Annotated in this window: 43 protein-coding genes (1 of these 43 running past the window's edge); 10 read left to right on the top strand and 33 right to left on the bottom strand. The window is 56.1% G+C overall.

The genetic code is table 11. The features are described from left to right. Positions 1-36 precede the first annotated feature (36 nt). From hemG to pepQ, 4 genes are read right to left on the bottom strand one after another with little or no spacing between them, the layout of a single operon-like run. Positions 37-573, bottom strand: a complete 537-nt coding sequence (hemG, locus tag K5Y32_RS21555) for a menaquinone-dependent protoporphyrinogen IX dehydrogenase (RefSeq protein WP_222185731.1) — start codon at positions 571-573, stop codon at positions 37-39. A 17-nt stretch (positions 574-590) separates the two neighbouring features. Further along, the gene (gene trkH, locus K5Y32_RS21550; RefSeq protein WP_176973408.1) at positions 591-2042 is read right to left on the bottom strand and encodes a Trk system potassium transporter TrkH; all 1452 of its coding nucleotides are present in this window, start codon (positions 2040-2042) and stop codon (positions 591-593) included. A 27-nt stretch (positions 2043-2069) separates the two neighbouring features. Further along, a complete protein-coding gene (locus tag K5Y32_RS21545; RefSeq protein ID WP_222185730.1) occupies positions 2070-2687 on the bottom strand; it encodes an IMPACT family protein in 618 nt (205 codons plus the stop codon). Further along, positions 2687-4018: a Xaa-Pro dipeptidase gene (gene pepQ, locus K5Y32_RS21540; RefSeq protein WP_222185729.1), complete on the bottom strand. Its 1332-nt coding sequence runs from the start codon at positions 4016-4018 to the stop codon at positions 2687-2689. The genes K5Y32_RS21545 and pepQ overlap by 1 nt, the downstream gene beginning before the upstream one ends. 186 nt (positions 4019-4204) lie before the next feature. Here pepQ and fadB point away from each other — a divergent pair, with 186 nt between their 5' ends. Then, positions 4205-6388 (top strand): fatty acid oxidation complex subunit alpha FadB, encoded by a 2184-nt coding sequence (gene fadB, locus K5Y32_RS21535; protein ID WP_222185728.1) that lies wholly within the window; start codon positions 4205-4207, stop codon positions 6386-6388. A gap of 10 nt (positions 6389-6398) precedes the next feature. Continuing rightward, complete coding sequence (gene fadA, locus K5Y32_RS21530) at positions 6399-7562, top strand: acetyl-CoA C-acyltransferase FadA (RefSeq protein ID WP_222185727.1); 1164 nt, start codon at positions 6399-6401, stop codon at positions 7560-7562. Positions 7563-7646: 84 nt separating this feature from the next. On the opposite strand, the gene fre is transcribed toward fadA, so the two are convergent. The 3 genes from fre to pepE all read right to left on the bottom strand — a co-directional run bounded on the left by fre (position 7647) and on the right by pepE (position 10677). Further along, complete coding sequence (fre, locus tag K5Y32_RS21525) at positions 7647-8348, bottom strand: NAD(P)H-flavin reductase (protein WP_008105825.1); 702 nt, start codon at positions 8346-8348, stop codon at positions 7647-7649. Positions 8349-8387: 39 nt separating this feature from the next. Further along, positions 8388-9872, bottom strand: coding sequence for a 4-hydroxy-3-polyprenylbenzoate decarboxylase (ubiD, locus tag K5Y32_RS21520; protein ID WP_101763728.1), 1485 nt, complete (start codon positions 9870-9872; stop codon positions 8388-8390). A gap of 73 nt (positions 9873-9945) precedes the next feature. Further along, complete coding sequence (gene pepE / locus K5Y32_RS21515) at positions 9946-10677, bottom strand: dipeptidase PepE (protein ID WP_137384921.1); 732 nt, start codon at positions 10675-10677, stop codon at positions 9946-9948. A 209-nt stretch (positions 10678-10886) separates the two neighbouring features. On the opposite strand from pepE, the gene rfaH reads away from it, so the two are divergent. Beyond that, positions 10887-11375: a transcription/translation regulatory transformer protein RfaH gene (gene rfaH, locus K5Y32_RS21510; protein ID WP_101763730.1), complete on the top strand. Its 489-nt coding sequence runs from the start codon at positions 10887-10889 to the stop codon at positions 11373-11375. Here rfaH and tatD read toward each other — a convergent pair. From tatD to udp, 10 genes are all read right to left on the bottom strand, one after another. Then, positions 11372-12154, bottom strand: a complete 783-nt coding sequence (gene tatD, locus K5Y32_RS21505; protein ID WP_137384920.1) for a 3'-5' ssDNA/RNA exonuclease TatD — start codon at positions 12152-12154, stop codon at positions 11372-11374. The genes rfaH and tatD overlap by 4 nt on opposite strands. Positions 12155-12238: 84 nt before the next feature. Then, a complete protein-coding gene (gene tatC / locus K5Y32_RS21500) occupies positions 12239-12997 on the bottom strand; it encodes a Sec-independent protein translocase subunit TatC (RefSeq protein WP_101763732.1) in 759 nt (252 codons plus the stop codon). 2 nt (positions 12998-12999) lie between these two features. Next, a complete protein-coding gene (tatB, locus tag K5Y32_RS21495; protein WP_101763733.1) occupies positions 13000-13527 on the bottom strand; it encodes a Sec-independent protein translocase protein TatB in 528 nt (175 codons plus the stop codon). Positions 13528-13529: 2 nt separating this feature from the next. Beyond that, entirely contained in the window at positions 13530-13784 is a 255-nt protein-coding gene (gene tatA, locus K5Y32_RS21490; RefSeq protein WP_008105810.1) for a Sec-independent protein translocase subunit TatA, read from the bottom strand. 110 nt (positions 13785-13894) lie between these two features. Next, positions 13895-15532: a ubiquinone biosynthesis regulatory protein kinase UbiB gene (gene ubiB / locus K5Y32_RS21485; protein WP_101763734.1), complete on the bottom strand. Its 1638-nt coding sequence runs from the start codon at positions 15530-15532 to the stop codon at positions 13895-13897. Further along, positions 15529-16134, bottom strand: a complete 606-nt coding sequence (locus tag K5Y32_RS21480) for an SCP2 domain-containing protein (RefSeq protein WP_110867936.1) — start codon at positions 16132-16134, stop codon at positions 15529-15531. The genes ubiB and K5Y32_RS21480 overlap by 4 nt, the downstream gene beginning before the upstream one ends. A 6-nt stretch (positions 16135-16140) precedes the next feature. After that, entirely contained in the window at positions 16141-16899 is a 759-nt protein-coding gene (ubiE, locus tag K5Y32_RS21475; protein WP_008105805.1) for a bifunctional demethylmenaquinone methyltransferase/2-methoxy-6-polyprenyl-1,4-benzoquinol methylase UbiE, read from the bottom strand. A 75-nt stretch (positions 16900-16974) separates the two neighbouring features. Beyond that, positions 16975-18486 (bottom strand): DNA recombination protein RmuC, encoded by a 1512-nt coding sequence (gene rmuC, locus K5Y32_RS21470; RefSeq protein ID WP_222185726.1) that lies wholly within the window; start codon positions 18484-18486, stop codon positions 16975-16977. 68 nt (positions 18487-18554) lie between these two features. After that, positions 18555-19826 (bottom strand): tetratricopeptide repeat protein, encoded by a 1272-nt coding sequence (locus tag K5Y32_RS21465; RefSeq protein WP_222185725.1) that lies wholly within the window; start codon positions 19824-19826, stop codon positions 18555-18557. 99 nt (positions 19827-19925) lie between these two features. Further along, complete coding sequence (gene udp / locus K5Y32_RS21460) at positions 19926-20687, bottom strand: uridine phosphorylase (protein WP_222185724.1); 762 nt, start codon at positions 20685-20687, stop codon at positions 19926-19928. 302 nt (positions 20688-20989) lie between these two features. On the opposite strand from udp, the gene K5Y32_RS21455 reads away from it, so the two are divergent. Further along, positions 20990-21826 (top strand): dienelactone hydrolase family protein, encoded by an 837-nt coding sequence (locus K5Y32_RS21455; protein WP_222185723.1) that lies wholly within the window; start codon positions 20990-20992, stop codon positions 21824-21826. A 41-nt stretch (positions 21827-21867) separates the two neighbouring features. Here K5Y32_RS21455 and metE read toward each other — a convergent pair whose 3' ends face one another. After that, positions 21868-24138 (bottom strand): 5-methyltetrahydropteroyltriglutamate--homocysteine S-methyltransferase, encoded by a 2271-nt coding sequence (metE, locus tag K5Y32_RS21450; protein ID WP_222185722.1) that lies wholly within the window; start codon positions 24136-24138, stop codon positions 21868-21870. Positions 24139-24273: 135 nt separating this feature from the next. On the opposite strand from metE, the gene metR reads away from it, so the two are divergent. After that, the gene (gene metR, locus K5Y32_RS21445; RefSeq protein WP_176973392.1) at positions 24274-25206 is read left to right on the top strand and encodes an HTH-type transcriptional regulator MetR; all 933 of its coding nucleotides are present in this window, start codon (positions 24274-24276) and stop codon (positions 25204-25206) included. A 93-nt stretch (positions 25207-25299) separates the two neighbouring features. Next, entirely contained in the window at positions 25300-25779 is a 480-nt protein-coding gene (locus K5Y32_RS21440) for a DUF1456 family protein (protein WP_101763741.1), read from the top strand. A gap of 133 nt (positions 25780-25912) precedes the next feature. Here the strand turns inward: K5Y32_RS21440 and K5Y32_RS21435 are convergent, their stop codons facing one another. After that, complete coding sequence (locus K5Y32_RS21435; RefSeq protein WP_222185721.1) at positions 25913-26776, bottom strand: carboxylate/amino acid/amine transporter; 864 nt, start codon at positions 26774-26776, stop codon at positions 25913-25915. A 336-nt stretch (positions 26777-27112) separates the two neighbouring features. On the opposite strand from K5Y32_RS21435, the gene glpT reads away from it, so the two are divergent. Next, positions 27113-28453: a glycerol-3-phosphate transporter gene (gene glpT, locus K5Y32_RS21430; protein WP_110867929.1), complete on the top strand. Its 1341-nt coding sequence runs from the start codon at positions 27113-27115 to the stop codon at positions 28451-28453. A 33-nt stretch (positions 28454-28486) separates the two neighbouring features. Here the strand turns inward: glpT and yigL are convergent, their stop codons facing one another. Then, on the bottom strand, positions 28487-29287 hold the full coding sequence (gene yigL / locus K5Y32_RS21425) for a sugar/pyridoxal phosphate phosphatase YigL (RefSeq protein WP_101763744.1): 801 nt from the start codon (positions 29285-29287) through the stop codon (positions 28487-28489). A 37-nt stretch (positions 29288-29324) separates the two neighbouring features. Beyond that, positions 29325-30317, bottom strand: coding sequence for a lysophospholipase L2 (gene pldB, locus K5Y32_RS21420; RefSeq protein ID WP_101763745.1), 993 nt, complete (start codon positions 30315-30317; stop codon positions 29325-29327). Between the two features lie 104 nt (positions 30318-30421). Here pldB and rhtB point away from each other — a divergent pair, with 104 nt between their 5' ends. Further along, a complete protein-coding gene (gene rhtB, locus K5Y32_RS21415) occupies positions 30422-31045 on the top strand; it encodes a homoserine/homoserine lactone efflux protein (protein ID WP_110867928.1) in 624 nt (207 codons plus the stop codon). A gap of 62 nt (positions 31046-31107) precedes the next feature. Here rhtB and rhtC read toward each other — a convergent pair whose 3' ends face one another. The 3 genes from rhtC to pldA are packed head-to-tail and all read right to left on the bottom strand — an operon-like array spanning position 31108 to position 34472. Then, positions 31108-31731 carry a threonine export protein RhtC gene (gene rhtC / locus K5Y32_RS21410; protein WP_137384916.1) on the bottom strand — a complete coding sequence of 208 codons (624 nt, stop codon included), beginning with the start codon at positions 31729-31731 and terminating at the stop codon, positions 31108-31110. A gap of 12 nt (positions 31732-31743) precedes the next feature. Next, positions 31744-33570 (bottom strand): ATP-dependent DNA helicase RecQ, encoded by a 1827-nt coding sequence (gene recQ, locus K5Y32_RS21405; RefSeq protein ID WP_222185720.1) that lies wholly within the window; start codon positions 33568-33570, stop codon positions 31744-31746. 23 nt (positions 33571-33593) lie between these two features. Further along, positions 33594-34472, bottom strand: coding sequence for a phospholipase A (gene pldA, locus K5Y32_RS21400; RefSeq protein ID WP_222185719.1), 879 nt, complete (start codon positions 34470-34472; stop codon positions 33594-33596). A 165-nt stretch (positions 34473-34637) separates the two neighbouring features. Here pldA and K5Y32_RS21395 point away from each other — a divergent pair, with 165 nt between their 5' ends. Together K5Y32_RS21395 and rarD are read left to right on the top strand one after the other, a co-directional pair. Continuing rightward, entirely contained in the window at positions 34638-35108 is a 471-nt protein-coding gene (locus K5Y32_RS21395; protein WP_101763750.1) for a thioesterase family protein, read from the top strand. 21 nt (positions 35109-35129) lie between these two features. After that, positions 35130-36029 carry an EamA family transporter RarD gene (rarD, locus tag K5Y32_RS21390; RefSeq protein WP_222185734.1) on the top strand — a complete coding sequence of 300 codons (900 nt, stop codon included), beginning with the start codon at positions 35130-35132 and terminating at the stop codon, positions 36027-36029. On the opposite strand, the gene K5Y32_RS21385 is transcribed toward rarD, so the two are convergent. The 9 genes from K5Y32_RS21385 to K5Y32_RS21345 all read right to left on the bottom strand — a co-directional run. Next, on the bottom strand, positions 36000-37052 hold the full coding sequence (locus tag K5Y32_RS21385; protein ID WP_222185718.1) for an AbrB family transcriptional regulator: 1053 nt from the start codon (positions 37050-37052) through the stop codon (positions 36000-36002). The two genes, rarD and K5Y32_RS21385, sit on opposite strands and share 30 nt — an antisense overlap. 144 nt (positions 37053-37196) lie before the next feature. Continuing rightward, positions 37197-38150 carry a magnesium/cobalt transporter CorA gene (gene corA / locus K5Y32_RS21380; RefSeq protein ID WP_008105777.1) on the bottom strand — a complete coding sequence of 318 codons (954 nt, stop codon included), beginning with the start codon at positions 38148-38150 and terminating at the stop codon, positions 37197-37199. Positions 38151-38460: 310 nt separating this feature from the next. Further along, entirely contained in the window at positions 38461-40623 is a 2163-nt protein-coding gene (gene uvrD / locus K5Y32_RS21375) for a DNA helicase II (protein ID WP_222185717.1), read from the bottom strand. A 76-nt stretch (positions 40624-40699) separates the two neighbouring features. Further along, on the bottom strand, positions 40700-41416 hold the full coding sequence (gene yigB, locus K5Y32_RS21370; protein ID WP_222185716.1) for a 5-amino-6-(5-phospho-D-ribitylamino)uracil phosphatase YigB: 717 nt from the start codon (positions 41414-41416) through the stop codon (positions 40700-40702). Continuing rightward, a complete protein-coding gene (xerC, locus tag K5Y32_RS21365; protein ID WP_222185715.1) occupies positions 41416-42324 on the bottom strand; it encodes a tyrosine recombinase XerC in 909 nt (302 codons plus the stop codon). Before xerC ends, yigB begins: the two co-directional genes overlap by 1 nt. Beyond that, positions 42321-43025 carry a DUF484 domain-containing protein gene (locus K5Y32_RS21360; protein WP_222185714.1) on the bottom strand — a complete coding sequence of 235 codons (705 nt, stop codon included), beginning with the start codon at positions 43023-43025 and terminating at the stop codon, positions 42321-42323. The genes xerC and K5Y32_RS21360 overlap by 4 nt, the downstream gene beginning before the upstream one ends. Beyond that, positions 43022-43846: a diaminopimelate epimerase gene (dapF, locus tag K5Y32_RS21355; RefSeq protein WP_110867946.1), complete on the bottom strand. Its 825-nt coding sequence runs from the start codon at positions 43844-43846 to the stop codon at positions 43022-43024. Before dapF ends, K5Y32_RS21360 begins: the two co-directional genes overlap by 4 nt. Positions 43847-43875: 29 nt before the next feature. Next, complete coding sequence (locus tag K5Y32_RS21350; RefSeq protein WP_101763757.1) at positions 43876-44079, bottom strand: lipoprotein; 204 nt, start codon at positions 44077-44079, stop codon at positions 43876-43878. Positions 44080-44213: 134 nt separating this feature from the next. Further along, positions 44214-46195, bottom strand: the 3' portion of a protein-coding gene (locus K5Y32_RS21345; protein ID WP_101763758.1) for a class I adenylate cyclase. 580 nt of this gene lie beyond the right edge of the window; 1982 of the gene's 2562 nt are visible here — the last part of the coding sequence; its start codon lies beyond the right edge, outside the window — the gene reads right to left on this strand; it ends in the stop codon at positions 44214-44216.

Raw genomic sequence — 46195 nt, 5'->3', positions numbered from 1 at the left:
TACTGTTCGACCTAAATTTCGCCACAACGCTGTATTTCACAACGATTTGCCTGGTAACTGCGCAAAATCCTGGGCAAAAAGCGCCACTTTATTCCAATCGGTGTACTCCACTTCTTTCGATGTATCGGTTTCCCCGCCGGTCATACGCATAATGAATTGAATCATGACGCGATCAAACCAGCGATAACGCGGATAACGCAACGCCCCGGCGAAAACCGCACAGCAATCGGGTTGCCACGGCGACTGCTCCAGGAACTTGCGCGTATACGCATTGGTCTCTGGCGTACACTTATCTGCTTTACGCGCCGTCAGGTTGACACTAAAGAAGCCGCTCACCCGCTGCTGCAGCTGTGCTTTGTGCTGGGTGACAAATTTCAGCAGCGCCGGATTGAAATGGCCATAGCGGATCGAAGCACCAATCAGTACGCGATCATACTGCAACCAATCAATCTGCTGCGCCTGCAGTAAATCGATCACGTCACACAGTTGATGCGGCACTAACGTCTGCGCAATGCGCGCGGCAATGTCACGAGTTTGTCCATCGCGGCTGGAATACAGAATCAACGCTTTCATTACTCAATCCTATTTTATTATTCGCGCCAGAAGGTCGGCGTGAACAGCACCAGCAGCGTGAACACTTCAAGGCGTCCAAACAGCATGGTCAAAATCAAAATCCACTTCGCGACATCATTCATTGAAGTGAAGTTGTCTGCTACCACACCCAAACCGGGCCCGAGGTTATTCAGGGTCGCGGCCACGGCAGCAAAAGCCGAGAAGTCATCCACGCCAGTGGCGATGATCGCCAACATGCTGAGCAGGAACACCAGCGCATAAGCTGAGAAGAAACCCCACACCGCTTCGAGGATACGTTCCGGCAGCGCGCGATTACCCAACTTGATGGTGTAAACCGCGTTCGGGTGCACCAATCGCTTCAGCTCACGCGAACCCTGCTTGAACAATAGAAGAATGCGGATCACCTTCAAACCGCCGCCGGTTGAACCCGCCATGCCGCCGATAAAGGCTGAGCACAGCAGCAGCACCGGCAGGAACAGCGGCCAGCGCGCAATGCTGTCGGTAGTAAAACCGGCCGTGGTCGCCATTGATACCACCTGGAAAAACGCCTGATTCAGCGTTTGCCAGCCGCTGGCGTACACATTGTGGAACCACAACACTATGGTACAGATCAGCACTAAGGTCAGTTGTACGCCAATAAACATGCGGAATTCGGGATCGCGCCAGTACACTTTCAGGTTGCGACCACTTAATAAAGAGAAGTGCAGGCCATAGTTACAGCCCGAGATCAGCAGAAATACCGCAACAATGGTGTTAATGGTTGGGCTATTAAAATAGCCGATGCTGGCATCATGGGTTGAGAACCCGCCAATCGCGATCGTCGAGAAGCTATGGCCGATAGCATCGAACATCGGCATGCCCGCCAGCCACAGCGCCAGCGCGCACGCCACGGTGAGCAACACGTAGATCAGCCACAGTGTTTTAGCTGTTTCTGCGATACGCGGGCGCATCTTATTATCTTTCAGCGGCCCCGGCATTTCAGCGCGATAGAGCTGCATGCCGCCCACGCCCAGAATGGGCAGAATCGCCACCGCCAGCACAATGATCCCCATCCCGCCGAGCCACTGCAGCATCTGACGATAGAACAGAATCGCTTTCGGCAGCGTATCCAGTCCCACCAGCGTAGTAGCGCCGGTGGTAGTGAGGCCAGAGAAGGATTCAAAGAACGCATCGGTGATTGAGAGATGCGGCTGCTCGGCGAAGATAAACGGCATCGCACCGACGCTGCCCAGCACTGTCCAGAACAGCACCACGATGAGGAAGCCTTCGCGCGGCTTGAGTTCGGTTTTCTGCTTGCGGTTTGGCCACCACAGCAGCGAACCGATAACGATCGCCATCATAAAGGTCTGACTGAACGCGCGCCCGGCACCATCACGGTAAATCAAAGCGACGAGGCCAGGTAAAATCATGGTCACCGAGAAAAGAATCACCAGCAGGCCCACGATGCGGGTAATGGCGCGAAAATGCATTCAGCCGTTTCCTTTAAACAGAAGCTTTTAGTTTGTCAGCGGGATGAGCGTCAGCGCGCCCCGGCTGTAATCAGAGAGGTTTTGGCGAAAGCCATCAATCTGCGCATGCGGCAACGCTAAACGCAGCGCAATACGATCCTGATAATGGCTCTCTTCTATAATGCCGTCAAAACGTTGCAGCAAGCGTTCGATGTCGCTGAGTTGGGCGTAATCGCACTGCAGGGTAAAAGATTCCATCGGCACTTTGCGCTGACGCGCCAGTTGCTTCAGCCCTTGCTGCACGCCGCCGCCGTAAGCTTTTACCAGTCCGCCGGTGCCAAGCATGATGCCGCCATAATAACGCACCACCACCGCAGTGATCTCACCGACGCCGCTGCCCATCAGTTGGGCCAGCATCGGTTTGCCTGCGGTGCCAGAAGGTTCGCCATCATCGGAAAACCCCAACTGCTGCGAATCATCCGGCGCACCCGCCACCCACGCCCAGCAGTGATGCCGCGCGCTGGGATGCTCCTGCTTCACCTGCTGCACAAACGCGCGCGCCGCTTCCACGCCGGCCGTGTGCGCCAGCAAGGTGATGAAGCGGCTTTTCTTGATAGTTTCCTCGCTGAGACTCACGGCCTCAGCGGGAATGTCGTAAGCATCCATCAGGCAAGGTGCAGATCGCGCGTCATGTTTTCAATGCGATTAGCGTGAACCACCACGTTATCCTCGATACGAATACCGCCGTACGGTTTCAGTGCATCGATTGCCGCCCAGTCAAAGTATTGGCTGAACTTGCCGCCGCGCAGCTTCGCCAGCAGCGAATCGATAATATAGAAGCCCGGTTCGATAGTCAGCACCATGCCTGGTTCCAGCACGCGCGTACAACGCAGATACGGATACTGCGACGGTGCCGCCAGATGCGTGCCGTTATCGTCCTGCATAAAGCCAGCCACATCGTGCACCTGCAGGCCGAGCGGATGTCCAAGGCCGTGCGGCATAAACGGACCGGTTAAATCTTCCGCCACCAGCGTCTCTTCAGTCAGGCCTTTCACCAACTCGAACTTCAGCAGCAGACGCGCAATGCGCTGATGCATCTGCAGATGATAATCGGTATAGCGCACGCCAGCTTTCAAGGTGGCAATCAGCGCCAGCTCTTCCTTGTTCATCGCCGCAACCATGTCGGCATAGCGCGATTTGCTCTGCGCCGCGTAGCTGCGCGTCAGGTCAGCGGCGTAACCGAGGTATTCCGCGCCGGCGTCAATCAGGAAGCTGTGGCGTTTGGCCGGCGGCTGATGATCCAGTTTGGTGTAGTGCAGCACCGCGGCATGTTCATTGAGCGCGATGATGTTGCCATATGGCACATCGGTATCGCGATGGCCGGTTGCGGTCAGATAGGCGATATTAATATCGAACTCGCTCATGCCAGAGAAGAACGCCTCTTTGGCAGCGCGATGGCCCGCCACCGCCAGCTTCTGCGCTTCGCGCATACACGCCAGTTCATAGTCGGTTTTGATACTGCGATGATAATGCAGGAAATCGATCACGCCTTTCGGGTTCACCTGCTCGCTGTTAATACCGAGCTGGGAAGCGCGTGACGGCACCGGACCGATATAGGCCACGTTCTCGCGCTGTGTAGGCAACAGTTGCGCGATCTCATCGGCACTCTTCAGGCCAATCACCTCCACATCGTTAGTCCAGAAGCTGTTTGGCAGCGGCTCAACGTTGTGCCAGTAATCAACCGGCGAATAGAACCACAGCTTGGGTTTATTCACGCCATCAATCCATAACCAGCAGTTTGGCACCTGCGTCACCGGCACCCACGCTTTGAACTGGGGATTCACCTTAAACGGATAGTCGTGATCGTCGAGAAAAACGGTCAACAGTTCGCCGGAATGAATCAGCATGGCATCAAGCTTAAAGCGAGCCAGCACCTGCTGCGCTCGCTGCTGCAGCGTATTGATGTGCGCGTGATACAGGGTTTTCAGTGAATCCATGGACTTGTCTCCGATGTCGCGAAAGTGGCCGCAGTGTAGCACAGCCGTGTTAGTGATGCCGTGCTGCGCGCGCTGTGATCGTTGTATCAAATAATCAAACTCTGGTTTGCAAATAATTAACATCACACTCACACTCCAACTCATCTGGTATGACCAGATCAACTTTCGCGGTTTCAGGAGACGGACATGCTCTACCAAGGCGATACCCTTTCAGTTCACTGGCTTGACGACGGCATCGCCGAGCTGGTTTTCGATGCGCCCGGTTCGGTGAACAAACTCGATACCAAAACCGTTGCCTCGTTGGGCGAGGCATTAAGCGTATTGGAACAGCAACCCGCGCTGCGCGGCCTGTTGCTCTCGTCGGCCAAACCGGCATTTATCGTTGGTGCCGACATCACAGAATTCCTGTCGCTGTTTGATGCGCCAGAAGAGAAGCTGAGCCAGTGGCTAGCGTTTGCCAACAGCATCTTCAATCGTTTAGAGGATTTGCCGGTGCCCACCGTGGCCGCCATCGACGGCTATGCGCTGGGCGGCGGCTGTGAATGCATACTGGCGACCGACTTCCGCATTGCCACGCCGACCGCACGCATTGGCCTGCCGGAAACCAAACTGGGCATTATGCCGGGCTTTGGCGGCAGCGTGCGCTTGCCACGCCTGCTTGGCGCCGATAGCGCGATGGAGATTATCGCCGCCGGTAAAGATGTTGATGGCAGCAGCGCCCTGAAACTCGGTTTGGTGGATGCGGTAGTCAGCAGCGACAAACTACGTGCCGCTGCGCTGACCGTATTGCAGGACGCCATCGTGCAGGGCAACTGGCAGACACGCCGCGCGCCGAAGCTGGCACCGCTGAAACTCAGCCCGATTGAAGCCGCCATGAGCTTCACCATCGCCAAAAGCATGGTGCTGCAAACCGCGGGCAAACACTATCCGGCACCGATCACCGCCATCAAAACCATTGAAGCTGCCGCCAGCCTCGGACGTGATGATGCGCTGAAGCTGGAAACCGCCGCGTTTGTGCCGCTGGCGCAAAGCGACGTGGCGCGCGCGCTGGTCGGTATCTTCCTGAACGATCAGTACGTCAAAGGCCTGGCGAAAAAGCACAGCAGTGCAGTCGGTGCGCCGCAGCAAGCGGCAGTATTAGGCGCAGGCATTATGGGCGGCGGCATTGCTTATCAATCGGCATGGAAAGGTGTGCCGGTGATGATGAAAGATATCAATCCGCAGGCATTAACGCTGGGCATGACCGAAGCCAGCAAGCTGCTGAACAAACAGCTGGAGCGCGGCAAAATTGACGGCGCGAAACTGGCGAGCGTACTCACCACCATTCAGCCCACGCTGGATTACGCCGGATTCGAACGCACCGACGTAGTAGTAGAAGCGGTAGTAGAGAATCCGCAGATCAAAGCCAAAGTGCTGGCAGAGACCGAACAGCATCTGCGCGAGGACGCCATTCTCGCCTCCAACACCTCAACCATTCCGATCAGCCTGCTGGCGCAAGCCCTGAAACGTCCGGAAAACTTCTGCGGCATGCACTTCTTCAATCCGGTACCGCGTATGCCGCTGGTTGAAGTGATTCGCGGTGAGAAAACCTCAGAAGCGACCCTCAGCAAAGTGGTGGCCTGGGCGAGCAAAATGGGCAAGACGCCGATTGTGGTGAATGACTGTCCCGGCTTCTTTGTGAATCGCGTGCTGTTCCCCTACTTCGCCGCCTTCAGCCTGCTGCTGCGTGACGGCGCGGATTTCCGTCAGATCGATAAAGTGATGGAAAAACAGTTCGGCTGGCCGATGGGCCCCGCGTGGCTACTGGATGTGGTCGGCATTGATACCGCGCATCACGCTCAACAGGTGATGGCGCAAGGTTTCCCGTCTCGCATGCAGAAAGATTATCGCGACGCGATCGACGTGCTGTTTGACGCCAAACGTTACGGCCAGAAAAACGGTCAGGGCTTTTATCGCTGGGAGCAGGATAAAAAAGGCAAAGCGCAGAAGAGAGCCGATGCGGCTGTCGATGCGCTGCTGGAACCGATTTGCCAGCCGACGCGCGTGTTCAGCGATGACGAGATCGCCAACCGCATGATGCTGCCGATGCTCAACGAAGTGGTGCGCTGCCTCGAAGAGAAGATCATCGCTTCACCGGCCGAAGCTGATATGGCGCTGGTGTACGGTTTAGGCTTCCCGCCGTTCCGTGGCGGCGCGTTCCGCTACATGGATACGCTGGGCAACAGCAACGTGGTTGATCAGGCCAAACGTTATACCGCGCTCGGCCCGCTGTATGCGCTGCCGGAGATGCTGTTGCAAAAAGCCCATCAGCATCAGAGCTGGTATCCCGCGGTGCAACCGATTGACGAAGCGGCGCTGCAAAGTGCCTGAGGTAATGAAAATGGAAAAAGTGGTAATTGTTGATGCGGTCCGCACGCCGATGGGCCGCTCCAAAGGCGGCGCGTTTCGTCAGGTACGGGCGGAAGATCTCTCGGCGCATTTGATGCGCGAGCTGCTGAGCCGCAACCCGGCGGTTGATCCCGCCACGCTGGACGACATTATCTGGGGCTGCGTGCAGCAGACGCTGGAGCAAGGCTTCAACATTGCACGTAACGCCGCGCTGCTGGCGGAGATCCCGCATCGCGTGCCTGCCAGCACCGTCAACCGCCTGTGCGGTTCCTCGATGCAGGCGCTGCACGACGCGGCGCGCGCGATTATGGTTGGCGATGCGCACAGCTGCCTGATTGGCGGCGTAGAGCATATGGGCCACGTGCCGATGAGCCACGGCGTGGATTTCCATCCGGGCCTGGGTCGCACGGTGGCAAAAGCGGCGGGCATGATGGGGTTAACCGCCGAGATGCTGGCGCGTATGCATCACATCACGCGTGAGCAGCAGGATGCTTTTGCGCTGCGTTCGCACCAGCGTGCCTGGGCAGCAACCCAGCGCGGTGATTTCAAGCGTGAAATTGTGGCGACCTACGGCCACGACGCCGACGGCGTGTTGAAACGTTTTGAGAGCGACGAAGTGATTCGCGAAGAGACCAGCCTCGAAGGATTGGCTGCGCTGCGCCCGGCGTTCGATCCGGTCAACGGCACCGTGACCGCAGGCAGCTCATCCGCGCTCTCCGACGGCGCAGCCGCAATGTTGATCATGAGCGAAAGCCGCGCACGCGAACTCGGTCTGACGCCGCGCGCGCGAATTCGCAGCATGGCGGTGGTGGGCTGCGATCCGTCGATTATGGGTTACGGTCCGGTTCCCGCCAGCAAGCTGGCGCTCAAGCGAGCAGGATTGAGCGTGCAGGATATCGACCTGTTTGAGTTCAACGAGGCTTTTGCCGCACAGGCGCTGCCGTGCATCAAAGACATGGGCTTGCTGGAACAGCTGGATGAGAAAGTGAATTTGAATGGCGGCGCGATTGCGCTCGGTCATCCGCTGGGATGTTCTGGCGCGCGTATCAGTACCACGCTGCTGAATTTGATGGAACGTCGCGATGCGCAATTTGGTCTGGCGACCATGTGCATTGGCTTAGGCCAGGGCATCGCCACGGTGTTCGAACGGGTTTAATACGTTAATGTTGCACGTGTTCCCGCCCTTTCGGGCGGGCTTTTTTATGGCTGATCGTCGTAGGGTCGCCATTGATGGCGACCATCAGATAAACGCAAACGCATCGCCAAACATCTGCGCTTCCAGCGCACCGCGCTCGGCGCAGAAACGCTCACGCGCAATCTTCGCCATCTCAAAACGACCAGCAATGTAGATATCGTGCTCGCTAAGCGACGCGAAATCCTGCATCACCGCCGTCAGTACCGTGCCGCTGCGTCCGGTCCAGTCATCCGCCGGTTGTTCAACCACCGGGATCACTTTCAGGTTCGGATGCTTCACCGCCAGCGCATTCAGCTCATCCAGATCGTACAGATGCATCAACTCACGGCCGCCCCAGTAAATCGCGATCTCGCGATCGGGTTTCTGTGCCAGCGCGGTCAGCAGAATAGAACGCGCATAAGAGAAGCCGGTGCCGCCCGCGATCAGAATGATCGGACGCTCACTATCTTCACGCAGCCAGGCATCGCCGTGCGGCATATCAACCGTAATCTGGCGATCGTTCTTGATACGATCCATCACCGCCATCGCGTAGAGATTGAGATCCGATGCGCCGATGTGCAGCTCAATGATGTCCTTTTCCATTGGTGTAGAAGCCAGTGAAAACGGGCGCTTATCGCGCTCATCCATCACCACCATCAAATACTGTCCTGCGCGGAAATTAAAATCCGCAGCCGGAATTAAACGAACGCGGTAAACCGTGTCCGTAATCGCTTCAACCGAAGTCACTTTGCAGCTTAACGTTGTCATGCGTTCCCTTTTTCTTCGGGTCTAATTGGTCTGCCGCCGTTAGCGCTGCGGCGGCTCGGCAAAGATAGCTAACTCATCCCAAATGGCGTCAATGCGCGCGGTCACAGCCGGATCTTTCACAATCGGCGTGCCCCACTCGCGCGTGGTTTCGCCCGGCCACTTATTGGTCGCATCAAGTCCCATCTTCGAGCCTAAGCCGGAAACCGGCGAGGCGAAGTCGAGATAATCGATAGGCGTGTTCTCAACCAGCACCGTATCGCGCGCCGGATCCATGCGCGTGGTAATCGCCCAAATCACATCATTCCAGTCGCGCGCGTTGACGTCGTCATCGCACACAATCACGAACTTGGTGTACATGAACTGACGCAGGAACGACCACACGCCGAACATCACGCGCTTGGCATGACCAGCGTACTGTTTCTTGATCGTCACTACCGCGAGGCGATAAGAGCAGCCTTCCGGAGGCAGATAGAAATCAACGATCTCCGGGAACTGCTTGATCAGAATCGGCACCAGCACTTCATTGAGCGCCACGCCCAGCACCGCCGGTTCATCCGGTGGACGTCCGGTGTAGGTTGAATGATAAATCGGGTTGCGACGTTGCGTTACGTGCGTCACGGTAAACACCGGGAAGCTATCTACTTCATTGTAGTAGCCTGTGTGGTCGCCGTACGGACCTTCCGGCGCGACATCGCCCGGCTCGATATAACCTTCCAGCACGATTTCCGCGCTGGCCGGCACTTCGAGTTCGTTCGAAACGCACTTCACCACTTCGGTTTTATTCCCGCGCAGCAAACCGGCAAAGGCGTATTCGGAGAGTGTATCCGGCACCGGCGTTACCGCGCCGAGAATAGTGGCAGGATCGGCGCCCAGCGCCACCGACACCGGGAAACGTTCGCCCGGATGCGCTTTACACCACTCCTGGAAATCCAGCGCGCCGCCGCGATGCGACAGCCAGCGCATAATCACGCGGTTCTTGCCGATCACCTGCTGACGATAGATACCCAGATTTTGTCGCTCTTTATGCGGGCCGCGCGTGACGGTTAATCCCCACGTAATCAGCGGCGCAGCATCGCCCGGCCAGCATTTCATCACCGGAATGCGCGACAGATCGACGTCATCGCCGCTGAAAATCTCTTCCTGGCACGGCGCATTGCGCAGGCGCTTGGTTGGCATGTTCAGCACTTGCTTGAACTGCGGCATCTTATCGAACAGATCGCGGAAGCCTTTTGGCGGCTCCGGCTCTTTCAGGAACGCCAGCAGCTTGCCTACTTCACGCAGCGCACTGACCTCTTCCTGGCCCATGCCCATCGCCACGCGTTTTGGTGTGCCAAACAGATTACACAGCACCGGCATGTCGTACCCTTTCGGGTTTTCGAACAGCAGCGCTGGGCCGCCAGCGCGCAGCGTGCGGTCGGCAATTTCCGTCATCTCTAACTCAGGATCGATCTCCTGAGTGATGCGCTTTAACTCGCCACGCTGTTCCAGCAATGCGAGGAAGTCTCGTAAATCCTGATATTTCATGCGGCTTTAGCTTTCCGGCCAGAGTGAAACGCCATTATAGAGGCGTTTTACGCTGACATGTTGAGGTTTTGCGTCAGGCAGGCTGACAGGAAAACGGCACCAGCGACTGAATCGCCAATACATCGTGATAAGCAGTAATCGGTTCGCCGTGACGGAACACTTTGAAGTCTTCACCGCGTGCGCTGTAGTAACGCAGGCGATTTTCGCTCACGTGCAGGAAGCTGGCTTCACGCAGCGCAATCACCGATTCATGCGGATTCACGGCACAGAACTCGGCCAGTCGTTCATCACGCGTTTCGCCCATATGGCCGCTGACGTGCGCATCAAGATAATGCGGATTGATCTGCACCGGGAACAAACCCAGCGCGGGCAACACTACGCTGCTGCGCACCGGCATATCATTGGTGGTGCGAATGGAAGGCGTTGCCACATTGCAACCGGCGCTCCAGCCGACGTACGGCACATCACGCTCGCGCACCGCGCGTTGTATAGCGACGATCAAGCCGTGCTCGTGCAGCATTTGATTGAGGAACCAGGTATTTCCGCCGCTCACCAGAATTAGCTCAGCTTGTTCAATCGCCGCAACGGGCGATGCAAACTCGTGCACGGTGCGCACGTCAATGCCTAACGACGCGGATAAGTCCTGCGCGCGCTGCGCGTGATCGCCACGAATAATCGCGTACGGTACCAGCACCGCCGAAGTGATGCCGCGCTGGGCGATCATCGCATGCAGCTGCGGGTGGGCGTAACTTAACAGCGGCGCATCGTCAGCCACTTTACCGTTACTCAACAGGAACAGTTCCATCAGCCACTCCTTTTCAATCGAAAGATGGGGAGGGAGTCTGATACAGATGGTCGCCGGCCGTCAATTTTCTTGCAAGAAAGCGTAAATAAGCCGCATCAATCGGATAAATCGTAGTGAAATTGTTTTCAGCGCCCGGTTTCCACCCGCCGATGCGCTATAACTCTGACAACTGATTTGATATTCTTAGCGTCCATTATTTGGGAGCGGTTATGGAATCCTGGTACTTACTCTATTGCAAACGTGGACAACTGTTGCGCGCGAAAGAGCATCTTGAGCGGCAAGAGGTGAATTGCCTCAGCCCGATGATCGCTCTGGAGAAGATTGTGCGCGGTAAACGCACCACCGTGAGTGAGCCGCTGTTTCCCAACTATCTGTTTATCGAATTCGATCCCGAAGCGATTCACACCACCACCATCAGCAGCACGCGCGGCGTCAGCCACTTCGTGCGCTTTGGCACCATGCCGGCCACCGTATCAAATGATGTGATCGAAGCGCTGCAAACCGACGTGCCGCAGATCGTGCTTGATGCGGAAACCCCGCAAAGCGGTGATGAAGTGATCATCACCGATGGCACGTTCGAAGGATTGCGCGCCATTTTTGCCGAGCCGGATGGTGAAACGCGCTCCGTTTTGCTGCTCAACATGCTGAACAAACAGGTGATGCGCAGCGTGGATAACAAACAGTTCCGTAAACTCTAAGCGAGTTTAAACAGCTGACGCGCGTTGAGATTAACCTGCGCGCCCAGCGCTTCCGCCTCCTCGCCACGCCAGTTCGCCACCTGCTGCACAATATGCGGCAGGAAGCATGGCTCATTGCGGCGCGAAGTGGGACGCGGATGCATGTCGCGCGGCAGTAAATACGGTGCGTCGGTTTCCAGTAACAGGCGCTCAGCCGGAATCAGCGGCAGCAATTCACGCAGTTCCATGCCGCGACGCTCGTCGCATACCCAACCGGTAATGCCCACCGACAATCCCAGCGCCAGACATGCTTGCAGCTCGTCACGCGTACCAGTAAAGCAGTGCACGACTGCACCAACCAGCTTTGGTAGCCACGGCTCAAGTACTGCAACAAAACGATCGTGCGCTTCACGGCAATGCAAAAACACCGGTAGCTGTAGCTCAGCAGCCAACGCCAGCTGCGCATCGAAAGCGTATTCCTGCTGATCGTGGGCCGAAAGATTGCGATTGAAATCCAGGCCACATTCGCCAATCGCGACCACCTGCTCACTTTCCGCCAGGCGACGCAAGGTATTCGCGGTTTCCGCCGACCATTCACTGGCATGGTGCGGATGGACGCCGGCGGTTGACCAGCAATAGCCCGCGTGCAATGCCGCCAGCTGCCGCGCCTGCTGGCTTTCCAGCGCGTTGGTGCCGGTAATTAACAGGCCGGTGACGCCTGCTTCGCGCGCACGTTTTACCACCTGCTCGCGATCTTTTGCGAATTGCGTGCTGGTCAGGTTTACACCGATATCAAACATGTCTTCTCCCCAATAAAAAACCGCCCAACGGGGCGGTTTAGATTCATCTTCCCGCGCGCTGCGGGATGCCCTGCATTAAGGACATCAGGATTCGGTGTTGTGTTCCTCATCCGAAGACTGACGTCCTTTACCCACATAGTAGCGGGAGAAGAATACGCCGACTTCAAACAGGCAGTACATCGGAATAGCGAGCAAAGTTTGCGAGAAAACATCCGGCGGTGTGAGCAACATCCCAACCACGAACGCGCCAACCAACATATAAGGACGTTTCTTTTTCAGATCTTCTGGTGAAGTTATGCCGGTCCAGCACAGCAGCACAATTGCAATCGGCACCTCAAACGCCACACCGAAGGCCATGAAAATCGTCATGACGAAGTCGAGGTAGTTGGTGATATCCGTCGCGATGGTCACGCCTTGCGGCGCGGTTTTGGCGAAGAAGCCAAACGCCAGCGGGAACACGATGAAGTAAGCAAACGCCACGCCGACGTAAAACAGCAGCGTACTGGAGAACAGCAGCGGCATCACCAGTTTGCGTTCGTGGCGATAGAGCGCGGGCGCCACAAACGCCCACACCTGATACAAAATCACCGGCACGGCCAGAAACACCGAAACGATGATGGTCAGCTTGATCGGCGTGAAGAATGGCGATGCGACGTCGGTAGCGATCATGCTCGCCCCGGCTGGCATCTGGCTGATCAGCGGCGACGCGACCAGATGGTAGATATCATTCGCGAAATAGACCAGACACAGAAAGATGACTAAAACAGCGATGATGCAATTCAACAAACGCTTGCGCAGCTCAATCAAATGGCTAATGAGCGGTTGGGTATCTTCAACGGCCATGTTTATCGTTCATCTTTTACGAGAGAAGTCTTCGCGGTGCTTTCAGGAGCACTGGCGACGGGAGGGGTTTCTGCGGCAGAGATTTCGTCAGTAGGCTGCGGAGTCTGTGCAGGCGCACTGGTTTGATGTTCTGCTGCTGCGGGCGTGACCGCAGGTGAAGTCACGGGCTGCACGGCGGCTGGCGGAGTCTGATGAATAGTGTTGGCTTCATCTTCCTCTTTTTCGAGATCGATACTCTGCTGCACCGAACGCTTCATGGAGTCGGCGGTTTTACGCAGTTCTTCCATCGACTCTTTCAGCTCGGGTGACAACGTGCCACGGCCCGCTTCTTCCACCTTTTTCAGGCTGTCCTGCAATTCCTGCAGTTTCAACTCTTGCGCCAGTTCGTTTTGTACATTCGCGGCCAGCGAGCGAATGGCTCTGATCCAGCCGACGACGGTTTTCACCGCAACCGGTAACCGCTGCGGGCCAAGCACAATCAGCCCGATCACGAACACTAATACCAGTTCACTAAAACCAATGTCGAACACAGTTATACCTGCTTGTCGTTCCGGGCGTCGTCTTTAGTCGCCGTGGTTTGCTGTTTGTCTGCCAGAGTTTTGGCGTTGAAGTCAGCGTCCTGCTCTTTCGGTTGATCCTTTTTATCGTCTTCATCGCCCATGGCTTTTTTGAAGCCACGAATGGAAGATCCTAAATCCGAACCCAGGTTGCGAAGCTTGTTGGTACCGAAAAGAAGAACAACAATGACGGCAATGATTAACAATTGCCAAATACTGATACCGCCCATGAGATATGCCTCTAATATTCTGTGAAAAACTGTTGACTGTAACGCACAGAAAGCCCGTATGATTTCGGGCTTTAGCTTGCGACATTACGCGATTTGCACCAGGCAGACAATCAGTTTGTCTTGCGCCAGCCAATAAGCCAGGTGACGATGCCAGCGGCCATTAATAGCGCCGGGAAGAAATCCCAATCCGGTCGACTTAACAGCACGGCGGTGCCACTTAATAACAGTGTAGCGCCTACACCAAACAGATAGCGCGCCTGATGATTGCGTGTTCGCTGTACGTTTAAATCGGTGACGAGTTTATCGACGCTGTGCTTCAATAATTTGTGCTGGCGCATGCTGTCGTAAAATAGCTCCGGCAACTCTGGCAGTTTTTCCGCCCAGTACGGCGCTTTCTCTTTCACCGCCCGCAAAATCGCCGGGATACCAATCTGATCTTTGATCCAATCTTCAAGGAACGGCTTGGCCGTTTTCCACAGATCAAGCTGCGGATAGAGCTGGCGGCCAATTCCTTCGATATACAGCAGCGTCTTCTGCAACAGCACCAGCTGCGGCTGCACTTCCATATTAAAGCGACGCGCGGTGTTGAACAGGTTGAGTAGCACGTGGCCAAACGAAATCTCAGCCAGCGGCTTTTCGAAAATCGGCTCACACACGGTACGAATGGCAAACTCAAAGTCTTCGACGTTGGTATCGGCCGGTACCCAGCCAGAATCCACATGCAGCTCGGCCACTTTGCGGTAATCGCGGTTAAAGAAGGCGATGAAGTTCTCGGCCAGATAGCGCTTATCTTCTTTGTTCAGCGAACCGACAATACCGCAGTCGATGCCGATGTATTGCGGATCTTCCGGGTGATCGTAGCTGACGAAGATATTGCCGGGATGCATATCGGCATGGAAGAAGCTGTCGCGGAACACCTGGGTGAAGAACACTTGCACACCGCGCTCGGCCAGCAGTTTCATGTTAACGCCGTGCTGCTCCAGCGTGGCGATATCTGAGATCGGAATGCCGTAAATGCGCTCCATCACCATCATCGATTCGCTGCAATAATCAGAGAACACTTCCGGCACATACAGCATGCGGCTTTGGTCAAAATTACGACGCAGCTGGATGGCGTTCGCCGCTTCACGCAGCAGATTCAGTTCATCAATTAAGGTCTTTTCGTAATCGCGCACCACTTCCACCGGACGCAGACGACGACCATCCGGCAACAAACGCGGCACCCACCGCGCCAGACGGTAAATCAGTCGCATATCGGCTCTGATCACCGGCAGGATGTCGGGACGAATCACTTTAATTACCACCGCGCGGCCATTGGATTTCAGCGTCGCGGTATGCACCTGCGCGATAGAAGCCGAGGCCAGCGGTTTGATATCGAAGTCTTCAAACCAGGTTTCCACCGGGCCGCCAATCGACTTTTCAATCTGCTGTTTGGCTTTCACGCCATCAAATGGCGCAACGCGGTCCTGCAGCACCGCCAGTTCATCGGCAATCGCTGGTGGGAACAGATCGCGACGCGTCGAGAGCATTTGACCGAATTTGATCCACACCGGCCCCAACTGCTCCATCGCTAAACGGATGCGTACGCCGGCGGAAGCGTCTTTATGTTGGTTAGGGATCCAGAAGATGCAACGCCGCCACAAGCGTAAAAGCAGCGTGAAGCGCATGCGGGGAATCAGTTCATCAAGGCCGTAAGTCAGAAAGATCTTGATGATGAAGTATAAGCGCCGAATTTCTCCCAGCGTCATTTCGCCTCCAGCTGTGCCAAACGCGTTTCAAACGCATTGAGCGAACGTTCTATCGCTTCCACTTCCTCGCAAAACCATGCCAGTTCCAGTGCGCCCGGCGCAACGCGCCACTCTTCCGTCAGCACCTGACCAAGATAATCCTGGCGGCGGATGAACTGCTGCTGCACGAACTTCAGCGCCTGCTGTGCGGCCTGGCTTACGCCTTGCGCAGCGATATCTCCAATCCACGGTGCAAGATATTCCGCCGGATCCAGCTCGGCGAGATCCATCAGTGCGGAGAATTGCTGTACCACCTGCAAGTCGCCGTCCACCTCCAGTTCACCGCTACGAATCAGGCTGGTGAGCTGCTGGCGATCGCGCAGTTTCGGCAAAGTACTGACACGCAAACTCACCGTGCAGTCGCTGTTGTCTTGCCAATCACTCAGTACATCGAGTTGCGATTCGCTAAACACCAGCACCAAAGGAAAATCGAGCTCTTGCAGACGCAGCATCAATACCTTGCCCGCCAAACGCTGGCGTGCGGCTTTCAGGCTGCGATCGCGATAGAGAACACGGTTCAGGGCGGTCTCAAGACCGCCGGTGATGAGAGGAGTTAAAGTCATGATGGATTAGAATTTAAATCCGCGATGCAGCGCGACAATACCGCCAGTCATGTTGAAGTAGGTGGTATTTTCAAAGCCCGCATCGTTCATCATCGCTTTCAGGGTTTCCTGATCGGGATGCATACGAATCGACTCCGCCAGATAGCGATAGCTTTCCGCGTCTTGCGCCACCAGCTGACCAATACGCGGCAGAATGTGGAATGAATAGGTATCGTAAGCTTTGCTGAGCGGCTCCAGCAGCGGCTTCGAGAACTCCAGCACCAGCAGACGTCCGCCTGGCTTCAGCACGCGGAACATCGATGCCAGCGCTTTCTCTTTTTCGGTCACGTTACGCAAGCCGAACGAGATGGTGATGCAATCGAAGTAGTTATCCGGGAACGGCAGCGCTTCGGCATTCGCCTGCACATAGCTGACATTGCCCGACACGCCGAGATTGCGTAGCTTCTCGCGGCCCATCTTCAGCATCGAGCTGTTGATGTCTGCCAGCACAACCTGGCCCGTTTCGCCCACCAGACGTGAGAATTTTGCCGTGAGATCGCCGGTACCACCCGCCAGATCCAACACGCGCTGACCGCGGCGCACGCCGCTGCTGTCAATGGTAAAACGCTTCCAGACACGATGGATGCCAAACGACATCAAATCGTTCATCAGGTCATATTTTGCCGCGACGGAGTGAAACACGTCCGCAACTTTATCGGCCTTTTCGCTTTTCGCGACGGTCTGGAAGCCAAAATGGGTAGTTTCCTGCTGTGATTCATCTGCCATCGGTTTTACCTGTTCCACAAACAATTCTTGCCGAAGTGTATCAGAGTCGCGCTACACGAGCACGCGACCACCGTGCTATTCGTTGATGCGGCGCAGCGAGTCTGTTGTTGGTTCTGCAACGTTTTCATCCTCGGTGCGATCGTCTGCCCAATCTTCATCCGCTTCTTCCGGCTGCGCTTGTTCAACCAGTTGCGGATTAATCGGACGTTTGATCTCCACGCCAAGCGAACGGAACGCTTCACTTTGTGCGATCAGATTGCCGCGCCCTTCAGACAGCTTTTTCATCGCCTGATGATAGCTTTGCTGCGCTTTGTCGAGATTGTGCCCGATGCCGCTCATGTCATCGACAAACAGCCGCATTTTGTCGTACAGCCGCGTTGCCCGGTCGGCGATGCGCTGTGCGTTGCGGCTTTGATGCTCATAACGCCAGAGATTATTGATAGTACGCAGCGCCACCAGCAAGGTGGTGGGACTGACCAGCATGATGTTCTGCTGTAACGCTTCGCTGATCAGCTCGGGCTGGCGATCGATCGCCAGCAGAAACGCCGGTTCCACCGGGATAAACATCAACACATAATCCAGAGAGCGTAAACCGGGCAATTGTTGGTAATCTTTACGGCTCAGCAGGCGAATGTGTCCGCGCATGGCGCTAACGTGTTCCTGAATCGCCTGCTCACGCGTGGCTTCATCGTCGGCGTTGAAGTAGCGCTCGTAGGCCACCAGCGTCATTTTGGCGTCAATTACCACATCTTTGCCCTGCGGCAAACGCACGATCACATCCGGTTGCATCCTGCCCTGCTGTTCCAGCTGCACGCTAACCTGCGTTTGGTATTCGTAGCCTTCACGCAGGCCCGACGCTTCCAGCACGCGGGCCAACACCACTTCGCCCCAGTTGCCCTGAATTTTATTGTCACCTTTCAGCGCTTTAGTGAGATTGACCGCTTCCTGCGCCATCTGTGCATTGAGTTGCTGTAGCTGGCGAATTTCGTGGGTCAGCGTGTGACGCTCGCGCGCTTCCAGACCAAAGCTGTCGGTTACCTGACGGCGGAAGCCGTCCAGCTGTTCACGCAGCGGGCCAATCAGGCTATTCAGACTTTGACGGTTCTGTTCATCGACGCGCCGCCCGCTGTTTTCGAAGATGCGATTGGCGAGATTTTCAAACTGCGCGCTGAGGCGCTGTTCGCTGTTGGTCAGCAGTCGCTGCTTCTCTTCTGCACCGTAGCGTGTCTCTTCAAGACGAATGGTCACCTCCCGCAGTTCGGCTTCCTGCGCGCTGTTCACTTCCAGCTGATTTCGCAGTTCCCGGCTGAGTTGTTCACTTTCGCCGCGCCAGTAATCAAGCTGCTGCAAACGTTCCTGCGCACCGCTCAGTGCACCGTGTAGCTGGCGCATCTCCTGTTCGCGTTGTTGGATTTGCTGCTGTAACTGTTCGAGCTGCTGCTGCTGACGCTGCTGCGCCTCTTCCAGCAGGCGACGCTCGGTGGTGAAGCTGGCGTGCTGATGGCCGGCGCGCAGTTGAGCAATGATCCAGCCAATGCCCAAACCGGCCAGCGCCAGCGCGCCGCTAATGATAAGTTGCTGATCCATAATCCCCCCGCGGATCGACTTGCTGAGGGAAAAGGTAGAGCTCTACTGTATGAATGTCCAGAAGAATGTTAAAGGGCTTTAACTGTCAGATCGCCCGCTTTCCACGCATCAATCAGGAAGAAGGGCATCGGCAACACCCATTCGGTTTCACCCTGGATTTTGGCCGGATAGGTCCAGCTTTTCCCGTCGTAGGTGATCTCAACCTGCTGCCAGCCGTTCTCAGCGTTTTCGACCTGGCCCGCCATGCTGGCAAAACCGGCGTTACTACCGACGTGGAAGCTGTCGGTTTGCCAGCGAATTGGCTGATGCGCCGGCCACGGTTGCGCCTGATGGAAGCGGAAAATATCGTCATGATTCAATATGCTTTCACGTACCGTTGGCCACAGCGCCACTTTAAGGAAGTACTGATCGGTAAAGCGTTGGCTGCCTTCATATTGCGCGATAAAGTCACGCATCTGCTGCTCAACGTTATGGAACACGCCATGGCAGCCGCCCCACATGCCCGCCAGCAACAGCTCGGTATGTGAGAAGTAATCGCGCATATGATGGAACCAGTAAGGCGAATTCAGCCAGGCTTCCACTGCCACCACTTCACGCTCGGAGAGCAGCGAATCCGCGTCACGCACGATATAGCGTTTGACGCTGGTATCGTCCATCACCAGGAAGCGCCACAGCGTTGGGAAGATGGTTTTCTCGTGCGACATATCCACCAGCTGGGTATTTGGCTGCGTCAGGCGCTGCCAGACGTGCTGAGGCACGCTGTCGTCGAGATAGATGCGGCAGATCCAGTCAGGATAGAGCTCTCGCGCCACTTCAATGTTTTTAATCAAGGTTTCGCAGTAGCGTGGCTGGCCGCCATACAGGCTAAAGGAGATGATATTTTCTGCCGGATTACTGCGGTTGATCGGCGGCGGTGCGTCAGAAGGGAACGCCACTTTCACCCCTTTACTGAAGGTCACATCGGATTTCTGCAGCGACTCGAGGCCGTAACGCGCTACTTCATCTTCTTTATTCAGCCAGCCACACACTTCCGTTAATCCATCCAGCCAGGTTTCCGACGCCTGCGCACGCTGCGCGGCCGGAGCCTGATAGATTTTCTGGTAAATTTTATAGGATTTTTTGTGCTCGCCCACACGCATCAGAGTGAGCGCGTAGTCGCTCAGCACCTGCATATGATTAGGCAGGACGCGCAGCACTTCTTCACAGCACCGACGCGCAACAGGATAGTTATTCGCCGCCATCGCCTGGCGAAATCTCGCTGCTGCACCTTCAACGCGTGACTGCGCAGTAGCGGGATTATTCATGAAGTTAGGACGTGAGACAGAAACCATTTTGCGCATAAGAAATTTCTCAGTAGCTGCTGAAATTGCGCGCATTCTAATCAGGAAATAGCTGGATTCCTTATAAGCCTGGTCTCGAATTCATCCCTGACTGGCGCACTAAATTAAGCGACGCGCGGCTTCAACCACAATTTTCACCGCATCACTTTCGGTCTGCTTCATGGTCACGGCATCCGGGATCTCTTTTTGCGTACGGTTCACGATGACGCCAGCCACCATGCCGGCACGCAGTCCCTGACTGGCGCACATGGTTAACAGTGTAGCGGATTCCATCTCATAGTTGAGGACGCCCATTTGCTGCCACTCTTCCATTGAGCCCTGGAAGCGATTCACCACGCGACCCGAGAAAGTGTCGTAGCGTTCCTGGCCTGGATAGAAGGTGTCAGAGGAGGCGGTAATACCAATGTGAGTTTTCGCGCCGCACGCTTCTGCCGCTGCCACCAGCGCGGTGGTGCAGGTGAAATCAGCCACCGCTGGGAACTCCATCGGCGCAAAGTGCAGGCTGGCGCCGTCGAGGCGTACCGATGCGGTGGTGACCAGTACATCGCCAACATTAATATGTGGCTGGATCGCGCCGGTGGTGCCAACGCGCAGGAACGTACGCACGCCGAGTTGTGCCAGCTCTTCAACCGCAATCGAGGTAGAAGGTCCGCCGATGCCGGTGGAGCACACCACAACCGGTTTGCCATCCACTTCAGCCAGATAGGTGGTGAATTCACGGTGTGAAGCCAGATGCTGTGGGTTGTCCATCAGCGCGGCGATTTTCTTCACGCGCTCAGGATCGCCAGGCACAATGGCCAACGTGGCTCCTTTCAAATCAGCTTTGGTGATGCCAAGGTGGAAAACGTCAGACTGGGCCATAACAGACTCCTGATAATTGGGGATGAGCGCGCCACTCTACGTGAGCAGGCGGCATAAATATGTGACTCAATTCACCATCGATAATGAAACTTACATTATCAGAAAAACATTATGTGATTCACATCACACATTGGCGCTGTGCAATTCTGAATTGCTACAAGCGGTGCTGTGTAAGTGTTGGTGGCAATGTTAATAGAGAAGCAGCACACGTGAAAAAAATCCCTCTGCACCCTACGCCAGCCTTGCTTCACTTCGCCAGGCTATAGTTACGTGATTGCGCATTTGCTAGCACGGAGAGAACAATGAAAACCGAAGACAATATGGCACAAAAAACGGCACCCGGCGGCTTTGCACCGGCCGTTCAGCCCACCGCAAGCAGCACCATTATTACCGGCAGCGACGCGATTCATGCTGGCGAGACCTCAGTTCCGAGCCAGGGCGAAAACCTGCCTGCCTATTACGCTCGACCAAAAGAGTATCAAGGCACCTTGCCGGTTGTGTTGGTGGTGCAGGAAATTTTCGGGGTGCACGAGCATATCCGCGATGTCTGCCGCCGTCTGGCGCTGGAAGGTTATCTGGCCATCGCTCCGGAACTCTATTTCCGTGAGGGCGATCCCAACGATTACCACGACATTCCCACGCTGTTTAAAGAGCTGGTGAGCAAAGTTCCAGATTCGCAGGTGTTGTCCGATCTCGATCATGTGGCCAACTGGGCCACGCGCCACGATGGTGATATCCGTCGCCTGGCGATTACCGGTTTCTGCTGGGGCGGACGCATTAGCTGGCTGTTTGCCGCGCACAATCCGCAGGTGCGTGCAGCGGTGGCGTGGTATGGACGCTTAGACGGTGAGAAGACGCTGAAGCAGCAGAAGCACCCGATCGATATCGCGGTGGATCTCAACGCACCGGTGCTGGGCCTTTACGGTGGTCAGGATGAGAGCATCCCGCTGGAGAGCATTGATAAGATGCGTCAGGCGCTGCATGCCGCCAATGCCAAGGCGGAAATCGTGGTGTATCCGGATGCAGGACATGCTTTCAATGCGGATTATCGTGCCAGTTATCACGCCGATTCCGCCAAAGATGGCTGGCAACGCATGCTGGCGTGGTTCGCGCAGTATGGCGTGGCGCCAAACGCGTAATAATAGGGGGCGCATTTGCGCCCCAATCTCATTTACAGCGACTAAGCCGTTTCACCTCGCAGGTTTTGCGCCGCTTTTACCATGTTCGCCAGCGCCTGACGGGTTTCCGTCCAGCCACGCGTTTTTAGGCCACAATCCGGGTTAACCCACAGACGCTCTGCCGGGATGCTCTGCGCCGCTTTACGCAGCAACTCTTCCATCCACTCCACGCTCGGCACGTTTGGTGAGTGAATGTCATACACGCCCGGACCGATTTCGTTGGGATAGTCGAACTCCTTAAAGGTATCCAGCAGATCCATATCGGAACGTGAGGTTTCGATGGTGATAACATCCGCATCCAGCGCGGCAATCGAGTCCATGATGTCATTGAACTCGCAGTAACACATGTGGGTGTGGATCTGGGTTTCATCCTGCGCCACGGCGGCATTGAGACGGAACGCATCCACCGCCCAGGTCAGATATGCAGCCCAATCGGACTGATGCAGCGGCAGGCCTTCGCGCAGTGCCGGTTCATCAATCTGAATAATGCCGATACCGGCTTTTTCCAGATCTTCCACTTCGTCACGCAGCGCCAGCGCAATCTGTTTGGCGATGGTTTCACGGCTCACATCTTCACGCGGGAACGACCAGCAGAGAATCGTTACCGGACCGGTCAGCATGCCTTTCACCGGTTTGTCGGTTAGCGACTGCGCGTACTTCGCCCACTCAACGGTGATGGCTTGCGGACGGCTTACGTCGCCGATAATGATCGGTGGTTTAACGCAGCGTGAGCCGTAGCTCTGCACCCAGCCGTTTTGGGTGAACACGAAGCCGTCGAGATTCTCGCCGAAGTATTCCACCATGTCGTTACGCTCTGCTTCCCCGTGCACCAGCACGTCGAGGCCCAAACGCTCCTGCTCAACAATCGCCTGTTTAATGTGTTCGGCGATACCCGTGCGATAGTTACCGCCATCAATGTTGCCTTTTTTGAAGTCGAGGCGCAGGCCGCGAATTTCGGTGGTTTGCGGAAATGAACCTATGGTGGTGGTCGGCCACGCTGGCAGGTTAAAGCGGTGACGCTGCGCTTTGGCACGCTCGGAGTAGCTGCTGGCACGTTCAACGTCTTTGGCCTGAATTTTCGCCAGACGCTCACCGACTGCGGCATTGTGAACGCGCGTGGAGTTGGCACGCGCACGAATCGGTGCGCTCCACTCAACCAGCGAAGCGGCATCGTTGTTGTTCAGCGCATGACTCAGCAGTGCAAGCTCAGCGCACTTCTGCAGAGCAAAGGCGAACCAGCTTTTCACTTCCTCATCGAGGCGCGTTTCCACACTTAAGTCGATTGGGCTGTGCAGCAGCGAGCAGGATGATCCAATCCACAATTGTTGACGCTGCCCCACCAGCGGCTGCAGGCGCGTAAACCAGCTGCTGAGATCGGCACGCCAGACGTTACGGCCATTGATTACGCCGACGGAGAGCAGCCAATCCGCGGGAATCTGCTGGTTCACCTGTTGGATGTCATCTTTGCCGTGGACCAGGTCAACATGCAGACCTTGCACCGGCAGCGCTTTGATCACGTCGAGATTCTGACCGATGCTGTCGAAATAGGTGGTGAGCAGCAGTTTGCTTTCGCCCTGCAGCGCGTCGTAAGCCGGTTTGAAGGCATCGCGCCACGCTTGCGGCAGCTCCAGCGCCAGTGCTGGCTCATCGATTTGTACCCATTCGATGCCGCGTTTTTTCAGTTCAGCCAGCACCTGTTGGTAAACCGGCAGAATGTCTTTGAGCAGTGACAGGCGGTCGAACGACGTACCTTTCACTTTACCCAGCCACAAATAGGTAACCGGACCCAGCAGCACCGGTTTAATCTTGTGCCCGAGCGCCAGCGCTTCATCAACCTCATCCAGCAACTGAGTCCAGGTCAGTTTGAACTGCTGCCCTTGAATGAATTCCGGCACCATGTAGTGATAATTGGTGTTGAACCATTTGGTCATTTCCGCCGCTGCCGCCGGTTCACCGCTTGGTGCGCGGCCACGGCCAAGGCGGAACAGCGTATCGAGATCGACCGAGCCATCCTGATTTTGGTGACGAGCTGGCACGTTACCCAACAGCAGGCTGGTGGTGAGCACGTGATCGTACCAGGCGAAATCGCCGACTGGCAGCAGATCCACGCCCGCCTCTTTCTGCTGTTGCCAGTGACGGGCGCGCAGTTCGCGCCCCACCGCCAGTAGCTCTTCCTGTGAGCTTTTACCTGCCCAATAGCTTTCCTGTGCTTTTTTCAATTCACGACGCAATCCAACGCGAGGGAAACCGAGAGTGTGGTTCAGAATGGTCATTTTCTGTTCTCCAGATATTCTTAACTGAATAGGGGGCAGAGATGTTTAGCCGTCCAGATGTTTACACCGCCATAATCTGCGGGTACTGTATGTTCCTCAAGCGCAATTTGTTCAATCTCGATGTGAAGGATTCTCATGATCGAACTCAAACACCTGCGGACGCTGCAGGCGTTACGGAATACCGGCTCGTTAGCTGCCGCCGCCTCCCAGCTTCATCAGACGCAATCGGCGTTATCCCACCAGTTCAGCGATCTGGAGCAGCGGCTGGGTTTTCGCCTGTTTGTGCGTAAAAGCCAGCCGCTGCGTTTTACGCCGCAGGGAGAGATTTTGCTGCAGTTGGCTGAGCAGGTTTTACCGCAGATTCAGCAGGCTTTGCAGGCGTGTCATGAGCCGCATCAGGCCACGTTACGTATCGCCATTGAGTGTCACAGCTGTATTCAGTGGCTGACGCCCGCGCTGAATAATTTCCGCCAGAGCTGGCCCCAGGTGGTGATGGATTTCAAATCCGGCGTGACCTTTGATCCGCAACCTGCATTGCAGCAGGGCGAGTTGGATGTGGTGCTGACCTCCGATATTTTGCCGCGCAGCGGGTTGTTCTATTCACCGATGTTCGATTTTGAAGTGCGTTTGGTGATGGCACCGGATCATCCTTTGGCGCAGCTTGAGCACATTGCCCCGGAAGATATGGCCGATGAAGTGTTGATGATCTATCCGGTTCAGCGTCAGCGTTTAGATGTGTGGCGCCATTTCCTGCAGCCTGCGGGTGTGAGTCCAGCGTTGAAGAGCGTGGATAACACGCTATTGCTGATTCAGATGGTGTCGGCGCGCATGGGCATCGCCGCACTGCCGCATTGGGTGGTGGAGAACTTTGAGCAGCAAGGTTTGGTGGTGACGAAGACCTTGGGCGATGGCTTGTGGAGCCGCTTGTATGCTGCCGTACGCGAAGGCGAGCAGCGTCAGCCGGTAATGGAAGCCTTTGTGCGGTTTGCCCGTCAGCACGCCTGTGAACATCTGCCCTTCGTGCGCGATGCCGCGCGTCCCGGCTCACTGCAAACCACCTCATCCTGATGTTGTTGGGCGGCGAAGGTCGCCCGCGCTGTTATCCCTGCCCCGCCTGCTCTATAATGCGCCGCCTCAACCCGCGACCAAGAGAGTTTCACCATGATGAGTAACGATGTTCTGCGCAGCGTGCGCTATATGCTTGATTTGAGCGATAGCAAAGTGGTGGAGATTTTTGCCCTGGCGGGAAGTGAAGTGCCGCTGGAAGACGTGCAGGCGTGGATGAAGAAAGATGACGATGCCGCGTTTCGCAAGCTGCCAGATGTATTGATGGGCTATTTCCTCAACGGCCTGATTTTTTACCGTCGCGGTAAGAGTGAAGATGCGCCCGCGCCTTCGATTGAGCGCCGCATGAATAACAACATTTTCATGAAGAAATTGCGTATCGCCTTTGAGCTGAAGACCACCGATATTCCGGATGTGCTGCTGAAAGCGAACTTTAAGATTTCACAGGCTGAGGTTGGCGCGATTTTCCGCAACCCTGATCATAAGAATTTCCGCGAATGCGGTGACCAGATTCTGCGTAATTTCCTGAAAGGGTTGACGATGATTCATCGTCCGGGGCCGGCTAAGAAGGGTTAATCGCTTCTTTGTTCGAGCCGGGTCAGGGATAGCGCGGCAGATCGCAAAGGGAAACCACTTCCTTGTGGATCAGCCTCGCCATCCATGGCTCGGATGCTTTGCTCCACTGCCGCGCTATCCCTTCCCTTTTAGCCTATGCGTTGCTTTTCTTACCTAATACCCAGCGTTTGTGCACATAAAGGGATGCGAAAATCACGGCGGCGCCAGCGATAAAACTCGGCCAATGCGGTTTCTCCTGCCAGATCGCCAGATTCACCAGCAAGCCCGCGGGCACATGCATGTTGTTCATAATGCCCAGCGTGCCGGCATCCACCTGCGTAGCGCCGTAGTTCCACATGAAGTAACCCAAACCTGAAGCCGCCACGCCCAGCCACACCAGAATGCCCCACTGCAGCGACGTGGTCGGCAGTTTGTTCGGATTGCCCCACAAGCTCCAGGCGATCACCGCGATCATCACCGCGCCCAGATAGAACCACGAAAATGCGGTGTGCTGCGGCATCGGGCGAGTTTCCTGCAGGCGTTTGTAGCCCACCATGCCGATGGCGAAGCAGATGTTTGCCGCCTGTACCAGCAGCAAGCCGAACCAGAAATGGTCACTGATTTTGTCGTAACGAATAATCGCCGCACCAATTACCGCCAGTAGCGCGCTGAAGGCATAGCCGATACGCAGCGGACGTCGGCTGAGCAAATCGTAGATCAGCGTGACATACAGCGGCGTCATCACGGTGAACAGCAGGAACTCGGTCACGCTGAGATACAGATAAGCCTCAAAGCTTAATAAATACATGATGCCAAGCTGCAGCATGCCCACCAGCATATACAGCAGGATGGTGGAAGCACGGTAACCGCGCCAGCGCAGGAACGGCAGGAAAACGATGGCGGCGAGCGCCAGACGCATCAAAACAGAGAACCAGGAATCCACCTGACCTGCAAGGTATTCCCCGATCAAACTGAAGGAAAAGGCCCATAGAATGGTGGTAACGATCAGTAACGGCACGGTAACGATCCCAAAATGAACAGTGGCGCTAGTGTAAACAAACTGTCGAAATCGGGGTGAACTATCTGGTTTACAAGCGGATAAAATAACGACGAATAATTTTTATTTCTCATTTTTACACTCGGGTAAAAATGCGCGAAATACAACATTTCCTGGTTTTTTTCGCTCTCAATTGTCATAAAACTGTAACATATGTGTCACATGTCACAGTAACTGCGCGTGACCATCACTATCCTTTGCGCGAAATGGAAACTTCGCTTTGCCATTTTTACTACCTGTTTTTGCCCCAACCTGCTGGGAACTCATAACTATATCGCGCCCTGGAGGGCCACACTCATGTTGAGTATTTTCAAACCTGCACCGCATCGCCCACAAGTGGCCGATGATCGTGTTGATCCGCTTTATCGTCGTCTGCGCTGGCAGATTTTCCTGGGAATATTTTTTGGCTATGCCGCCTACTATTTGGTGCGTAAAAACTTTGCGCTGGCAATGCCTTATCTGGTGGAACAAGGCTTCTCGCGCGGCGATCTCGGCTTTGCGCTATCGGGCATTTCCATCGCTTACGGCTTCTCGAAATTCATTATGGGCTCGGTCTCAGACCGCTCGAATCCGCGCGTGTTTTTGCCCGCCGGATTGATCCTTGCCGCAGCGGTAATGTTGGTGATGGGGTTCGTGCCGTGGGCCACCTCCAGCATCATGGTGATGTTTGTGCTGCTGTTCCTGTGCGGCTGGTTCCAGGGCATGGGCTGGCCGCCGTGCGGGCGCACCATGGTGCACTGGTGGTCGCAGAAAGAGCGCGGCGGAATTGTGTCGGTATGGAACTGCGCGCATAACGTCGGCGGCGGTATTCCTCCGTTGCTGTTCCTGCTCGGCATGGCGTGGTTTAACGACTGGAAAGCCGCGCTGTATATGCCGGCGTTTGGCGCCATCCTCATCGCGATTATTGCCTTCGCCTTGATGCGTGACACACCACAATCTTGCGGTTTACCGCCGATTGAAGCGTGGAAAAATGATTATCCGCCGGATTACAACGAGGATCACGAGCAGGAGCTGACGGCGAAGCAGATTTTCATGCAGTACATTCTGCCCAACAAGTTGCTGTGGTACATCGCACTGGCGAACGTGTTTGTGTACCTGCTGCGTTACGGCATTCTCGACTGGTCGCCGACCTACCTGAAAGAGGTGAAGCACTTCACGCTGGATAAATCCTCGTGGGCCTACTTCTTTTACGAATATGCCGGTATTCCCGGCACGCTGCTGTGCGGCTGGATGTCGGACAAAGTGTTCCGCGGCAACCGTGGCGCAACCGGCGTGTTCTTTATGACGCTGGTGACCATCGCCACCGTGGTGTACTGGCTGAATCCTCCAGGCAATCCAGGCATCGACATGCTGTGCATGATTGTGATCGGCTTCCTGATTTACGGTCCTGTGATGCTGATTGGCTTGCACGCGCTGGAACTGGCACCGAAAAAAGCGGCCGGAACGGCAGCCGGCTTTACCGGGCTGTTTGGCTATCTCGGCGGATCGGTTGCGGCGAGTGCGATTGTCGGTTACACCGTGGATTATTTCGGCTGGGACGGCGGATTCATTGTGATGATTGGCGGATCGGTGCTGGCGGTGATTCTGCTGCTGCTCACCATGGTCAGTGAACACAAGCACAAGAAACAGCTGGCATAACGAAAAAGGGCCGGTGATGACCGGCCCTTTTTTCTAGGCGAGGAACAGTTTACGCAGCGTGTGCGGCACGGCGTCATCCGCGTTGCTGCCAATCACTTCCAGCGTCGGCAAGGTATCTTTCAAACGCTGCTGCGCATTGCGCATGATGCAGCCTTTACCCGACATGCTGAGCATCTCCACATCATTCATGCCGTCGCCAAAGGCGATGCACGCTTTCAGCGAGTGGCCGAGCTGTTTCGCTACCGCTTCCAGCGCGTGACCTTTGGAAACGCCGCCCGCCATCACTTCCAGACACGTTGGCAGCGAGAAGCTGACATTCACGCGATCGCCCCAGCGCGCTTCAATCGCCTGCTCCATGGGAATTAAACGCTCCGGATCTTCGCAGGTGAAGAACACTTTGCTGATGCCATCAGTCGGCAGCATGCCCGGCTGGTAAACCTGATAGTTAAACACCGATTCACGGAAATAGTCCTGCTCATCCGGACGATGACGGCTCATGAACCACTCATCGTCGCGATAGACGTGCGTCAGGATATGCTCGTCATGATATTGCAGGCCATACAGATCGCTGGCGATGTCGGCGTCAAGATTGTGGCTGAACACCAGTTCACCTGCGGCGTTGTGCACGCGTGCGCCATTAGACGTGATCATGTAAGCCGGAATGCCGAGCTTATCGCGCATCTGTCCGACGTCGATATAGTGACGGCCGGTGGCAAAGACAAAGTGGATATCACGCGCCACCAGTTCCTGCAGCGTGGTGCGCGCGAACGGCGTCAGGCGATGGTCCGGAGAGAGCAGCGTGCCATCCAGGTCGGATGCGACGATGTGATACATGTAAACCTCGGGTGTTGATATCGGAAAGTAAAATTGATTAAGCGTGGCGTTCAAAGAAATCGACCACCGCGTTTAGCGCTTCGGCACGCATCGCGTCTGTTTCAAACAAGATCTCATGACGCGCTCCTTTGATCACATACGGCGCGTTGCCCGCGCAGGGATGTCCTGCTGCGGCCATCGCCGTACAAAATAGATTTTGTGAGCGGTTATCCACCACATCATCTTCACTGGCCTGCAGCAGCAAGGTCGGCGTGGTGATGTTCGCTACCTGATTGAAGATGTCCCGCCCGGCCTGCACGCCTTCGCGCACCCAGTGATAAGTGGGGCCACCGACGCGAATTGCCGGATCGTCGGCGTAAAAACGCAGGTTACGGCGATAGCGTTCGCGGCTATGCGTCAGGCGGTTGATGCCAAACGGATTGGCGCGCCAGCGCCCGGTGCCCAGCGCGTAACCTTCACGCAGCGCCGGCAGTTTCTCGGTCCAGTCCAGAATGCGGTGCGCCATCCAGTCGGGCAGCGGCAGCACAATGCCAAACATCGGCGCGGAGAATACCGCAGCATGAAACGCCTGCGGCTGACGCGCCAGAAACAGCGCTAAAATCGCGCCGCCCATCGAGTGGGCCAGCACGTAGCGCTGCTGATAATGTGGACTCACGATCTCTTTCAGATACAGCGTTTCCAGATCGTCAACGTAGTCGCCAAATTCCACCACATGGCCGCGATGCGAATCTTCCAGCAGACGTTCAGAGCGTCCCTGACCGCGATGGTCGAGAATCACCACATCGTAGCCGCACATGAACAGGTCGTAAGCCAGTTCGGGATACTTGATGTAGCTTTCAATGCGGCCAGGCACGACCAGAATGACACGGCGATGTTGCGGTGAGGTGAAACGGACGTAGCGAATCTTCAGGTTGCCGACGCCGGTAAATTCACACTCTTCACGGCGACGCCAGAAGTCGAGCAGCGGACCGGTGGCAAAGGCCGAAAAGCCTCGCTCACGTCCGAGCCAACTCTGTTTATGCTGCTGCATCCGTCCCCCTGAAAAAAACGTGATTTGCGCGCCTGTGCTGCGTAGCGTGCGGCGATTTTCTGTCGTATTGTGTCACACTTCGCTAACTTCAGGGAATGTCACACATGACCATTGAATGGTGGTTAACCTATCTGCTGACCACAACCATCCTCAGCCTTTCACCCGGCTCCGGCGCGATCAACACCATGAGCACCGGCATCAGTCACGGCTATCGCGGCGCAGCGGCATCGATTACCGGCTTGCAGCTGGGTCTGGCCATTCATATTGTGCTGGTCGGCGCCGGTTTAGGTGCGCTGTTTTCCCAATCGATTCTGGCGTTTGAAGTCCTGAAGTGGGCCGGTGCAGCCTATCTGGTATGGCTGGGCATTCAGCAGTGGCGCTCGGCGGGTGGCATCGACCTCGACGCCGTTGCCAAAGCGATGCCACGTCGCCGCCTGTTTAAGCGTGCCGTGTTGGTGAACCTCACCAACCCGAAAAGCATCGTGTTTCTCGCCGCGCTGTTCCCGCAGTTTATTCAGCCGCACCAGCCGCAGCTCATGCAATATCTGGTGCTGGGCATGACCACCATTGTGGTCGATATCATCGTAATGATTGGTTACGCCACTCTGGCAACGCGTATCGCCGGCTGGATTAAAGGACCGAAGCAGATGAAGCTGCTGAACCGCACCTTTGGTGGATTGTTTATGGCAGTAGGCGCGCTGCTAGCCAGCGCACGCAGAATGGCGTGATATTCAACCCGGTGGGCATAAATGCCCACCCTACGTAGGGTCGCCATTTATGGCGACCTGGTTTATCTCGAAATAATTAAATGAATGCCAAAACCGGCGAACAACACGCCCGCCATACCATCCACCCACTTCGCCATTCGCTGATACTTATCACGCATCCACGGCATAGCGAAAATCGCCGCCACCAGCGTAAACCACGCGAACGTCTCTCCGATAATCAGCAGGAACAACCCCCAGCGCTCCATCGCGCCAACGTCGTTGCCAACAAACAATGAGAATACGCTACCGAAGTAGATGATCGCTTTTGGGTTCGACAGGTTAGTGAGGAAACCTTTCAGGAAACTCATGCCCTTTTTCGGCAGCTCAACCACCGGCGCTTGCGATTGTGGCTGCTTGTGACGTTGACGCGCTGAGCGCATCAGCTGCCAGCCCATCCACAGCAGATACAATCCGCCGCCGACCATAATGATTTCATGCAGCCAGGCCATTTTTTCCAGGATCAGATGCAGGCCCATCAGCGCCACTCCGGCCCAGATTACAATACCCAGCGTAATGCCCAGAACGCCCATCATCGCCTCTTTGCGCGAGCGGCTGGCCGCCGTTTGCGACACAAAGAAGAAGTCCGGGCCGGGACTCATCAGCGCAACCAGATGCACCAGCGCGACGGTGGCGAATAACATCAGCATGAATTTTTTCCTTTAACCTTCATCAACATGTTCTTTGATCATCACCAGGAACGGCTTACCAAAACGCTCCAGTTTGCGATGACCGACGCCGTTCACGCTGAGCATTTCTGACGCGCTAATCGGCATTTGTTCTGCCATTTCAATCAGCGTGGCATCGTTAAACACCACGTACGGCGGAATATTCTCTTCATCAGCAATTGCTTTGCGCAGCTTACGCAGCTTGGCAAACAGCTGGCGATCATAATTGCCGCTGTGTACTTTCGGCGAACTGCCGCCGCGCGTTTTCACCGTCACAATACGCGGTACTGCCAGCATCAGCGGCACTTCGGCACGTAACACCGGACGCGCCGCTTCGGTGAGTTGCAGCGCCGAATGCATGGCGATGTTTTGCGTCACCATCCCGAGGTGGATCAGCTGACGCAGCACGCTGATCCAGTGTTCGTGGCTGTGCTCGCGGCCTAAGCCGTACACCGGCAGTTTGTCGTGGCCGTTGTCGCGAATGCGCTGATTACTGGCGCCGCGCAAAACTTCAACAATATAGCCCATCCCAAAGCGCTGCCCGGTACGATAGATGCTCGATAGCGCCTTTTGCGCCTCCAGCAAACCGTCGTAGCGACGCGGCGGATCGAGGCAGATATCGCAGTTATCGCACTGCTGCTGGCGACCTTCGCCGAAATAGTTCAGCAATACCAGACGACGACAGGTTTGCGCTTCAGCAAACGCGCCCATCGCGTTGAGTTTGTGGCGTTCTATATCCTGCAACGGGCCGGGCACTTTCTCTTCCAGACATTTACGCAGCCACGCCATGTCGGCCGGATCGTAAAGCATCATCGCTTCGGCAGGCAGACCATCGCGCCCGGCGCGGCCGGTTTCCTGATAATAGGATTCGATGTTGCGCGGAATATCGAAGTGCACCACAAAGCGCACGTTGGGTTTGTTAATGCCCATCCCGAACGCCACGGTGGCGACCACGATTTGCAGATCGTCACGCTGAAAAGCTTCCTGCACGCTGGCACGCTGCGCGCTATCAATGCCGGCGTGATACGCGCCAACGCTCAAACCACGGCTCTGCAGGCGCGCGGCGGTGTCTTCTACTTTGGCGCGGCTGTTACAGTAAATGATGCCGCTTTTGCCGCGCTGATCCTGCACATAACGCAGTAGCTGCTCGGTGGGTTTGAATTTCTCCACCAGCGTGTAGCGAATATTGGGGCGGTCAAAGCTGCTGATTTGAATCAGCGGATCGTCCATCTGCAGCAGATGGACGATATCGTTACGCGTGGTTTCATCTGCGGTGGCGGTCAATGCCATGACCGGCAAATCAGGGAAGTGCTGACGCAGCTGGCCGATCGAGCCATATTCCGGACGGAAATCGTGGCCCCACTGCGAAATACAGTGCGCTTCATCCACCGCCAGCATCACCGGATTCCACTGGTGCAGGCTGTCGAGGAAATTGTCCATCATCAGACGTTCAGGCGCGATGTACAGCAGCTTGAGCTTGCCGGTACGACAATCCGCAAACACCTGCTGCTGCTGCTCACGCGTCTGCGTCGAGTTGAGGCACGCTGCAGCCACGCCGTTGGCCAGCAGCTGATCGACCTGATCTTTCATCAGTGAAATCAGCGGTGAAACCACCAGCGTCAGCCCTTCGCGCACCAGCGCCGGGATTTGATAGCACAGCGATTTGCCGCCGCCGGTCGGCATCACCACCAGACAATCGCGTCCTGACAGGGCGGTTTCGATGATGTTTTGCTGACCTGGGCGGAACTGCTGATAGCCGAAGGTATCTTGTAATACCTGCTGCGCCAGCATTTCCTGATTAAGCACTGCCGATGTTGCCACGGTAATCCTGTCTTTGTTGCGGGTTAGAACAGATCGTTGAGCGTCACGCCCACGCCAAAGCGCGTCTGGCGATGGTTATAGTCAATCAATGATTCACCATAACCGCTGAAGACCTGCGTGTAAAAGCGCACGTGTTCAGAGATCGGGTAGCTCCAGGCGAAGGTTGCACCGCCAAAGCCGCTGTTCCAGTTGTAGTTACCTTCCACGCTGAAAATGTTCTCGCCCATCATGTAGCCGAGCTTGGCGCGGTAGTAACCCATGTATTTGGTGATGTCCGGGTTATCGTCATTGCTTTCACTTTCAGGCAGACGATACCAGGGTTTGATCTCTGCGAGCAGATTGCCGTTCTGCGCCATGAAGCGCGCGTAAACGCGGTTCCAGCTGCGTGATGTCGGCTCGCTGCGGCCGTTCGACTGATGCACTAAGCCGGTTTCCACATCGCGTAAGGTCCAGCCTGCGAAGGTGTAATCGGTGGCCCAGCCGAGGAAAATTTGTGGCTCATAATCGGTTTCACGGAACGGTGATGACGCACCACGGTTCGAGAGCTGCCACCACGAGCGCTGAGTATAAGACGCCGCCAGCACCGAGTTATCGCCTAAAATGCCGCGCCACAGCGGAAACGCCAGGCTGAGCTGGAATTTTACTTCATCATTTTTAGCTTTGTCTGCCCAGTTGTACGAAGAGATCGCCTCTTTGTTCATGTCGGTGGTGTAGGTGTAGAGCAGATAGTTGTTTTCGTAAGGATAGAGCACGAACGGGTTATCGTGTTTCTCCAGCAGGTTAGCGATAATGCTGCCCTTCACTGCCGGTGCATCATGAACCTCTTTTATCGTGGCTTCTTCAGCCTGCACCAGGCCAGGAAGGATCAGCGCCGCGGCCAGCAAGGCGTAATGCTTACGCATAGAATTCTCCAGAGAACTGCGTGTCGTAATCGTCAAGTGACGGTTCAAAAAGCAGGCCATTCTACACGCAAAACCTGCGGTTGATCAGCGCCGATTTCCGAAACTGGAAAGCGGCTCGAACGCGGCATAATATACACAACTCGTTAACATTTTAAGGCAGGCATTATGTCATCCCCGTTGCTGACACAGCAGGAAGCGCGTCGTCTGATTGGCGAAATCTTTGTTTATCACATGCCCTTCAATCAGGCGCTCGGATTAGAGCTGGATCGACTGGAAGCGGATTACGCCGAACTCGGCTTCGCCAATAAAACCATGCTGGTCGGCAACGCGGCGCAGCAGATTCTGCACGGCGGCGTGATCGCTTCAGTGCTCGATGTCGCGGCCGGGCTGGTGTGTGTCAGCTATGCGCTGACGCGTCAGGAGAGCATTACCGAGGAAGAGCTGCGTCAGCGCCTGTCGCGCATGGGCACCATCGATATGCGCGTGGATTATCTGCGCCCTGGCCGTGGCGAGCGCTTTGTCGCCACCAGCAGCCTGCTGCGCGGCGGCAACAAAGTCGCCGTGGCGCGCGTGGAGTTACATAACCAGCAAGGCGATTACATCGCTACCGCTACCGCGACTTACATGATTGGCTAATCGCCAGCTCTGGATGTGATGATGGATACGCAACAAACTCGCCAGGGTATTGGCTACGCGCTCGGCGCTTACTTCATTTGGGGCATTGCGCCCGCCTACTTCAAGCTGGTCAAAGAGGTGCCTGCCACCGAGATCATGACGCATCGCGTGATTTGGTCCGCGCTATTTATGCTACTGCTGATCACCTTGACGCGTAGCTGGACCCAGGTGCGCAGCGTGCTGGCTCAGCCGAAAAAAGTGCTGCTGCTAGCGCTGACCGCCGTCACCATTGGCGGCAACTGGCTGCTGTTTATCTGGGCAGTGAACAATCAGCACATGCTGGAAGCCAGCCTCGGCTACTTTATCAACCCGCTGATTAATGTGGTGTTTGGCATGCTGTTCCTGCGCGAACGCTTCCGCCGCTTGCAGTGGCTGGCGGTACTGCTGGCGACCACCGGCGTGCTGGTGCAGCTGTGGCAGTTTGGATCGCTGCCGATTATCGGCCTTGGCCTGGCGTTGAGTTTTGCTTTGTACGGTTTGGTGCGCAAAAAAATTCAGGTCGATGCGCAAAGTGGCATGTTGATCGAAACGCTGTGGCTATTCCCGCTGGCGGCGATTTACCTGTTTGGTTTTGCCGATAGCGCCACCAGCCATCTCAGCGCCAACGCCATGAGCCTCAATCTCAAGCTGGTCGCGGCGGGCATTATCACCACCATTCCGCTGATGTTTTTTGCTGCCGCCTGCGCGCGTCTGCGCTTATCGACCGTCGGCTTCTTCCAGTATCTGGGCCCAACGCTGATGTTCCTGCTGGCGGTGCTGTTCTACGGCGAGAGCCTGACGCCGGATAAAATGGTGACCTTCGGCTTTATCTGGCTGGCGCTCGCCGTGTTCATTATTGATGCAGTCGCATTCTCAGCTCGGGCGCGCATGCGCGTAGCGTGAAATAAAGCGCGCCAGCGCCGGGCCGGTAAGCAGAATGGTGAACAGACGCAGCGTCTGCAGCGCCATGACAAAGGCCATATCGACCCGCGTGCCGGCCGCAATAATCGCCACGGTATCCAGCCCGCCCGGGCTGGTTGCCAGATAGGCGGTCATGAGATCGACGTGCAGCACGCGCGTCAGCATCCAGGCTAATCCGCCGCACAACAGCATCAAGCCGAAAATCGACAGCAACATTTGCGGCAGCGTTCGCAGCGCAAGCTTGAAAATCGGCCGTGTGAAACGCAATCCCACGCTCCAGCCAATCAACGCATAAGCCAGCGCCAGCAACCATTCCGGTACCTGCAAGATCGCCACATCCGTGCCGTGCAACACCGCACCAATCAACGCAGGCAGCAACAAAGCGCCGGAAGGAATGCGCAGCTTCTGGCCGAGCCACGCGCCAGCGACCATCACCAGCAGCGTCAGCAGAAAGCTGCTGTGCAGCGCGGGAAACCACACCAGTTCTGCCGCACCGCCGTGGGTGCCGAGGCCAATGCGTGCCACCACGGCCGCAGCGGTGGCGACAAACAACACGCGCAGATACTGCATAAACGCCACCAGCCGCACATCCGCCCCGAAATCACCGGCCATCGCCACCATCGCCGAAGCGCCGCCGGGCGACGATCCCCATGCGCCGGTTGGGCCGGGCAAACTACTGAAGCGTACCAGCAGAAAACCGGACAGGCCGCTGGCCGCCAACGTCAGCACCAGCACCGCCAACACCACCGGCCAATCCTGAATCAGCGGTGTGAGAATGCCCGGCGATAAGCTCTGGCCAATCATGCAACCGAGCACCGCTTGAGCCAGTACGAAGAAACGTTTGTCGATGCGAACAGTTGCGCCGGACAAGCCCATAAAGGTGCCGACGATCATCGGCCCAAGCAGCAGCGCCGCAGGAAGGTGGAACAGCTGGAGGATAATCCCCAGCATTAACGAAGCAATCAGCAGCAGTGTCCACTGAAGTCGCAATGAGAAGCGCGCCATAAGAGAGAATCAGATAGTGAGCAGAGCCAACAGGTTACGCAGAAAAGTGAAGTTAATCTACCAGGTCGCCATAAATGGCGACCCTACGTTTGCAGCAGCGATTCTGTAGGGTCGTCATTCATGACGACCTGGACTTGAGGCAGGTTAAAGCCAGTTCTTGCGTTTGAAATAGAGGTACGGCGCCAACCCGGCGAGGATCATCAGGCTAATCGCGCCCGGATAACCAAAGCTCCATTTCAATTCCGGCATAAACTCGAAGTTCATGCCGTAGCTGGATGCCACCAGCGTTGGCGGCAGGAATACCACCGAAACCACCGAGAAGATCTTGATGATGCGGTTCTGCTCGATGTTGATGAAGCCCATCGCCGCCTGCATCAGGAAGTTGACCTTCTGGAACAGCGATTCGTTGTGCGGCAGCAGCGATTCGATATCGCGCAGGATTTCACGCGCCTGCTCCAGCTGGTTGCCCGGCAGACGCGCTTTGCGCACCAGGAAGTTGAGGGCGCGCTGGGTATCCATCAGACACAAACGTACTTTCCAGCCGATATCTTCCAGCTCCGCCAGACGTGACAACGCCTGATCGTACTCTTCGCCCTGCTGGCCTTCCATGATCACGCGGCTGAGTTTCTCCAGCGCGCTATAGATGTTCTCGATCTCATCCGCCAGCTGTTCGATTTTGGTTTCAAACAAATCCAGCAGCAGCTCATAGGCGTTGCCATCGGTCAGCATCTGGTTGCGCGCACGCATGCGATAGAGACGGAAAGCCGGCAGTTCGCGTTCGCGCAGCGTATACAGGCGATCTTCGCGGATGGTGAATGCCACAGTGGAGTTGCCAGCGTGGTCTTCGGCATCTTCAAAGAAGAAGAAGGAGTGAATGTGCAGGCCGTCTTCGTCTTCGAAGAAACGCGCCGAGGCTTCGATGTCTTCCAGCTCCGGACGCGTTGCCAGGCTCTGGCCGAGCTCGCATTGCACGCGATCGCGTTCGCTGTCGTCAGGTTCGATCAGATCAACCCAAACAGACGTGTTGAGTTTGTCGTTATCTTCTTCCAGCTCGATGCGCGTCAGGCGATTACGATCGAGTTTAAATGCGCTCAGCATAGCAATAACTCCCCATTTTTTCGGAATGGGACAAGGCGGTGACCACGGTAAATTACGGGCACGGCGAAGCCTGAACACGGAAACTTTCGCTTCAAGGGTAAATCAGTGCTAACTCACGCGACGAGAGTAAAAAAGGGAGGTCGCTGTTAACCGCTAAGGCTACCAGCTAAAAGAGGTAACCTTAGGAGTTCCTGTTAAACAGGTGATTGAGCCAGCATCGACTGGGCGCGTCCAAGGCATTGTCCTCTCATGATAATAGTGCGCGCATGTTACGCTGAGACGAAAAAGTCGTCAAGGTAGCGCAACCGCGCTACACCGTTTCCAGACGGGCGTAAGCCGCCACCAGCCACTTGATGCCCTGGCCCTGAAACGCCACTTGCAAACGGCTGTGTTCACCGCTGCCTTCGAGGTTGATGATGGTGCCCTCGCCGAACTTGGCATGGCGCACGCGCTGGCCGAGCGTAAAGCCGCTGTCATTTTGCGCGATGGGCGTGCCCATGCGCTGATGGCTCACCGGACGGCTGACGCTGGCGCGCAAACGCACCTCTTCCACGCACTCTTCCGGCAGCTCGCCGATGAAGCGTGATGGACGGTGATACACTTCCTTACCATAAAGACGACGGCTTTCGGCATAGGTGAGCGTCAGCTTGACCATGGCACGTGTCACGCCAACGTAAGCCAGACGGCGCTCCTCTTCCAGACGACCGCCTTCATCCAGCGACATCTGGCTCGGGAACATGCCCTCTTCCATGCCAACGATAAATACCTGGCTAAACTCCAGCCCTTTCGCCGAGTGCATGGTCATCAGCTGCACCGCATCCTGCCATTTGTCGGCCTGGCCTTCACCCGCTTCCAGCGCCGCATGTGACAGGAACGCCTGCAGCGGCATCAGATCTTCGTCTTCGTCCTGATAGCTGAACTGGCGCGTTGCCGTGACCAGTTCCTCAAGGTTTTCAATACGCGCTTGGCCTTTCTCGCCCTTCTCCTGCTCGTACATCACCCATAAACCGGAGTCTTTAATCACGCGATCGGTTTGCACATGCAGCGGCATCTCGGCGGTTTCGCTGGCCAGTGAATCGACCAACTCGCAGAAGCGTTGTAACGCCGAGGCGGCGCGTCCGGCTAAGGCTTTGTTATGCAACAGCTCGCGCGTAGCCTGCCACAAGGTGAGTTGCTGATCGCGCGCGGTCTGGCGCACCACATCGAGGGTACGATCGCCGACGCCGCGCACCGGCGTGTTCACCACACGCTCAAAGGCTGCATCGTCGTTGCGATTGGCCATCAAACGCAGATAGGCCAGCGCATCTTTAATCTCCTGACGCTCGAAGAAGCGCATGCCGCCATAAATGCGATACGGCATGCTGCCTTGCAGTAGCGCCTCTTCCAGCACGCGCGATTGGGCGTTGCTGCGGTAGAGAATGGCGCAATCCTGCAGCGCATTGCCGTTTTCATGCCAGCTTTTGATGCGATTGACCACAAAGCGCGCTTCATCCAGCTCGTTGAACGCGCAGTAGAGCGAGATCTTTTCGCCATCGCTGCCGTCGGTCCACAGCTCTTTACCGAGGCGGCCATTGTTGTTGGCGATCAGCGTGTTAGCGGCTTTCAGAATGTTGTTGGTCGAGCGATAGTTCTGCTCCAGGCGAATGGTTTCCGCACCGGGGAAATCTTGCAGGAAGCGCTGGATGTTTTCTACCTGCGCACCGCGCCAGCCGTAAATCGACTGATCGTCATCGCCGACGATAATCACGCGGCCGCTATCACCCGCCAGCATGCGAATCCACGCGTACTGAATGTTGTTGGTATCCTGGAACTCATCCACCAGCACGTTGCTGAAACGCTCGCGGTAATGGTTCAGGATATGCGGCTTGTTCAGCCAGAGTTCGTGGGCGCGCAGCAGCAGCTCGGCGAAATCCACTAAACCGGCGCGATCGCAGGCTTCCTGATACGCCTGATAGATGCGCAGCCAGGTTTGTTCAACCGGATTGCCGTAGCTTTCGATGTGTTTTGGCCGCAGGCCTTCATCTTTTTTGCCGTTGATGTACCACATGCCCTGGCGCGCAGGCCACTGTTTCTCATCAAGGTTCATCGCTTTGATCAGGCGCTTCAACAGACGCAGCTGATCGTCGCTGTCGAGGATCTGGAAATCCTGCGGCAAACCGGCATCAAGGTGATGCGCGCGCAGTAAACGGTGCGCCAGGCCGTGGAAAGTACCAATCCACATGCCGCCCTGGCTGGTGCCGATCAGCTGATCGATACGATGGCGCATTTCCGCCGCCGCTTTGTTGGTGAAGGTCACCGCCATAATCGAATACGGCGAGCAGTTCTCTACCGACAGCAGCCAGGCGATGCGATGCACCAGCACACGGGTTTTGCCACTGCCTGCTCCGGCCAGCACCAGCAGGTTGCTGCGCGGTGCGGCGACCGCCTCGCGCTGTTTGTCATTCAAGCCGTCAAGCAGATCAGAAACGTCCATAAGCACCGTTCGCGAAAGAAAATGAACTCAAATCCACACTGCTGCGGATAGAGCTGTATATATTTACATGTGTGGATTATAGCAGCGAGGTCAGAGATGCCAACCGATCAATTTCAACATGCGGCAGCAAACGCGCATCGTCAATCTTCATCAGATTGCCTTCACGTAGATTGATCCAGCAGGCTTGCATGCCGGCACGCAGCGAACCGGCAACATCAGTGGTGAGATCGTCGCCGACGTGCAGAATGTGCTGCGGCGCAATGCTCAAACGCTCAGCGGCCAGATGATACATATCCTGCCACGGCTTGGCACGACCGTGCGGACCGGCACGCAGCGCGAACTGGAAGTAATGATTAATACCGAGCTTTTCCGGGCAGGCATTGCCGTTAGTGATCGCCACCAGCGGCACGCGCTCGCCGAGCCACGTCAGCGTTTGATGCGTCTCTTCCGGCATCGTCACTTCGCTGCGCCATTGATGAAACACGCTCATCACCTCGCTGGCACCAGCGGTGGCTTCCGCTTTGGATAAGCCGACATTGAGCAGCGCCAGCTCCACCGAGCGGCGACGCCATTCAGACACGTCGTGATAAATTTCCGGCTCGCGCGCCAGCAACTCATTGCGCAGCGTCTGATAATCCGCCGGGGTGAATTCACGCAGCGCCGGATGATACGCCTGCAGCGCAGCGTGCGATTCGGCAGTGGTTTTGCGAATGACGGGATGGTTGTCATACAGCGTGTCGTCGAGATCAAAGGTGATTGCTTTGATTGGGCCGAGCGGACGATAAAACTTCATTAAGACTTTCCTCGTTTGGCACGCGGATGGGCCGCATCGTAAACCGTCGCCAGATGCTGGAAATCCAGATGGGTGTAGATTTGCGTGGTCGCCAGATTGGCGTGACCGAGCAGTTCCTGTACCGCGCGCAGATCGCCGCTCGATTCCAGCAAATGCGTGGCAAAAGAGTGGCGCAGTTTATGCGGATGAATATGGCTGGCAACGCCTTGCTTGATGCCCCATTCGGCAAAACGCTTCTGCACGTTGCGCGTCGAAATCCGGCTGCCGCGGCTGGAGACAAACACCGCATCATCCTGCGGCGCAAAGCTAGCACGCAGCGGTAACCAGTGCTGAATCCAGGTAACCGCCGTGCCGCCAATCGGTACGCGGCGCTCTTTGCTGCCTTTACCCAGCACCCGCACTTCACCGGCCTCCAAATCCATGTGGCGACAATCCATATTCACCAGCTCAGAGAGACGCAAGCCGCCGCCGTACATGGTTTCCAGCATCGCGCGGTCGCGTACCGCCAGCGGATCGTTGAGATCGATCTCCAGCAGTTGGTTAACTTCGTCGACATCCATGTTTTTCGGCAGATGGCGCGCATTACGCGGCGTGGCGATGCCTTTGGCGGGATTGGCGCTCAACATGCCCTGATGCACTTGCCAGTCGAGAAAACTGCGCAGCGCCGACATGCGCAGTGCCAGACTGCTGGCGCCTAAACCGCCACGGCGGCTGCGTGCCGCCAGGCTGCGCACCTGCGCCGGTTCCAGCTGCGACCAGCTCGTCAGCTTCATTTCATCGGCCATTGCCATAATCGCCTGCAATTGCCGTTGGTAATTCTTTTGCGTCAGCGGACTGAGCTGGCGTTCGACCTTGAGATAACGCAGAAAGTCATCCACGGCCGGCAGCAGCGGACTGACGTTGCTCATGCGCGTTCAATCCAGCGTGACAGCAGATCCGGCAGCATTTGCGCCAGATGCTGCAGCAGCAGCGTGCCCATGCCCGCCTGATAATGCTGATTATCGCGGCTGGTGAACATTAATATGCCCAGCTCGCCGCGTTCGCCCATCAGCGACATCGCTACCGAGCCAATCGCTTTGGCCTGCGGCAACAGCAGTAGCAATTCCGGGCCGTTCAGGCTGCCGAGATAGTGATGTTCATTGCCGAAGCGCTGAATGCGCAGCGGTTCGAATGCCTGACGAGACAAGCCGAGCTGGGTGAAATCAGACGGCGCGCCGATGTGCCATTTGTCATTGAACACGCGCACGTGTGCGCCGGCCAGACCCAGTTCGCGCGCCCAGCGGTGCAGACGCGTTAGCATCTCTTGCAAGCTGCCGGCGGCGGCGAGATGACCTTGCAGCGCCAGCAGGCGATCAAACAGCTGATGGTTGGCGGTAGCCTGCTCCATCAGCAGCGTGATCTCCTCTTCTAACTGCTGGATGTGGTTGCGCTGCCGCGCCATATGCCACTCCACCAGCGAAACGCTGCCGCGTACCGGATGCGGCACCATCATCTGTTCAACCTGGCGCGCATTGCGAATAAAAAAATCGGGGTTTTGACGCAGAAATGCGCTTACCGATTGATCGTCCAGCAAAACCTCGCTTTCGGTTTGCTCTTCGACATTTTTCATAGATGAATAAACCCATCGTAGACGTGTGTGGCTGGACCGGTCATAAACAGCGGTTGCCCTTCCCCTTTCCAGGCAATGTGCAGCGTGCCGCCCGGCAAATCGACGCGGACATTTTCCGCCAGAATGCCCTGCTGAACACCGCAGGCGACCGCCGCGCAGGCGCCGCTGCCGCATGCCTGGGTTTCGCCTGCGCCACGTTCATACACGCGCAGACGGATGTGTTCACGATTGACCACTTCCATAAAGCCGACATTGACGCGCTCCGGGAATCGCTCGTGGCTTTCCAGCTCTGGGCCCAGCGTTTCCACCGGCGCGGTTTTCACGCTTTCTACCTGAATCACGCAGTGCGGATTGCCCATCGATACCGCACCAAACATCACGGTTTGCTCGGCCACACGCTGCAAATAAAGGTTCTCTGCTTTATTCGCGCGGAGCGGCACGCTCTGCGGTTCGAAGTTGGGTTGACCCATATTGACGCGCACCAGCTCATCATTGGTGACGCTGAGCACCATGCGGCCAGTTTGCGTGCTGACACGAATGTCGCTTTTATTGGTCAAACCTTTCAGACGCACAAAGCGGGCAAAGCAGCGTGCGCCGTTGCCGCACTGCGCGACTTCGCTGCCATCGGCGTTGAAAATGCGGTAATGGAAATCGAGATCCGGGTCGTAAGGCGGTTCAACGATCAGTAGCTGATCAAAACCGATCCCCAGATTTCTGTCCGCCAGGCGGCGAATCAGTTCCGGCGAAAAAAAGACGTTTTGCGTCACAGCATCCACAACCATAAAGTCGTTGCCGAGACCGTGCATTTTTGAGAACTGCATTTTCTGCTCCGCCGGATTACTCATTGAGTTTAGTTGGCCTGCGAACCAGGCTTGCTGGTGACCAAACCACCGACATCAGCATCCTGAGCCGCTTTTTGCTGCTGCGCGGTGACCTGCTGTTTCGGCTTGTTTGGCTGATCTTTCGGCGGGAAATACAGCGGTCCTTTTAGGCCACAGCCTACCAGGCTGACCAGTGCCAGCGCCATACCCAGCTGACTCATCACTCGTATCATTCTGTCTGCTCTTCTGTCCTAAAGCCATGGTTGCTTATCATCGCAGTTGACGTTGTAAAAGCAACAGGAAATAGCCGCATTTCCTGCGGCAGGTCAGAGTAACAGCGCATCCCGCCGCGCGAACGCGGGCGGGATCAATGCATTTGGTAGCGCGGCTGGAAGTCGCCGTTGTCGTTGTCAGGCTGGGTAGCGCAGAGCTGCGTCAGCGTTTGACTGCGGAAAGGGATCACCTGGAAACGTTCGCCAGTGTTCACAATCTGGTAGAACTGCGGCAGGTTAAAATTGATAAAGCTGGAGCCGTAAGTAAAACGGTCATGCGATGAGGAATAGAATCGACTCACGTCGCGCACCAGCTCTTCTTTACTGCCTTCGCAATGGTGATAAACCTCAACGCGATTGGTTTCGTCGAGGATATAGATGTTGAAGCCGCGATCGTCATTAGTATCTTCAAAGAAGAACTGAATGATGCCTTCGCTGGCGTAGCCGTTCACCACCGGTGGCAGCGGCGTCTGGTTCGATTCCACTTTAATCGACAAGCCATGCAGCTTGTTGTTAGAAATCGCGCCATAAAATTCCACGGCGTTTTCCAGCTTCTGCACCGACACGCTCATGCGTTCGAAGAATAAGCCCCAGGTTTGGCCCGCCATACGTAACGCTTTAAAGCGGCCCGGTTCCTGACGCGTGCTCGACAGACGCAGCTCAATGCATTCCGAAACCAGCTGCTGCACGCGAGTACGAATTAAACCGCGCAGATGCTGGCTGTAGCAGAATACTTCCACCGTGTCCGGCGGCGCAGCATCCTGATGCATTTTGCCAAGAATGGTTTTCAGCGCCTCAATCATCGCCTGCTCGCCATTGAAGTGCAGCGTACGCACTTCATTCCACGAGTTGCGATAGAGCAGATCGATGCTGCCAATCAGACATTGCTGCTGCTGACCGAAGCTGAACACATCCAGCTTACGGAAATCAAAATGCACCACCTGATTGCGGAATGCGGAGGTAGGATCGTGTTCCAGGTTAACGATAATCGCTAAGTGACGAATTTCGCACGGGCTGTAGAGCGCTTTCGGCGTCGGTGCTGGCACGCGCAGCGGGAAGTGGCTCGACACATCGTTAACCAGTTCCTGCAGACGCGGCAGATCGCACAGATCGTTGCCCTTCATATGCAGACGCGTTTTACTGGTCAGCAAACCGTTAAACCACGCCCACGCCACCAGCTTGTTCAGATAGCGATTATATTCCAGCGGCTGATGGCTGATGATGGAACTCATGTCCGGCGATTGGTTATACAGATACCAACCGGCGCGATTAGCGCGGCCCGCCGGGACATGAATAAAGGTAAGATTCTCTTCCGAGAGATCGGGCGAAATCTGCGGGTTCACTAAAGTGACTTTACCCGGCAGCGCCTCGAACGCGGCATACAGTTTACGCGTCAGCACGCCGATATCCTGCGGGCTGGCGCTGACGCTTAAATTGTTGCGACGCGCAAAGCGAATCAGGTTGCGATAGCTCTGCATCATCGCATCCAGCAGCTCGTTGTGCGCTTCGCGTACCCGTTCGATTTTCCACTGCGCGCGGTTATCCAGTACCGCTAACTTCTCTTCATCCCAGCCCCACTCTTTAACCAGCTGCGATAAGATCTCGCGCCGCCAGCCGGTGCGCTGATGATGGTGATCTTCGCTCGAGAGCTTTTCACACACTTTTAAATAGAAACATCGACGCACTAAATCGAGGCGCGCCATGTCATCAACGCTGGTGAGATAGCGCGTCACGCGCTCCAGCATCATGCAGTAAGGATCGAGACCGAAGGAAACAATTTCGCCGTCGTGCAGGCGCTGCTTGATGTCCATCGACAAGAGCTGCGTGTCGGGATATTCCCAGCTGTAGGCTTCCAGCAGCAGGGTTTTCAGCACCGCTTTATACGGCGAGTCGATACTTTTATACAGCTGCCACAAGCTGGCACCGAAATACTCTTCCGCTGACAGCGTGCCAAGGCCGCCGAGATCCAGCCACTCATTCGGCGTCAGTACGCCTTGTGAATAGAGCGACATGACGTAATCGTCGTAATGGTGCTCCTCTTCGCCAGGCACCATATTCCACAGGATGCGTTTACCCG

This window comes from Pantoea sp. DY-15, assembly GCF_019795935.1.
Taxonomy (GTDB): Bacteria; Pseudomonadota; Gammaproteobacteria; order Enterobacterales; family Enterobacteriaceae; genus Pantoea; species Pantoea leporis.
The sequence above is the reverse complement of the archived record's forward strand: the minus strand, read 5'-3'. Positions and strand labels throughout refer to the sequence as shown.

What these genes read in the sequence shown, in the direction of transcription:
- hemG (WP_222185731.1), bottom strand. Translation starts at nt 573, where the DNA reads ATGAAAGCGTTGATTCTGTATTCCAGCCGCGATGGACAAACTCGTGAC.
- trkH (WP_176973408.1), bottom strand. Translation starts at nt 2,042, where the DNA reads ATGCATTTTCGCGCCATTACCCGCATCGTGGGCCTGCTGGTGATTCTT.
- K5Y32_RS21545 (WP_222185730.1), bottom strand. Translation starts at nt 2,687, where the DNA reads ATGGATGCTTACGACATTCCCGCTGAGGCCGTGAGTCTCAGCGAGGAA.
- pepQ (WP_222185729.1), bottom strand. Translation starts at nt 4,018, where the DNA reads ATGGATTCACTGAAAACCCTGTATCACGCGCACATCAATACGCTGCAG.
- fadB (WP_222185728.1), top strand. Translation starts at nt 4,205, where the DNA reads ATGCTCTACCAAGGCGATACCCTTTCAGTTCACTGGCTTGACGACGGC.
- fadA (WP_222185727.1), top strand. Translation starts at nt 6,399, where the DNA reads ATGGAAAAAGTGGTAATTGTTGATGCGGTCCGCACGCCGATGGGCCGC.
- fre (WP_008105825.1), bottom strand. Translation starts at nt 8,348, where the DNA reads ATGACAACGTTAAGCTGCAAAGTGACTTCGGTTGAAGCGATTACGGAC.
- ubiD (WP_101763728.1), bottom strand. Translation starts at nt 9,872, where the DNA reads ATGAAATATCAGGATTTACGAGACTTCCTCGCATTGCTGGAACAGCGT.
- pepE (WP_137384921.1), bottom strand. Translation starts at nt 10,677, where the DNA reads ATGGAACTGTTCCTGTTGAGTAACGGTAAAGTGGCTGACGATGCGCCG.
- rfaH (WP_101763730.1), top strand. Translation starts at nt 10,887, where the DNA reads ATGGAATCCTGGTACTTACTCTATTGCAAACGTGGACAACTGTTGCGC.
- tatD (WP_137384920.1), bottom strand. Translation starts at nt 12,154, where the DNA reads ATGTTTGATATCGGTGTAAACCTGACCAGCACGCAATTCGCAAAAGAT.
- tatC (WP_101763732.1), bottom strand. Translation starts at nt 12,997, where the DNA reads ATGGCCGTTGAAGATACCCAACCGCTCATTAGCCATTTGATTGAGCTG.
- tatA (WP_008105810.1), bottom strand. Translation starts at nt 13,784, where the DNA reads ATGGGCGGTATCAGTATTTGGCAATTGTTAATCATTGCCGTCATTGTT.
- ubiB (WP_101763734.1), bottom strand. Translation starts at nt 15,532, where the DNA reads ATGACGCTGGGAGAAATTCGGCGCTTATACTTCATCATCAAGATCTTT.
- K5Y32_RS21480 (WP_110867936.1), bottom strand. Translation starts at nt 16,134, where the DNA reads ATGACTTTAACTCCTCTCATCACCGGCGGTCTTGAGACCGCCCTGAAC.
- ubiE (WP_008105805.1), bottom strand. Translation starts at nt 16,899, where the DNA reads ATGGCAGATGAATCACAGCAGGAAACTACCCATTTTGGCTTCCAGACC.
- rmuC (WP_222185726.1), bottom strand. Translation starts at nt 18,486, where the DNA reads ATGGATCAGCAACTTATCATTAGCGGCGCGCTGGCGCTGGCCGGTTTG.
- K5Y32_RS21465 (WP_222185725.1), bottom strand. Translation starts at nt 19,826, where the DNA reads ATGCGCAAAATGGTTTCTGTCTCACGTCCTAACTTCATGAATAATCCC.
- udp (WP_222185724.1), bottom strand. Translation starts at nt 20,687, where the DNA reads ATGGCCCAGTCTGACGTTTTCCACCTTGGCATCACCAAAGCTGATTTG.
- K5Y32_RS21455 (WP_222185723.1), top strand. Translation starts at nt 20,990, where the DNA reads ATGAAAACCGAAGACAATATGGCACAAAAAACGGCACCCGGCGGCTTT.
- metE (WP_222185722.1), bottom strand. Translation starts at nt 24,138, where the DNA reads ATGACCATTCTGAACCACACTCTCGGTTTCCCTCGCGTTGGATTGCGT.
- metR (WP_176973392.1), top strand. Translation starts at nt 24,274, where the DNA reads ATGATCGAACTCAAACACCTGCGGACGCTGCAGGCGTTACGGAATACC.
- K5Y32_RS21440 (WP_101763741.1), top strand. Translation starts at nt 25,300, where the DNA reads ATGATGAGTAACGATGTTCTGCGCAGCGTGCGCTATATGCTTGATTTG.
- glpT (WP_110867929.1), top strand. Translation starts at nt 27,113, where the DNA reads ATGTTGAGTATTTTCAAACCTGCACCGCATCGCCCACAAGTGGCCGAT.
- yigL (WP_101763744.1), bottom strand. Translation starts at nt 29,287, where the DNA reads ATGTATCACATCGTCGCATCCGACCTGGATGGCACGCTGCTCTCTCCG.
- pldB (WP_101763745.1), bottom strand. Translation starts at nt 30,317, where the DNA reads ATGCAGCAGCATAAACAGAGTTGGCTCGGACGTGAGCGAGGCTTTTCG.
- rhtB (WP_110867928.1), top strand. Translation starts at nt 30,422, where the DNA reads ATGACCATTGAATGGTGGTTAACCTATCTGCTGACCACAACCATCCTC.
- rhtC (WP_137384916.1), bottom strand. Translation starts at nt 31,731, where the DNA reads ATGCTGATGTTATTCGCCACCGTCGCGCTGGTGCATCTGGTTGCGCTG.
- pldA (WP_222185719.1), bottom strand. Translation starts at nt 34,472, where the DNA reads ATGCGTAAGCATTACGCCTTGCTGGCCGCGGCGCTGATCCTTCCTGGC.
- K5Y32_RS21395 (WP_101763750.1), top strand. Translation starts at nt 34,638, where the DNA reads ATGTCATCCCCGTTGCTGACACAGCAGGAAGCGCGTCGTCTGATTGGC.
- rarD (WP_222185734.1), top strand. Translation starts at nt 35,130, where the DNA reads ATGGATACGCAACAAACTCGCCAGGGTATTGGCTACGCGCTCGGCGCT.
- K5Y32_RS21385 (WP_222185718.1), bottom strand. Translation starts at nt 37,052, where the DNA reads ATGGCGCGCTTCTCATTGCGACTTCAGTGGACACTGCTGCTGATTGCT.
- corA (WP_008105777.1), bottom strand. Translation starts at nt 38,150, where the DNA reads ATGCTGAGCGCATTTAAACTCGATCGTAATCGCCTGACGCGCATCGAG.
- uvrD (WP_222185717.1), bottom strand. Translation starts at nt 40,623, where the DNA reads ATGGACGTTTCTGATCTGCTTGACGGCTTGAATGACAAACAGCGCGAG.
- yigB (WP_222185716.1), bottom strand. Translation starts at nt 41,416, where the DNA reads ATGAAGTTTTATCGTCCGCTCGGCCCAATCAAAGCAATCACCTTTGAT.
- xerC (WP_222185715.1), bottom strand. Translation starts at nt 42,324, where the DNA reads ATGAGCAACGTCAGTCCGCTGCTGCCGGCCGTGGATGACTTTCTGCGT.
- K5Y32_RS21360 (WP_222185714.1), bottom strand. Translation starts at nt 43,025, where the DNA reads ATGAAAAATGTCGAAGAGCAAACCGAAAGCGAGGTTTTGCTGGACGAT.
- dapF (WP_110867946.1), bottom strand. Translation starts at nt 43,846, where the DNA reads ATGCAGTTCTCAAAAATGCACGGTCTCGGCAACGACTTTATGGTTGTG.
- K5Y32_RS21350 (WP_101763757.1), bottom strand. Translation starts at nt 44,079, where the DNA reads ATGATACGAGTGATGAGTCAGCTGGGTATGGCGCTGGCACTGGTCAGC.